Origin of the sequence: Saccharopolyspora soli (assembly GCF_022678645.1) — a bacterium.
GTDB classification, from domain to species: domain Bacteria; phylum Actinomycetota; class Actinomycetes; order Mycobacteriales; family Pseudonocardiaceae; genus Saccharopolyspora; species Saccharopolyspora soli.
Genome location: NZ_JALBWV010000016.1, coordinates 57,133 through 114,803, shown reverse-complemented (window position 1 = coordinate 114,803; position 57,671 = coordinate 57,133). Strand labels below are relative to the sequence as shown.

Genomic DNA, 57,671 nt, shown 5'->3' with positions numbered 1-57,671 from the left:
TGTCCGTGGGTCCTCCGCCTGCCCGGAATTCGGAGGACCCACGGCAGCGCTCGCATTTCCAACCGGAACCGCGGTCTTTTCGCATGCCCGGAAAAAGGCGGCACCCTTTCGATCAAACAAAAGATCACCCGAAACGGTGGCAACTTTTGGCCGCTCAGCAGCGATCAACAGATGTCACTGACCGAAAGGGTTTCGAGTGAACGCCAAACGATTCGCGGCGGCGATCGCCGCCACCGCAGCGGTTCTCGGCCTGACCGCGACCGCACCGGCCGCAGCGCAAACCGAACCGACGACCTCGGCACCGAGCACATCCGCCGAGCCGAGATCGGCAGCACCGACCCCGGAGCCGACCGAGGACGATCCCGGCGAGGGCGAGATCCAACAGCGCTACGAGTCGATGTCCCCGGAGGAGCGGGCGCAGGTCGGCGAGCCGATCGGCCTGGAGGTCGTTGAGGACGAAGGCCTGCGCTGGCAGCCCTTCACGCACGCCCGGTTCTACTGGACGCCGGACACCGAGGTGACGGTCGTCCGCGGGATGATCTACAGCCGATTCCTCGAACTGGGCGGGCACCACGAGCTCGGCGTGCCGATCACCGGCGAACTGGCCAGCAGCGGCGGCGGTCGGTACAGCGACTTCCGCACCCGCGACGGCGCGGTCCACTCGGCGATCTACTGGTCGACGCGAACGGGCGCGCACCTGGTCGTGGGCCGGATCCTGGACCACTTCCGCGAACTCGGCGAGGATGCCACCTTCGGCTACCCATCGACGGACACCCGGCTCACCCCGGACGGTTTCGGCGCCTACAACCACTTCCTCACCCCGAACGCCCAGCGCGAGGACGCGTCGATCTACTGGACCCAGCCGTCCGGCCCGAACGCGGTGCAGGGCGCGATCCGGGAGAAGTGGGCGGCTTCCGGCTGGGAACGCGGTCCGTTCGGCTACCCGACCAGCGACGAACTCGCCGCACCGGACGGCATCGGGCGCTACAACCAGTTCAACGGCGACGGCAGGTACCCGGCCGGAATCGTGTGGAGCCCGCAGACGGGTGCGCACTCGGTCCAGGGTGTCATCGCGAAGCGGTACATCGAGCTGAGCGGTCCGGGCGGCGTGCTCGGCTACCCGACCACCGACCAGCTGACCACGCCGGACGGCTTCGGGCGCTACAACCACTTCACCGGTGCTGGCGGAGCGTCGATCTACTGGGCGCCGTGGACCAGCGCGCACGAGGTGTACGGCGGGATCCGCGCGCGCTGGGCGCAGCTCGGTTGGGAGCGCTCCTACCTGGGATATCCGGTGACGGGCGAGTCCGACTTCCCGCTGGGCCGGACGAGCGAGTTCGAGCGCGGGTTCATCGAATGGCACCGCGGCAGCGGTGACGTGGTCGACTACCTGAAGCGCTGACCGCAGCAGAGGCGCGGGCATCCGGGGCACCGGGTGTCCGCGCTTTTGCTTTCACCCGAGCGCGATGTTGATTCGTGGCGGGCACACGTCGAGCCGTATTGGGGAGCGGACCGCGCCGTGTTCGAGGATCACCGTGGCGAGCCGGTGGCACAGCATGTCGACGTTGCGCATGTGGTGGCGACCCCGGTCAGGATCCTCGGTCGGCCACACGATGGCCTCCTGCTCCTGCGCGGCGAGAATGCTCTCGCGCAGTTGCCAAACACTCACAGTGCCGGGACCCGCGTGCGCGTGCTGGCCGTTTCCGCCGCGCAGCGGGAAGAGTCCCAGCGCCACGAGCAGAACTGCGGCCACGGATATCCAAACCACGCCGGTCATGTCGATCCCCTTTCCCGCGCATCGCGGAGTTCTCGGGCTCGGGTCATGCAGAATTCGCAAGTCGGATCAAGCCAGTCTACTTCGGACGGTTCGATCAAAGTAATGGTGTCACCGCAAACGGTCTCGCGTTCCTGCCCAGCCCGAGGCAATTCCATCGGCCACAAAGCATGCCGCTGCCCACCATGAGGCCGCCAATACACCACAGGACCAGGCGAAACCAACCCGAACACCATTGCCTCCAAAGGGGAAACTGTTTCAAGGAAGACGGCGGCCGGGCCGGGGGATAGGGGGTTGCGAAACCCGACCGCCGTCCAGATCCACTGTAGAACCGGAAGTTTCCGCACCGAAATTACACAAACGGATGATCACGGTTGCCAGTTGTTGTGCAACTACCGAAAAATGGCCAACTGAAAGGAAACTCACCCTCGCAGAGGAAGCTCCCAATGACTGCCAGCAGCCCACCTGTTGCCCGCCTCCAACTCGGCCAACTGCTACGTGAGCTACGCGAGAAATCAGGCAAGACGCAGGACGCGGCGGCCGAAGTCCTCGAATGCCAGAAGCCGAAGATCAGCAAGATCGAAACCGGCAAGGCAACGATCAGCGCGGGTGACGTCCGCCTGCTGATCGACCTCTACGGAGCGAACGCCAAGACTTCGAAGACGGTGATCCAACTAGCCCGCGAAGCCCGAAAACGCAGTCCCCTCCGAGTCCCCGACTGGGCCCAACGCTACGTCGCGTTGGAGAGCATCGCGTCCGCGATCCAGAGCTACGAAACCGAACTCGTCCCAGGCCTCATGCAGACCGAGGAGTACACGAGGGCAGCCGCGCAGGCGGCAGCTCCCGTGCAGGGCAGTGCAGATCCAGAGCAGATGGTGGCAGTCCGGGCCGAGCGACGGGCTCGACTTCACAACGACAAGTCCATGCGGTTTTCGGCAGTGGTCAACGAAGCTGTGCTCCGCCGTTGCGTTGGCGGCCCCGATGTCATGGCCGATCAACTCAGGCACTTGCGCGAACTGGCAGAACTTCCCAACATCACGTTCCAGGTGATCCCGTTCAGCACCGGCGCCCATGCCGCGATGGGAGCGTCGTTCCACTTCTTGGAAATCCGGAAACCCGCTTCCGCCAAGGTGGTCTATCTCGACGGGCTCACCAGCGGCGATTACCTCGACGGAGCAGCGGCGGTCAGCCAGTACTCCCTGATCTTCGAGCGACTCCGAAGCACAGCTACCGACGAAACGGGGTCCCTAGATATGCTCGAACAGGTGATCAGGGACCTCGCGTAGCAAGGGGTGACGTCGGATGCAGGACTACGACTTATCCACCACCGATTGGCGCAAATCCAGCCGTAGCAACGGCTACGGCGGGAACTGCGTCGAGGTCGCGCTGACCCGGCAGGTCATCGGCGTCCGCGACAGCAAAGACCGCGGCGGCGGCACCCTGACCTTCGCCGCCGACCGGTGGCACACGTTCGTCACCGGGCTAAAGCGCAGCTAGTGGGTCGTGAGTGCGAAAAACGGCTGGAACCGGCTTTCGCACTCACGACCTTTCCAGCTCCTGCCGAACCTCATCGGCTTCGGGATCACCAAGTTCCTCGAAGATGACGAGGGCCTGCTGCCAGCAGGTACGAGAGCCGTCGAGATCCCCCGCGGCGTGAAGGGCGGCCCCCAGGCCGCGGAGGCTATGGGCTTCCCCTGGGCGATGGCCGATCTCGCGCCGCAGTTCGACGGCGCGCCGGTACAGGTTCAGCGCTTCGGTCGAATGATCCGTTCGGAGGTGGACGCCTGCCAGCTGGTGCAGGACGAATGCCTCGTCGAACTTCCAGCCGTCCTCCCGGAACAGCACCAAAGCCGTCGACAGGTGCGCAAGGGCTTTCTCCAGCTCACCACGGCGGATGTGCAGGATGCCGAGAATGTGGTTCGCGTAGCCCTGGCCATATCGATTGGCCTCTTCGCGTTGCACCGCCAGGCCGCGGAGCAAGCATTGCTGGGCGTCGTCGAGTTTTCCCAGCTCGATGTAGATCTCGGCGAGCACCGTCAGTGCCAGGCCGGTCGAGTAGCGGTCACCAGCGGCTTCGAACAGCTCCAGCGCGCTTTCCTGGTAGTGCAACGCGATCTCGTACTGCTTGAGCCCGAAGTAGGGCATGCCCAGGTAGTAGCGGAGCTGCGCCTCGGCAACCCGATCGCCCAGCCCGCGTGCCACGCCGAGCGCGAACTCGTAGCTGGCGATCCAGTCATCCGTCTGGCCGCGAAGTTTGAAGAGGTACATCAGCTTGTACGTGAGCTGCCAGGCGTGCACGGGCAGTCCGACGTTCGCCGCGTTTCGCACAGCCGCCACGAGGTTCGCGTATTCGGCTTCCCACCAGCTCAACATGGCCGACTCGGTCTCGAAGGAGAGACCGGACACCGTCGAATCGGGTAGCTCCGGCGCGAATCGCCAGCGGCCGAGCAAGACCCGGTCGATCGTGTCGCAGGTGCGGAGGTAGTGGTCCAGGAGGCGGCGGATGGCGGCTCGGCGATCTTCCGGTTGCTCGTCCTTCGCGGCGCATTCCGCCGCGTACGCGCGGATCAGGTTGTGGAACTGGTAGCGGCCTGGTTTGTGCTGGTCGATGAGGTTGGCTCGGGACAGTTCGGCGAGCAGGGCTCGGGCTTCGCGCGGCGGGAGCCCGGCGAGGTCCGCTACGGCGGCGAGGCTGATGTCCGGGCCGGTCGGCAGGCCGAGGAGGCGGAACATCCGGGCTGCTTCCGGGGTCAGTGACCGGTAGGACCAGGAGAAGACCGCGCGGACCCCCGTCACTCCGCCCGCGTCCAGGGCATCCAGTCGGTCTCGTTCGTCCTGGAGCTCCAAAACCAGTTCGTCCAGTGGGAAATCCGGGTTCTCCGCGGCTCGCACCGCAGCGATGCCCAGTGCTAGCGGGAGTCCGGCGCAGTGGCTGACCAGGCTTCGCACCGCTTCTGGTTCGGTCGCCACCCGGTCCGCGCCGAGGTAGCGGACGAGCAGTTCCTCGGCTTCGTCGTCGGTCAGCACTTCGAGCGTGATGCGCGATGCGCCTTCCCGGACCACCAACTCGTGCAGCCGGTTCCGGCTGGTGACCAGTACCAGGCAGCTCGGGCTGCTCGGCAACAACGGCCGCACCTGGTCGGCTGTCAGGGCGTTGTCCAGCAGGATCAGCATGCGCTTGTCGTGCACCAGGCTGCGGAACATGGCCGCTCGGTCTTCGACGTGCTGCGGCATCCGCTCACCCGAAACACCAAGCGCCGTGAGGAAAGAGGCCAGCGCTTCGGTGGGTTTCATCGGCTCGGCAACGGGATCGAAGCCGCGCAGGTTCACGTACAGCTCGCCGTCCGGGAAGCGGTCTCGCACGCGGTGCGCCCAGTACACCGCCAAGGTCGACTTGCCGACTCCGGCCACTCCGTCGAGCGTCGAGATCAGCACGAAACCCTCGGTGTTCGCGCCGCTCAACAGCATCGTCAAGGCGTCCTGTTCGACCGCCCGATCGACGAAGTGCCGCGCCGCGACCGGCAGCTGCCTCGGCACCACCTGGTCGCCCAGGGATTGGTACAAGCGCACATCGCCGTGGATCTGCCCAGCCTGCACGCTGTGTCCGGCGACTGCGGATGCCGAATCGTTGTGCACCCGGTGGTTCGAACCCACGATTCGTCCCCTCGTCGGCCAACTCGACCAGCCTGCCAGAGCCGCACCAACTGATCCATGCGGCGATCCGGTACAACGGCTAACGGGATCGCGTCAGGGTGGCGAGCGGGTCGGGCTGGCAGGTTTGCCGCCAGCGACCACGATCGCGACCGAGGACGCGACCATCGCCAGACCGAATGCCGCAGCCGACCGCGCCAGGCGCTGCCACGGCGGACGCGGCACCGAGGCGAACAACTCCGCCACGCCGCAGCGGCTATCGCGCAAACCGAACAGCGCTCCGCCGCCCAGCGCCACGGGAAACAGCAAGTTGTGCAGGAAACGCAGGTAGTAGGCGAAGGAATCCCACTGCAAGTTCCACGCGCCGGTGGACTTCTGCCACGGCGCGTTGCCCACGAGGTACAACATCCCCACTGCGATCGCGAAGATCACCGCCCCGGTCATCAGGACGCTCGAACGCCGCAACTCGACCTTCACCAGGCACCCGCCGACCGCCCGTGCTGGGCCAGCAGCGCCGAATATCCCCGCTCGATGGAGCTGTCGCCAGGATGGTTCCCCCCATCGCCAGCTTCGGCGAGCTCGGTCGTGGTCCCCCGGAACACCTGCCGCCCGCCGTCGACCGACAACCCGAACGGGTTCGTGGCGAAAGCCCGGCTGTCCGAAACGGTGGGCGCGGGAGTCGGCCCGGTCTTCGTCGACTGCGGCCGCGAAGCGGGCGTGACCCTGCTGGTCACCCGCCCACCAGCGGCGACCAGCTGAGGAAGTGGAATTTCCCGCCCGCTCGGGGGCGGGAAATTCCTCTTGCGGGCCTGCGTAGCGCCCTTCGACGGGTTGAAGCGGTGCCGGAACTCCTCGTTGTGCGAGCCCGCACATCATGGCGATCGGCCGAACCCGCAGGTGAGCCTCACCGGTTTTCCAGGACCAGGTGGCCCGGTTCGGCCCAGGTGGAGCCGATGTTCCACAGCGGGTCCGGGCCGGGGCCGGGTTCGCGGCGGAGGACGTCGTCGATCGGGCGGGGTTCGGTCGGGACGAAGAAGCGGTAGTTGAGTTCCAGCAGTTCGCGGACCAGCGGGGTGGCTTCGGCCAGGCGTTGTCGGATCTGTCCCGCCAGGTAGCCGCGGTCCGAGAAGTTGTCCGCGATCGCGCAGTCGCAGTAGTAGGCGAGGGCCCCGATTTCGCCGGGGCTCGCCACCGTTTCGGTGCCGACGAGCCGTCCGACTTCGGCGCCGATGCGGGCGTATTCAGCCGAGCTAGCCCAGTTCGACATGATCGCCGCTTCGCGCCACGGTAAGCCGTGCTGCCCGATGAACCAGACCTGCGTTGCCACCACGGCGCAACCCACCACTGCGGCCAACAGCTTTCGGCGAGCGGCAAGCACACCGATACCACCGGCTAACAGCAAGGAAAGACCGATCATGCTCGGTGCGTAGTACCAGTGGTACGGCGGAACGCCCAGCGACGTGTAGACGTAGTAGTGCGCGAGAGCGCCGAGCCCGATCAGCGCCCACGGCCAGAGCGACACCGCGCGGCGAAACGCCCGCAGCACGCACGCGACCAGCAGGCACACCAGGCCGAGCAGCGCCGGAATCAGCGAAACCACCACCGCTGTCGGGAAAACCTGGTGGTAGAGCACCAGTCCGTTGCTGAAGTCCCAGTCTCCCCAGGACCTCTGCAGCTGTTTGATCACCAGCGTGTCCGGGACCGCCGATCCGAAGTAGAACCAGCTGAAGGTGAACCACGGCAGGGCGATCGCCGCCGCCGTCAGCATCCACCGCCACCAACTGCGCCACAGGCTCGGCCGACCGATCAGCACGACCAGCACGAACACCCCGAGGTCGAGCCTGGTCAGAGCGAGCAGCCCGGCCGCGACGCCGAACAGCACCGGCTGACGCCGCACCGCCGCGAGCAGCAACAAGCCAAGCAAGGCCGAGGCCAGCGTCATCTCCAGGCCCACCGTGGACAGCACCAGCGGATTGACCATGATCAGCAGTGCCCCGACCGCGCCGGTCCACCCCGGAAATCCACTGGAGACCGCCGCAGCGCGGAGGAACACCGCGAGTGCGATGTTGGCCAGCGCGAACACCACGCCCAACGCCACCACGGGTTGCCGCACCACCGTTGTGAACGCGGCGAGGACCAGCACGTTCAGCGGCGCGGTCGCCGAGTTCGAGACCTCGGCGCCGATCAGCCCCCAATGCCCGTGCAACGCCAGGTTCCGGGCGTAGCTCAGCGTGATATAGCTGTCGTCTATCAACGAACCGTGGATGATCCAGAACACCCCGGCCGCCACCGCACCGATCCCCAGCGGCCAGACCGGCGGCCTGGTCCGCACCCGCTCCGGCTCCACCGGCGCGACCGCAATCTCCGCAACAAGCACGCGTCACTCCTGTCTGCTCGACCCATGCACGCCGAACGGATCAGAAGCGTTGCCAAACGCGGACAACCTTCGCATTAGAGGGTGCGCGGGTTGGTTTGCGTGGCGGTGCAAGTGGCGGAACCTCAGAGGTCTTCTCGACTCCGGGATCCCCGACTTATGTATGTCCAATACGCGGCGCCGGGGCTGTCCTCGCGAGAACACCTCTGAGAACCCGCGGCGGTGCAAGCTGCGAGGCTGGGAAGAAGCGGCTCACGCCGCTTGCCTGACGACTACCTGCGGTCACGCCACAATCCGCGCACGTTCTTACTTCGATCGTCAATCGGCTGGACGAATTCGGCGTGCCGCCGCCACGGGCGGCACGCCGAATTCGTCACGATGATTCGGCGACGTTTTTTCGAACTTCCGAGGAGCGCGGGTGAAGTACTGGAGCAGTCCGCCGCAACTCGACCTGCCCGCCGAGCCGCAGCCCACCGGGGCCGAGGACGCACGTCCGAGGCGATTGCGGTTCGGGCAGTGGTTGGCGCACCTGATCGCGTTCTGCGTCGGGATCGTCGGACTCGCCTGCGCACTGGCCTTGCCGTTCGCGCCCGTCTTCGTGGACCGGACCGAAGTGCACTGGCCAGCGGTCGAAGCCGAATCCACGACCGCGTTCTTCGCGCCCTACCGACCGGCTTCGTTCGACGCGTCCGTGCCGTGCCCGGTGTTGCGCGCCGCGCTCAACAGACCGGACCGGACCACGGTTCTGAGCACCCTGCCGCGGGGCAGCGACCGCGAGGGACTGGTGCTGACCGCCCGTCTCGGCGAACCCGAACTGGTGCTCGGCCAGCAGGAGGTGCCGCTGCCGCCCGGTGCCTGCGAGCTGGCGATCCACGCCGACTCGTGGCAGACGGTGGTGACCGTCGACAACCACCCGCCGATCACGCTGCCCGGCATCGCCGCGCCGGAGATCTTCACCTTCGCCACCGACCTCGAACCGCCGCAGGCGGCTGGGCTTTCGGTCACCGCCCGCACGTATTCGTGGTTCGACACCGAGCCGACCGATGTCAAGCACACCCTGATCAGCACCGCCCTGCTGCTCGCCCTCGCATCGCTGGTGCTGCTGTTCGTCCACGCGCCGCCCGCCCTCGCCGCGGTGCGACTGCGCCCACTGCTCCTGCCGGTCGATGCCGCGGTCGCCGCGGTGCTGGCGGGTTGGTTGGTCATCGGGCCGCTCACGGACGACGACGGCTTCGCGATGATGACCATCCGCAACTACGACAGCGCGGGCGACATCGGCAACTACTACCGCTGGTTCAACTCCTCGGAAACGCCGTTCACCCTGGTGCAGCACCTGATGCGCTGGGTGTCGGAATACAGCCTCGCGCCCGCCTGGCTGCGCGTGCCCAGCGCGATCGCCGGGCTGCTGACCTGGATCATCGTCAGCCGCGGCATCGTCGCGCCGGTGTGCCGGGGCACCCGGCGGCTACCGCTGCACCTGCTCACCGCGGTGTTCTTCCTGGCCTGCTGGCTGCCGTTCGGACTAGGGATCCGGCCGGAACCGTTCGTCGCGCTCGGCACTTCGGCGCTGGTAGCGGCGTTGCTGAAGATCAGCCGGACGCGGGCACCGCATTTCTGGCTCGGCGTCGCCGCGCTGATCGCCGGGCTGACCGTGGCGATCACGCCGACCGGGATCAGCGCGCTGCTCATCGTGCTCGTGTTCGCGCCGCGCATCGGTCGGGTGCTGGCGCAACGCGGCGCGGTGCCGCGCTGGATCAGCGTGCCGACCAGGGTTGTGCTGGTCGGATGCCTGAGCGCGGTGGGTTTGGTGGCGATGTTCGCCGACTCGACGCTCAACGGCGTCCAGCAGGCGACCGACCTGCACGACGAGTTCGGGCCGAGCCTCGGCTGGTACCAGGAGATCGACCGGTACGCGGGCCTGCTCAGCACGACCATCTGGGGCTCTTCCGCCAAGCGGCTGGCTGTTTTCCTGGTGGTGACGGCCGTGCTGATCGCCGCGTCGTGCGCGATGCGGCAGGTGCACCGGTGGACCGGGATGACCGACCTGCCGGTGCTGCTCGGCTCCGTCGCGGCGATCCTGGCGGGGCTGTGGTTGACGCCGTCGAAGTGGTCCCATCACTTCGGTGCGTTCGCCGGGGTCGGCTCGGCGCTGCTCGCGGTGACCGTGGTGCTGCTGGCCCGGGTCGGCAAACTCGGCCATGCCAAGCGGGAAGCGCGGCTGCTCGGCGTGTTCGGCGGGATCGCCGCGTCGGTCGCCGCGGCCCTGGCGTTCATGGGTCCGAACATCTGGCCGATGCAGTCCGACTTCGGGATGCCGTGGTCCGACACGCCGGTGCAACCCGATCTGCCGCTGGACGATCCGGTGCTTTGGCTGAGCACCGGCGTGGCGATCGGGCTGCTCACCTTCGGCTTCATCCGGATCCGCGCGATGGTGTCGCACCGCAAGCCCAACAGTCTGATGTGGCCTGCCGTGCCCAGCTCGGTGCTCGGGTTGGCGGCGCTGGCGTCCGTGCTGGTGTTGATCGGGTCGTTCGTCTCGGCTCCGCAGGCGATGGGAGACCGGTTCTCCATCGCGCGGATGAACTCGCAGAGCATCCGGGCGAGCAGCTGCGGGATGGAGAACGAGGTGGAGACGCTGCCCATCGCCGCCTCGCTGGTGCCGGTGGACGGAGCCGCTGAGCTCGACGGATTCGCCGTCGGTGGCGCGCCGCCGCAGGAGCCCGACCTGCGCGAGGAACACCCCGGCGAGCCGTTGCGACCGACGCAGCCGCCCGATCCGAAAGCCCCCGAGGACGCGGTGGCGCCGACGTCGGCCAGCCAGTTCGCCTGGACCAGCCAGGTGGGCGGGCCGCAGACGACCGGCTCGCTGACCTCGCGCTGGTTCGGCCTGCCGCAGCTCACCGGCGACCAGACGTTGTCGGTGTGGGTCTCCGGACGGCCCGAGCAGGGCAACTCGCTGACCCTGGAATTCGGCACCGCGCAACACCGGCTGGTGCGGTCGGTTGGCGCGCGCGAGTTGCGCGATCCGCCGCCGACGGACCTGCCGTTCGACGACCCGCGCCACGGCCGACCGATCGACTGGCGGGACTTCCGCGCCTGGCGGCTGCTGACCGTCGAGGCCGCGCAGATCCCGGCTGGTGCCGACCGGGTTCGGGTGCTCGCCGAGGACCGCACCAGCGACGAGCAGGGCTGGCTCGCGATCGGCGGCCCGGTGGTGCGGGACGTGGTGCCGCTGCGGCAGGCGCTAGACGGCCAGCAACCGGTGTTGATCGACTGGCCGATGAGCTTCGTGTTCCCCTGCCTGTTCGACTATCCGCAGGTCTCGCACGGCACCGCGGCCAGTCCGCGGATGCTGGTCACGCCGCCCGGCGGCGAAGCGTCGATGGCGTTCGGGCCCGCCATCGGCGGGGTGTTCGCCGGGGTGCCGATGCTGTCCCGCCGGTTCGAGCTGCCTAGCCGCCTGCGAAATGCCCCCGGCACCGTTTGGGGCCACCTCTACGCGGTGCGCTACGAGGCGGAACGCGACGCATATACCACGACGCAGCACCGCGAACGCATAACCGGAGCCGACGGCGACACCGCCTACCCCTTCGAAGAGCACTGACTCCGCAGAGCGAAACGCTGCAATCGAGTGGACAGGTACTGACTTCCAGGGCCGTGCGCCTGTACCTATCGGGTGAAAACGCGGGTCAAGATCAGCTTTTGCCCGCGCCACGCCCGTTCATGTGCTGCGGGATCGACCGTGTTGCCCAAAACTGGACGCCACCACAATTCAGCTGAGTTGCCCAGGGGGAACGTCGGTGCCGGACGGGATCGGACAGACTTCCGCGAAGCGGGACGACCCGACGCCCACGGCCGCCGACGACCCCACCGGCAAGCCGAAGCGTCCACTGTCCACTGTTGTCAGTTTCATCGTCGGGACGCTGGCCCTGCTGGCCGCGATCGCCGTTCCACTCGCGCCGGTGATCACCCAGCAAGTCGCGGTGACCTGGCCGCGGGCCGGGCAACTGCCGGAGAGCACGCTGGCTTTCTTCGTGCCCTACGAGCCGACCGAGGTGCACGTCCACGTGCCCTGCCAGGTGGTGCGGGCCGGGCAGCAGCGTGACACCCCGACCACGCTGGTGGCCAGTCGGCTGCCCGGCCAGCCCACCGAGGGCTTCGCCGTCACCACCGCGAACGATCACGTGATTGCCCTGGTCGCGGGCGTCGAGGTGCTGCGCGCGCCGATCCCCACGGCCTGCGACGTCGCGATCGACGCCGATGCCACCGGCAGCCGCGCGCGGATCGGCGATCGGGTGGTCGAACTGCCGGGCGAGCGGATCCGCGACATCGTCGCCTTCGCCACCGACCTGGGTCCGCAACAGGCCGCTGGACTCCAGGTGCGGGTCATTACCGCGAACTGGTTCGAGAACTCCCCCACCGAGACCAAGAAACTCCTCATCGCGGCCCAAATCCTGCTGGTCGTACTGGCTTTCGCACTGCTCATCGCGCAGGACCGGAGCCGCCGGAGGGCGCCGGTCCGCACTGCTCGCCGCCGGGGCAGCGTGCTGCGCTACCTCATCGATCTCGCGGTGCTCGTGGTGCTCGGCGGCTGGTGGGTGCTGGGGCCCACGACGCCGGACGACTCGTTCGCGGCGATGACCGTTCGGAACAGCCTGCAAACCGGCGATGTCAGCAACTACTACCGCTGGGAGAACGCCTCCGAAGCACCGTTCACGCTGGTCCAGCAACTCCTGGCGCCGGTGGCCGAGTGGAACGCCAACCCGCTCGCCATGCGGATCCCCAGCGTGCTCGCAGCCGTGCTGACCTGGTTCGTGCTCAGCCGCGGCATCCTCGGCGCGGTGCTGCCGGAGCACGGCCGACGCGGCGCGATCCGGCTGCTGGCGGCGGTGAGCTTCCTGGCCTGGTGGTTGCCCTTCGGACTGGGCATCCGCCCAGAACCGTTCGTAGCGGTGGGACTGGCGACCGTGCTCGCGTGCGTGCTGCAAGCCCTCCGGCGCGGGCAGGTCAGCTGGCTCGGGTTGGCGGCGCTCGCGGGCGGGCTTTCGGTGGCGATGAACCCGATGGGCATCGCCGCGATCGCGCCGTTCGTCGCGCTCCTGCCGCAGGTCTGGCGGCTGCTCAGGGTGTCGACCGCGGCGCTGCTGGTGGGCATCGCGGCCACCGGTGTGGTGGCCATGTTCGCCGACCAGTCCCTGTTCGGTGTCCGGAAAGCCACCGAACTGCACACCTTCTACGGCCCGGACGTGCCGTGGTTCCAGGAGATCGTGCGCTACGAGTACCTGCTGGGCTTCGACCTGCAAGGCGACGTGGCACGGCGTGCTCCGGTGCTGCTGACGCTGGTGGTCGTCGTCTACACCGGACTGCTGTTGTTGCGCGGCGCGGGGAGGCTGCCCGGCCTCCGGCTCGGGTACGTGCCGCCGCTCTGCCTGCTGATCAGCTTCGGGCTGATGACCGTGACACCGTCCAAATGGACGCACTACTTCGGCGCGCTGGTCGGGGTCGGAGCCGCTACCCTGACCGCAGGTGTGGTGCTGATCGCAATCGGTGCCCGGCAGTTGGCCCGTGATCGGGTCGTGCTGGTGGCCGGGGTGCTGTGCACCGCACTCGCCGTGTTCGCAGCGGCGCTCACATTCGCTGGAAAGAACAACTGGTTCCTGCACTCGCAGTACGGGGTGCCTTGGGGAGAGCAGCCGGTGCGGCCGCTGAACGGCCCCGAGTGGTGGCTGCTCGCGGTAGGCGTGCTGCTGGCGGCTTCCGTCCTACCTGGACGCGCGCGAGAAGGCCGACCTCGGCGAATGCTCATCGGGATGCCCGCCGTGATCAGCGCGGGAGCAGTGGGGGTGACGGTGGCGATCCTGCTCTACTCGTTCATCGCCGCGCCGATCCGGCAAGCCGGGGGCTATTCCATCGGCGCGCAGAACCTCGCTGCCGTCGAAGGCGGCAGTTGCGGCATCGCGGACCACGTGGTCGTCACCCCGGACGTGCCCGGCGGCACGCCGACCTCGCGCGGTCCGGCAGAGGCGGTCGGCTTCACCGCCGGGACCGGCTACGCACCGGGCTTCGATCCGCCGGAAGGCGTTCGGGAGCTGTGGGGCAGTCTGCAGAGCGGCCAGATCTCCACCGGCACGCTGACCACCGGCTGGTACGCGCTGCCGCTGCTGGCCGCGAACCAGGAACTCGCCGTCGCGGTCGCGGGGCGCAGCGGCGACGGCAACCTGATCACGCTCGAATTCGCCTCCGCCACCGGCATCGTCGGCGAACACGTCCTCGACGACACCTGGCTGGACTCCGACGAACGCCCCGAATACCCGACCGAACGCATCGTCGAGGACCGCCCGCAGGATCATCCGGCGTGGCGCGACCTGCACGTTTCCGCGCACGACGTGCCGAGCGGGGCGGAGCGGGTGCGGATCCGGGCAGTCGATGACACCACCGATCCGGCTGGCTGGGTCGCGGTGGCCGGGCCGCGCGTCCGCGACGTCGTCCCGCTCGCCGAATACCTGCGCGGCAAGGCACCGGTCCTGGTGGATTGGTCGATGACCTGGAACGTGCCGTGCGTGCGGGACATGCCGCGGGTGGCCGGTGGCCTGGTGGAACCGCCCGCGTACCTGCTCAACCCGTCCGCCGAGCTGGGCTTCGGCGGAACCGCCGCCTACCAGCGCGGCATCGGCGGAACTTTCGCCGGGGTGTCGGAGGTCGGCACCCGGGAAGAGATACCGACTCGACTACTCGGGGTTGAAAAGACCCCCGATTACGCCGATTGGGGCCACCTGATCGTGGTGGATTACCCGCTGCCAGGCAACGACTTCGACGTACAGAGCGTTCCTTTTCCACGGTGGGGTTGGCGAGGGGAGTGACCATGGCCGACACGATGAGCCACCAGGTCCCGGTTCCGGTGCAGCAACAGGCCACCAGCGAGGGCGCGCCGCCGTTGATCTCGTACGTGCTGCCGGTCTACAACGAGGTCGACGGCATCCGCCAGTTCCACGAGGAACTCGTCTCGACGGTGGCCACCCGCCCGGAGTTCGACTACGAGTTCATCTACGTCAACGACGGCTCCACCGACGGCTCGCTGGGCATCCTGCAGGACCTCGCCAAGAACGACCCGCGGACGCGGGTGGTGGACTTCGCCCGCAACTTCGGCCACCAGATCGCCATCACCGCCGGGCTGGACCACGCCGGAGGCGATGCGGTGATCGTGATGGACACCGACCTGCAGGATCCACCGCGGGTCAGCCTGGAGCTGATCGACGCGTGGCTGGGCGGGGCGGAGATCGTGTCCGCGCGGCGGCGCACCCGCCGCGACACCGCGTTCAAGCGGGCCACCGCGCACACCTACTACCGGGTGCTGCGGCGTTGCGCCGAGGTGGACATCCCGGTGGACACCGGCGACTTCCGGCTGCTCGACAAGCGGGCCGCCGAGGAACTGCGTGGCTTCCGGGAACGCAGCCGGTTCATCCGCGGCATGGTCGCCTCGATGGGGTTCCAGCAGCAGGAGGTGCTCTTCGACCGGGACGAGCGGGTCGCGGGCGAGACCAAGTACCCGATGCGCAAGATGCTGCGACTGGCCGCCGACGGGGTCACCAGCTTCTCCACGGTGCCGCTCAAACTGATCACCCGGATGGGGTTCATCAGCCTGGGCTTGGCGATGCTGGGCATCATCTACGCGGTAACACTCCGGCTCTTCTTCCCCGCGATCACCGTCTCCGGGTGGACCATGCTGATGGTCGCGATGCTGTTCCTCGGCGGGTTGCAGATGCTGTCGCTGGGGGTGATCGGCAGCTACGTCGGCCGCATCTACCACGAGGTGCAACAACGCCCCTTGTACATCGTGCGGAATGTGATCTCGCATGACGAAGATTGAACCGCTCGTCGGCCGCGACCGGCTGATCAGCAGGTCGCTGCTTCGCTACGCGGTGATCGGTGCGAGCGGTGTGCTGTTGGACTACCTGCTGTTCCTGCTGCTGTTCAACGTGTTCGGGCTGCACCCGCAGCTGGCGAACGCGATCAGCACGACGGCCGGGATCACCAACAACTTCGTGCTGAACGCGTTGTTCAACTTCCGCAAGCGGGACCGGGTCGTGGTGCGGTTCCTGCGGTTCTACGCCGTCGGATTGGCCGGGATCGCGCTGACCTTTCTGCTGCTGCAGGTGTTCTCCGGGTGGCTGGGCATGGACCCGAACCTGGTCAAGGCCGGTTCGCTACCGGTGGTGCTGATCTTCCAATACACGATCAACAAGAAGTGGAGCTTCGGATGAGACTGGGCGTCGTCGGCGCTGGCGCGACCGGGTTGACCGCGGCGTTCGACGCGGTCAAGGCCGGGCACGACGTGACGGTGCTGGAGGCATCCGCCGAACTCGGCGGGCTGGCGGCTTCGATCGAGGTGGGCGGCACCCCGCTGGAGCGCTTCTACCACCACAGCTTCCGGACCGACCGGGCGATGATCGAGCTGGTCGAGGAGCTCGGACTCGGGCACCTGATGCGGTTCCACCGACCCAGCACCGGCGTGTACGTCGACGGGCAGCTCCACGACTTCGGCACCCCGCAGGAGATGCTGCGGTTCCCGAAGTTCTCGCTGCTGGACCGGATCCGCTTCGGGGCGTCGGCGGCGGCGCTGAAGGCGGTCCGGAATGGACAGCGGTTCAACTCGGTGCGAGCGCTGGACTGGATGCGCCGGTGGGCCGGGCCGCGGGTCACCGAGACGATCTGGGAACCGCTGCTGACCGGGAAGTTCGGTGCCAACGCGGAGCAGATCTCGATGGCCTGGCTGTGGGCGCGGATCCACTACCGCACCTTCGAACTCGGTTACGTGCACGGCGGATTCGACCAGGTGTACCAGGCATTGCTGGACGCGGTGACCGAGCGCGGCGGCAAGGTCGAGTTCAGCAAGCCGGTGGCGACGATCCGCCAGCCCGGCGCGACCGTGCTGGTGGGCACCGGGGACGGCAGCAGCTACGAGTTCGACCAGCTGATCGTGACGGTGCCGCAGCCCGTGTTCGCGAAGGCGGCCGGGATCGAAGCCGATCACGTGCTCTGGCGCAACCAGTACCTCGGGGCGACGTGCTTCATCCTGGAGTGCGACCGCAGCGTCATCCCGTACTACTGGCTGAACATCAACGATCCGGCGTTCCCGTTCCTGGCGGTCGTCGAGCACACCAACATGGTCGACCACAGCGAGTACGGCGGTCGGCACGTGGTGTACGTCGGCAACTACGTGCCGCGCGAGGACTGGCGGTTCACGACCGAGCCCGCCGAACTGCTGGAGCGCTACATTCCCTGGCTGCGCAAGCTGAACCCGGACTTCGACCGGTCCTGGATCCGGGACTGGCACTTCTCCAAGGCGGGCTTCGCGCAGCCGATCGTCACCCCGCGGTACCGAGCCCTGATCCCCGGCCACCGCACCTCGATGCCCGGCGTCACGCTGGCCACGATGTCCCAGATCTATCCGCAGGACCGCGGCCAGTCCTACGCCATCGCGATGGCCCACGACGTGATCCACCACCTCGGCCTCGACGGCGACTGAGTCACCCAGGCGATGGAGCTGTGGCAATTTCACGAGAAATTGCCACAGCCCCACCCGGGTGACGGGAAGGTCGGGGTCAGGCTTCGTGCAGACCGGGTTCGCCGTCTTCGACGACGAAGGAGGCGAGGGTTTCCACCGGGGCTCCCGGCTTCGAGACGTACGGGACGACCCGGTAGTCCGCGCGCAGCTCACCCGCGGTGAACTTGGTGCGGATGTAGCCGCGCTGGTTGTTGTACAGCCGGACGTGCGGGTTCTCCGCCAGGTACGCCTTCTCCTTGTCCGTCAGGTTCGCCGAGCCGTCGCCGCCGCTGGTGATCGAGGTGGTGGTCAGCTCGGTGCCCACCACCGCGTCGCCGTCGTGGATGTCGTTGGCCCAGTTGCTGTGCACGTCACCGGTCAGCACCACGGGGTTGCGGACCTTCGCCTGCTCCCAGCCCTGGATGACGCGCTGCCGGGAGCCGACGTAGCCGTCCCAGGCGTCCGGGTTGTACGCCTTGGTCTCGCCGTTGGCGTAGTCGATCGGGGCGAACATGACTTGCTGGCCGAGCACGTCCCAGGTGGCCTTCGAGCTCCGCAGGCCCTGCAGCAACCAGCGTTCCTGCTCCGCACCGGTCAGGCTGCGCTTCGGGTCGAGGCGGGCCGGGTCGTCGTTCGGGAACTTGTCGCCGCCGACCTGGTCGTCGCGGTACTGGCGGGTGTCGAGCATGTGGAAGGTCGCCAACCGTCCCCATTGGACCCGGCGGTACAGCCGCAGGTCGATGCCGTGCGGGACCTGCGCGCGGCGCAACGGCATGTTCTCGTAGTACGCCTGGAAAGCAGCCTTGCGGCGCGCCAGGAAGTCCGGCTGCGGGATCTCCGGCTTCTCGTAGATCTCGTCGGCCCAGTTGTTGTCCACCTCGTGGTCGTCCCACACCACGACCCATGGCGCCATCGAGTGCGCGAACTGCAGGTCCGGGTCGGACTTGTACTGGGCGTGCCGCTGCCGGTAGTTGGCCAGCGTCTCGGTCTCCGGCCCGGCGTGGTCGCGCGGGTTGCCACCCGGCGCGACGTAATCGCCCGCCTGGTACTCGTACTGGTAGTCGCCCAGGTGCAGCACCAGGTCGGGGTGCTCCTCGCCGAGGTGCCGGTAGGCGGTGAAGTAGCCGTGCTCGTACTGCGCGCAGGACGCGAACGCCATCGACAGGCTGGTCAGTGCGCCGGGCAACGGGGTGGTGCGGGTGCGGCCGGTGGGCGAGACCGAGCCCTCGGCGTGGAAGCGGTAGAAGTACTCGCGGTCCGGGCGCAGCCCGGCCAGCTCGACGTGCACGCTGTGGCCCAACTCGGGCGCGGCCTGCGCCTCGCCGCGCCGCACGACGCGCTTGAACTGCTCGTCCTCGGCGACCTCCCACTGCACCGGCAGGGCCTTGTTCGGCATGCCCCCCATGCCGTCCTCGGCCAGCGGATTCGTCGCCAGCCGAGTCCACAGCACGACGCCGTCGGGCGCGGGATCACCGGATGCGACGCCAAGGGTGAAGACCTCGCCGCGCCGGGCCGCACCGGCTCCGGGCAGCGCCGCCGCGGGGAAAGAAGCCACAGTGGACAGTGTGGCAGCACCGACCAGGGTTCCGCCCAGCAGCACGCTGCGCCGCGAGACGGTGGTGGGTTCAGGCACAACGACCTCCAGAATTCGGGGAAATGTCCAAACTCTTACCCCGAACGGTGAAGACCCGCTGCCTTCCCGGTGATCAAGAAATGAACAACCTGTACCTCAGCGCGCAATACGTCCCTTTTTCAAGCCCAGTCCAGCAACAACGACAGCGCCCCCGACCGGAATGCGGTCGGGGGCGCTGGTGCGTCGTCTTACAGGTAGAACGCCAGGAACAGGCAGCCTGCGAGGATCAAGCCCAGGACCATCAGGACCTTGTCCTTGAGGACCACTTCCTCGGGTTCGCCCGCCACTCCCTTGTCGATGTCCACCGCGTACCGCAGGATCGCGACGACCATCGGGATGATCGAGATCAGGCCCCAGCGGGACGGCTCGAACTCCCGGATGTCGTACGCCCACAGGGCGTAGCACATGATCGTGATCGCCGCCGCGATGGCCCACACGAACCGCAGGTAGGACGGCGAGTACGCCTTCAGCGACTTGCGGATCTTCGCGCCGGTCTCCATCGCCAGCTTCACCTCGGCATAGCGCTTGCCCGCCACCATGAACAGCGAGCCGAACGCCACGATCAGGTAGAACCACTGCGTGATCACCAGGTTCGCGGCGGCACCACCGGCGATGGCGCGCAGCAGGAAGCCGGACGCCACGATGCACAGGTCGATCACCGGCTGGTGCTTCAGGCCGAAGCAGTAACCCAGCTGCACCAGGATGTAGACCGCCATCACCACGAGCAGCTGCAAGCTGGTCAGACCCGAGATCAGCAGCGAACCGCCGAGCAGCACGGCGCACACCGCGTACGCGATCGGCACCGGGATCAGGCCCGCCGCGATCGGCCGGTTGCGCTTCGTCGGGTGCTGCCGGTCGGCCTCGACATCGATGGCGTCGTTGACGAAGTAGATGCCGGACGCGGCCATCGAGAACACGATGAACGCGATGACCGCGTGCCCCAGCACGACCGGGTCCAGGATCTCGCCCGCCGCGAACGGCACGGCCAGCACCAGGACGTTCTTCACCCACTGCTTGGGGCGCAGCTCCTTGACCAGGCCGGTGACCAGGCCCGCCGTGGTGCCCGCCTTCGCGGTCACCTTCGCGTGGTAGGCGTCCGAGGACTTGTCCTTGATGTCGTCGGACTTCTTCGGCTCGGCCTCCAGCACCTCGTCGCCGAACTCGGCACCGATGGTGCCTTCCGCGTCCGCTTCGACCTCCGCCTGCTTGGTCGCATCCTCGGAGCCGGACTCGACGACGTCCCCGGACTTACCGGCGTCGGTCTTGGCGCCATTCGCGCGGGACTCGTCCGGCTCCGTCAGCACGGCTTCGCCGACCCCGGCGCCGTTGCTGCTCGTCGTATCGGCCTCGACCGGAGCTACGTCGGCCTCGGGTTGCTTGTTGTCAGGCACGGTTCCTCCGCCGTCTCATGAATCGCCGCACGCCCCACGCCACGGCACCGCCGAGCGCCGAGCCGGCGACCACATCGCTCGGATAATGAACCCCCAGGACAAGTCGGCTGACCATCATCGGCGGTACCAGCGCCGGGGTCAGCTTCTTGCCCACCAACCCGCCGTAGAGCACCGCGGCGGCCGTCGTGGACGTCGCGTGCGAGGACGGGAAGCTCAACTGGCTCGGCGTGCCCACCAGGACCTGCACATCCGGGTCGGACGGCCGACGCCGACGCACCACCCGCTTGACCGCGATCGAGGCCCCGTGCGCGACGGCGACCCCGGCGGCGGCGGTGAGCCACTCGCCGCGGCGCTTGCGGTCCACCAGTGCGCCGACCGCGCCGATGGCCAGCCAGCCGCCAGCGTGCTCGCCGAACAGCGACATCGCCTGCGCGGTCTTGACCACTGCTGGTTTTGCCAACACGCCCTGCACCCTGCGCAGTGCGACGGTCTCGGGGGTGACGGCCGCGGGTGCTTCGTCGGCGTGTGCGGCGACCGGTTCTTCGGGGGCGGTCGCCGTCGTCAGCTCTGCCACATCGTCTCCGGAAAAGTCGGGGTCACTTCTGGTCGAAGACCTGCTTCCAGGTCTCCGCGCTGGTCAGCTCGGGCAACGCCGTGCGGTAGGCGGCCCGCAGCCGGGCCCATTCCTGGCCCAACCGCTTGTAGTTCGCAAGCGCGCGCATGCCGAGCCGCCGGAACTCCTCCGGGTCGCGGCGGCGGAATGCCACCCCGCTGCCGTCGGCGTTCGACACGGTCGCGCTGTCCAGGTTGCCCAGCAGGAACCACCGGGCACTGGCGGCCGGTACGTTCAGCTGCGGGCGGTCCGTGGCCGTCTTCGACGGCTCCTTGAGGTTGTGCAGCAGCGCCTTCGACGCGCGCGCCGCGATCACCGCCGGATTCACCGGCGGCTTGAGCAGGCCCTCGGCCATGATCGGGTCCGCCGACGGCGGCGGGAACTCGCGGGCCGACGGCAGCGTCTTGGCGTCGGCGTAGTCCTTGCGCAGCTCGCGCACGTCCGGCAGCGCTGTCCGCAGGCTGTCGAACAGGCCGTCCGGGCCCGCCATGAAGTCCTCGATCGCCTTCTGCTGCACCGCGACCGTCGAGTACTCCATCGACAGCAGGTGCCGGAGGGTGAGCTTGAGGCCCTGCTTGATGATGTTGGTCTTGACTTCCTCCGGGCTGTGCAGCGCGGCCAGGATCAGCCGGTTGCGGGTGTGGAAGTACGCGGTCCAGTCGGTGGCGTCGTTCTTGTCGGTCCACGGCATGTGCCAGATCGCCGCGCCCGGCAGCGTCACCGTCGGGAACCCGTGGCCGCCCGCACGCAGCGAGTACTCCGAGTCGTCGTGCTTGATGAACAGCGGCAGCGGCAGCCCGGTGCGCTCGATGACCTCGCGCGGGAACAGGCACATCCACCAGCCGTTGTAGGTGGAGTGGACGCGCTGGTGCAGCTTGGTGGACTTGCGCAGCGGTTTCCGCGCGAAGTCGTGGTCGGTGACCGCGCCCGGCGCGGCCCGCCAGATGCCCTGCACGAGGTCGACCACCTCACCCATGGTGTGCAGCCGCGAGCGGGCCTGCAGGTTGAGCATCTGGCCGCCGACGATCACCGGGTGGGTGGCCGCGCGGGCGAACGCGTTCGCCCGCAGCACGCCGTCCGGCTCCAGCGCGATGTCGTCGTCGATGACCATGACCTGCGCGGCGTCCGAGTTGTAGACGCCCTCGTACATCACCCTGGTGAAGCCGCCGGAACCGCCGAGGTTGTCCTGCTCGATCACGTGCAGCTTGTCGCCGATCCGCCGGGCGGCCTCGTCGAAGCCCTCGGTGTCGCGGATCTTCTGCGGGCCCTGGTCGGCCACCACGACCCGCTCCACGACGTCCATCACCTGCGGGTCCTCGCCCAGCGTCTGCAGCGCGAGCACGCAGTCCGCTGGCCGGATCGTGGTGGTGCCGACCAGCACCTTCTGCTTGGGCAGCGGCAAGTCGGTGGTCCAGGCCGCCTCGTCGATCTCCAGCGCGACGTCGTTGGTGAACAGGTCGAACCAGATCCAGCCGCCGTCCTCGAACGGCGTCAGCGCCACTCGGAACTCCAGCGACGTCCAGTCCGCGCTGTCCACCGGGGTGCCCTGCAGGTGGACGCTGTCGCCGTTGGCCTTCGAGCGGTAGACGTCGAGCCGACCGGCCCCCTTGACCTTCAGCCGCAGCACGACCTCGTCGACCTTGGTCCAACGCTTCCAGTAGCTGGCCGGGAAGGCGTTGAAGTAGGACGCGAGCGAGATCTTGCTGTGCGCGGGCACCGCAAGACGGCGCCGGGACACGACAGTCGCGGAGCTGTTCAGCGCCGAGGGCTCGTCGATGTACAGCGCGCGCACGTCCAGCGGGTCCTCACCGCGTGGGAAGACGACGCGCTGCAGCACCTGTTCGGGCGCCGCGTCGGCGGTCCCGGAGCGCATCGAGGTCACGTCGCTGAGCTTGCTCTCGCCCGCGGCGGCGGAGCGGTCCTCTCGGGGGATCCGGTCGGTCACGTCAGTCCTCCAGCGAACCGTCCAGCGAACGCCCCTCGGTGAAGTAGGGGGCGATCTTGTTGTCGAACATGCTCAGCGCCGAGCCGATGGCCATGTGCATGTCCAGGTACTTGTAGGTGCCCAGTCGACCACCGAAGACGACCTTGCGCTCCTTGGCCTCCTTCTTGGCCAGTTCGCGGTAGGCCGCCAGCTTCTGGCGGTCCTCCTGGGTGTTGATCGGGTAGTACGGCTCGTCGCCGCTTTCGGCGGACCGCGAGTACTCGCGGACGATGACCGTCTTGTCCGTCGGGTAGTAGTCCCGCTCCGGGTGGAAGTGCCGGAACTCGTGGATCCGGGTGTAGGGGACGTTCTCGTCGGCGTAGTTCATCACCGAGGTGCCCTGGAAGTCACCGGTGGGCACCACCTCGGTCTCGAAGTCCAGGGTGCGCCAGCCCAGCTCGCCCTCGATGAAGTCGAAGTAGCGGTCCAGCGGGCCGGTGTAGACCACCGGCACGTCGGCGGGCAGCTCATCGCGCACGTCGAAGAAGTCGGTGTCCAGCCGGACCTCGATGTTCGGGTGGTCGGCCATCTTCTGCAGCCAGGCCGTGTAGCCGTCGACCGGCAGGCCCTCGAAGCTGTCGTTGAAGTACCGGTTGTTGAAGTTGTAGCGGACCGGCAACCGGGTGATGATCCCCGCGGGCAACTTCTGCGGGTCGGTCTGCCACTGCTTGGCCGTGTAGCCGCGGAACAGCGCCTCGTACAGCGGGCGCCCCACCAAGGAAATGCCCTTCTCCTCAGCGTTGTCGGCGTCGCCCTCGATCTCGGAGGCGTGCTCGGCGACCCACTGGCGGGCCTGCTCCGGGCTCAGGTAGTGACCCGCGAACTGGCTCATGGTGGCGAGGTTCGGCGGCATCGAGTAGACCTGCCCCTGGTACAGGGTGAATACGCGGTGCTGATACTCGGTGAATTCGGTGAACTGCGTCACGTAGTCCCACACCCGCTTGTTCGAGGTGTGGAACAGGTGGGCGCCGTAGCGGTGCACCTCGATACCGGTTTCGGGCTCCGCCTCCGAGTAGGCGTTGCCCCCGATGTGGTTACGTCGGTCCAGCACCAGCACCCGCTTGTCCAGCTGGGTCGCGGTGCGCTCTGCGATCGTGAGGCCGAAGAATCCGGAACCAACAACGATCAGGTCATAGCCTGCGAAGCTCACAGCCGTCGAGGGTAGCGGGGGCAGACCGCCGACCCGAAACCGCGTTGACGTTCTCCGCTACGCATCGCTACGAGGAGTGTCGATATCGCCTCAGTAGGCCCCTTTCCCGCCTTTGATCAGGCATTTCTCGCCACATCGGGTTACCCAGCGAGTACCGTTCGCAGCTATTCACCATTGTTATTACCCATCGAGCGACCCGTCTGGCGAGTCGTGTTTCGGTAGCATCGCCCCCGGCGTCGACGCGCCCCACTCGCGCCGCGTGCCGGTGTTCGGCCGGAGTGCGGGCGCCGGATTCTCAGGTGGTGAGCAACGGGTTGGCACGCGCGCGTGATGGGCGATACCTGCTGGTAGCGGCGATCATCATCGAGATCCTCGCGATCTGGTTCGTGCACTGGATCGACACCCGCGGCTACCTGGACACCGAGATTTACCGGCTTGGTGCCCGCGCGTGGCTGAACGGTTACCAGGTGTACGGCGACGACCTGACCCCGGAGACGCCGGACAGCGGCACCCTGCCGTTCATCTACCCGCCCTTCGCGGCACTGCTGTTCGTCCCGCTGACCTGGCTGTCGGCCGACGGTGCGGTGGTGCTGGTGGCCGTCCTCTCGCACGTCTCGATCCTGGTCACGGCCTATTCGTTGGCCCGCTCGTCGAGCTACCTCGCGCCCCGCGCCGGGCAGGTGGCGGTGGCCACCGCGCTGCTGATGCCGTGGCTGACGGTGATCGAACCGGCTCGGGAGACGATCAACTACGGGCAGATCAACCTGGTGCTGATGGCGCTGGTCGCGGCCGACTGCCTGCTGCCGCGCACCAGGTGGCCACGCGGGCTGCTGGTGGGCATCGCGGCGGCGATCAAGCTGACCCCGCTGGGGTTCTTGCTGCTGTTCCTGCTGCGCCGGGACTTCCGGGCGATGGCCGTCAGCGGTGCGACCTTCGCCGCCACGGTGCTGATCGGATTGCTCGCCGCGCCGAAGGACTCGGCGGACTGGTGGCTGGACAAGATGCTGTCCACTGGGGACTCCTTCGGCACCGTCTACGCGGGCAACCTCACGTTGCGGAGCTTGCTGGCGAAGCAGGAGCTGACCGGTCTCGCGCTGAACTCGCTGTGGCTGACCGGCTCGGTGCTGCTGCTCGTGCTGGCGGTGTTCGGCATGCGGTATGCGCTGGGAGTGGCCAACGTGCCGCTGGCGTTGATGCTCAACGCCGTGCTGGTGCTGCTCGTCTCGCCGATCTCGTGGTCGCACCACTGGGTGTGGGCCGCGCCGACGCTGGCGCTGCTGTTCGCCATGTCGTTGCGGCATCGTTGGTACGGCGTGTTGTTGACCGTGGGGTTGTGCGCGGTGACGGTGCTCGTCGGACCGCAGTGGTACCTGCCGAACACCGACGACCGCGAGCTGGACTGGACGTTCTCGCAGCAGGTCGTCGGCAACGCCTACACGCTGATCGGCATCGGCTTCCTGGTCGCCGCGGCCATCGCCTACTACCGCTTCCCGCCCCGCGGCCACGGCGCTGCGGAGCCCGCGCAGGTCTCGTCGGCCGACTTCCGCTGACCGGCCCCGCCGATCGTCCACAGCGGACAGGCACTGCGGTCACTCGTCCAGCGCAGTTGACCAGCGGATGATCCGGGCCCGCCGCATACTCGCCTCTCGTAGGTTTCCCCGAACCAGGTGTTGGTCCATTTTGGATCGGCGCCGCCGCGCGGAAGCGAGGTATCGCCAATGCGTCTCCGGCTGGGTTTCCCGATCGCCCTGTTGCTGGCCGCCACCGTGCCGTCCACTGCCAACGCGACATCCGTCCCTGAGACCACCAGCACGCACATCGCGTTGCGCGACGCGCCGCTGGACCGCTCCGCAGCAACGCGCGAAGTGCATGCCGACACCCCTTTTGACCTCGTCGGTCTCACCTGGCACGGGGCCGCTCCGGAACACATCGAGGTGCGGACCCGAAACGCCGCCGGATGGGGCCAGTGGACGCCGCTGGAACCGATCGACGCGACGCAGGCCAGCGAGCCCCTGTGGACCGGCCGCACCAGCGATGCCCAGGTGCGCGCTACCAGGGGCAGCTCGGACGTGACCGGTGAGCTGGAGCTCGTCGCGATCAACCCCGGCGACGGGCCGAGCGCGGTGCCCCAGTCGCGGATCGCCGGTCAGCCGCCGATCGTCAGCCGCGCGCAGTGGGCCGCCGACGAGAAGCTGATGACCTGGCCACCGGAGCGCACCGAGACCAAGGCCGTCACGGTGCACCACACCGCCGAGTCCAACGACTACAGCTGCGACCAGTCGGCTGGCATCGTGCGGGCGATCTACCACTACCACGCCGTCGAGCTGAAGTGGGGCGACATCGGTTACCACGCGTTGGTCGACAAGTGCGGCACGATTTTCGAGGGGCGCGCTGGCGGGCTGGACGACGATGTCATCGGCGGCCACGCGCGGGGCTTCAACCGCAACACCTTCGGGGTGGCGATGTTGGGCAACTACGACGGCGTCGCGCCGTCCAAGAGCACCGTCGAGTCGGTGGCGAAGATCAGCGCGTGGAAGCTGGACACCGCGGACGTGTCGGCGGACGGGCGCACCACGCTGATCGCCGAGCCAGCGGACAACGCCAACTTCCCGCCCGGCACCGAGGTCAAGCTGCCGACGATCTTCGGCCACCGGGACGTCAGCAAGACCGCCTGCCCAGGTCAACGCGGCTACGACCAGCTCAGCGCGATCCGGTCCCGAGCCACCACGCTGCAACGCGACGCCCAACCGTGACGACGGGTCGTGAGTGCGTAGCCGGGTTGGAGCCCGGTTGCGCACTCACGAGCGTCACCACCAGCGGTCGAGGAGGTGGGCCACGCCGTCTTCGGCGTTGGTGGCGGTGACCTCGTCGGCGACCGCCAGGGCCGCGGGGTGGGCGTTGCGCATCGCCACCCCGTGGCCCGCCCACTCCAGCATCGGCACGTCGTTGGGCATGTCGCCGAAGGCGATCACGTCGGCCTGGTCGACGCCGAGCTGCTCGGCAACCGCCGCCAGCCCGGTCGCCTTGTCCACGCCCGCCGCGGACAGCTCGATCAGCCCGGAGCTGGTCGAATAGGTCAGCTGCAGCTCGGAGCCGATCACCTCACCGGCCACCGCGGTCATCTCCGCGCTGGTCAGCTGCTCGTGCAGGACCAGCAGCTTGACCGCGGGCTTGCCGGTCAGCTCGTCGGTACCGACCACCCGGATGTCCGAATTCATCCACGCCCGGCGAAAGTCGGCCTCCGCGAGGAACTGCTCGTGCAGCCGGTCCCGCGCACCGTCGGTGGTCCGTTCCACCGCGAACGCGCAACCCGGCAGCTCGCGCCGCAGCTCGCGCGACACGTCGTGCAGCAGCATCGGGTCGATCGGGTGGCTGCGCAGCACCTTGTCGGCAGCGGTGTCGTAGAGCACCGCTCCGTTCGCGCACACGGCCACGCCGGTCACCCCGAGTCCGTCGACCACCTGCGGCATCCAACGCGGCGGACGCCCGGTGACCAGCACGAACGGCGTGCCGGAGGCCACCACTCGGCGCACCGTCCGCGCGGTGCGCGAGCTCACCCGCTCCATCGGGTCGAGCAGCGTTCCGTCCACGTCCGATGCCACCAGGCCAGGTTTGCGCACCTCGTCATCCTGCCTGGTCCGAGCGGCCCGGCCAGCACCGAGCGCCCGTTGACGCGACCCGCGCCACTCCGCCGTCACCCGATCGGGTCGATGGCGCCGGGAGACGACCAGTACGGTCGATGGCGTGCGAGTTGGGATCGTGATACTGCCCGAACATCGGTGGTGGGCCGCCGAACCGATGTGGCGGATGGCCGAGGAGTACGGCTTCGCCCACGCCTGGACCTACGACCACCTCGGTTGGCGGTCCCTTGTGGACAAACCGTGGTTCGACGCGGTGCCGACGTTGACCGCCGCCGCCACGGTCACCTCGACGATCCGGCTCGGCACCCTGGTCGCGTCGCCGAACTTCCGGCATCCGGCGCACTTCGCGCGGGAGCTGACCGCGCTGGACGACATCTCCGACGGCCGGATCACCCTCGGCATCGGCGCGGGCGGCGTCGGCTTCGACGCGCACGTGCTGGGTTATCCCGAACTGTCCGCCAGGCAGCGCGTCGACCGGTTCACCGAGTTCACCGAACTGCTCGACCAGATCCTCACCCAGGACTGCACCGACTACTCCGGCGAGTACTACACGGCGGTCCGAGCACACCGGGCGCCCGGTTGCGTGCAGCTGCCCCGACTTCCGTTCGTGGTCGCCGCGAACGGGCCGCGATCGATGCGGTTGGCGGCCCGGTACGGCCAGGGCTGGGTGACCACCGGCGGGCGGGCCGACGACTTGGAGACCTGGTGGCGGACGGTCGCCGAACTGTCGCTGCGGTTCGCCGAAGTACTCGCCGAGCAGGGCCGGAATCCGACGAAGGTGGACCGCTACCTGCAAGTGGACGCCGCGCCGGTCTACTCGCTGTCCACAGTGGAGCACTTCCGGGAGGTGGTGGACCGGGCCGCGGAACTCGGCTTCACCGATGTGATCACGCACTGGCCGCGGGCCGACGGGCCCTACTCGGGCAAGGAATCCACCGTCGAGGAGATCGCCTCCGAGGTGCTCCCGGAGCTGTGATCAACCTGGACCGTCGGCGTACCGGGGCGGGGCCAGCAGCGTCGCACCGACCGCGAGGAACTCGGCGGGCTGCTCGCCCAACGCCGAGAGCCGGTGCGGGACGCTGGCGCTGAAGCTGACGCTGTCCCCGGCGCGCAGGGTCGTCGACTCCTGGTCGAACTCGACGAGCAACTGCCCGCCGAGCACGAAAAGCCAGTCGTGGCCCTCGTGCCGGACCGGGCGCACGCCCTCGCCGGTCGCCGAGATTCGGTAGCGCGCGGCGTACAGGCCGGGAACCACCGCGCGCGGGGTGAGCACCTGCAACGCCATGCCGTCGGTGTCGACGGTCGGCACCTCGTCGCCGCGCAACACGACCACTGCCGGTCCGGGTTTGCTGTCGGTGAACAGCTCCGACAGCCCGACGTCCAACGCCGTCGCGACCTGCGCCAGCACGTCCAGGGACGGTGTCGCGTCGCCGCGTTCGACGTTCACCAGGTGCGCGACGTCGAGTTCGGCCCGCTCGGCCAACTCGACCTGATCCAGACCGCGGGCCACGCGCAACCGGCGGATCCGGTCGCCGAGACCGGCCAACGCGCCACCGGGGATATCGGACACGCCCCAACCATAAGTCGGTGCCACGAGCGGCGCTGTGACAGCAGGTGTGTCCCCGGAAGTCGCCGGGTACGCCTGTCGCGGCAGGAGGTGGTGGTGATGTCGGCGCAGAACATCGTGCGTTGTCTGCTGGACGAGGCAGGCATCACCTACGCCGAGCAGTCCGGGATCTCGATGGCGAACAAGCCCGCCCCGCTGTACCGGTTGTTGGTGCTGGCCGTGCTGATGTCCACCCGGATCAAGGCCGAGCTGGCGGTTTCCGCGGCTCGTGAACTCGCCGAGTTCGGCACCCCGCAGAAGATGTTCGACGCGACCTGGCAGCAGCGGGTCGAAGCCCTCGACCGCGGGCACTACGCCCGGTACGACGAGAGCACGTCCACCGCGCTGGGCAAGGGCGCGCAACTGCTGCTCGACCAGTACCACGGCGATCTCCGGCGGTTGCGCGCGAAGGTCGACGGGGACGTCGAACTGCTGCAGGCGAAGCTCACCGAGCTGCCCCGGCTCGGGCCGGTGGGTGCTGACATCTTCTGCCGGGAGGTGCAGCTGGTGTGGCCGGAACTCCGGCCGTTCTTCGACAAGAAGGCGCTGGGTGGTGCGGAAAAACTCGGCCTGCCACCGGACCCGGACCGGCTCGCCGAACTCGTCGAAGGTCCCGACCTCGCCCGGCTGGCCGCCGCCCTGGTCCGCGCCACGCTCGACCGCGGCCTAGCCGCCGAGATCACCAAAGCAGCGTGACGTTCGCTCCGTTCGAGTACGAGTGAAGGGCACCTTTCACCGACTATGCCGTCGAAGGTGCCCTTCACTCCTACCTGATCGGTTCGAGGAGTTCGCGGCCGCCGAGGAAGGGGCGCAGGGCTTCGGGCACGCGGACCGAGCCGTCCGGCTGCTGGTGGTTCTCCAGGATCGCGACGATCCAGCGGGTGGTGGCCAGCGTGCCGTTGAGCGTGGCCGCGGTCTGGGTGCGGCCGTCCGCGTCGCGGTAGCGGGTGTTCAACCGACGCGCCTGGAACGTGGTGCAGTTCGAGGTCGAGGTCAGCTCGCGGTAGGTCTGCTGGCTCGGCACCCACGCCTCGCAGTCGAACTTGCGGGCCGCGCTGGCACCCAGATCCCCGGCCGCGGTGTCGATCACCCGGTACGGCACCTCGATCTTGGCGAGCATCTCCTCTTCCCAGGCCAGCAGCCGCTGGTGCTCGTCGCGGGCCTGCTCCGCCGGGCAGTAGACGAACATCTCCAGCTTGTTGAACTGGTGCACGCGGATGATGCCGCGGGTGTCCTTGCCGTAGGAACCGGCCTCTCGGCGGAAGCACGTCGACCAGCCCGCGTAGCGCAGCGGACCGGCGGAGAAGTCGAGGATCTCGCCCGAGTGGTACCCGGCCAGCGGGACCTCGGAGGTGCCGACCAGGTAGAGGTCGTCCTCCTCCAACCGGTACACCTCGGTGGCGTGCGCGCCGAGGAACCCGGTGCCGTCCATGATCTCCGGGCGGACCAGCACCGGCGGCACGACCAGGCTGAAACCGGCGGCCGTGGCCTGCGCGGCCGCCATGTTCAGCAGCGCCAGCTCCAGCTGCGCGCCGATGCCGGTCAGGAAGTAGAAGCGCGCGCCGGAGACCTTCGCGCCGCGCTCCATGTCGAAGGCGCCGAGCGCGGTGCCCAGGTCCACGTGGTCGGAGATCTCGAAGTCGAACTCCGGCGGCACGCCGACGTGCTTGAGCACCGCGTAGTCGTCCTCGCCGCCGGGCGGGGTCTCGGGTTCGATGATGTTGGAGACGGCCTTGTGCGACCGCAGCAGCTCGTCCTCGGCCGCCGCCTGCTCCGCCTCGGCCTCCTTGACCTGCGCGGCGAGGTCCTTGGCCTGGGCCAGCAGGGTGTCGCGCTCCGGGCCCTTGGCCTTGCCGACCTGCTTGCCGAGCTGCTTCTGCTCGGCGCGCAGGTTGTCGGCGCGGGACACCGCGGACCTGCGACGCTCGGCGGCGGACAGCAGCGCGTCCACCAGGGACACGTCTTCTCCTCGCGCGCGCTGCGAAGCGCGCACGGCTTCCGGATCTTCGCGTAGCGTCTTCAGGTCGATCACAGCTGGTCAGCGTAGTCCGCGCCGCGCACCAGCCGACCCGCAGGGTCGGTGCGGAAGGTTGCCGGTGCCAGTTTCAGGCAGTGCCCGTGGTGGTCAGGAGGTGGCGGGGATGCGGTGCGGGATGAAGGCCGCGCCGTCGTCGGTGATCAGGCCCGCCGTCTCGCGGATGCCGAGGCCCGCCGAGGAGTCGCCGACCACCCAGGCACCGAGGGCCGGACGCATCCCGTCGAACTCCGGCAGCGGGTCGAACGCCTGGTAGACGTAGCCCTCCTCGCCGTAGACGCCACCGGTCTCGGTCTCCCAGCCCGGCGCGACGACCGCGATGTTGTTGCCCTCCCGCCCCAACCTGGGTTTGCGCACGTACTCGGTGAGCAGGCCGGGCTGGTCCAGGAAGGTCGGCAGCAGGTTGGGGTGGCCCGGATGCATCTCCCACAGGATCGCCAGCAGCGCCTTGTTGGACAGCAGCATCTTCCACAGCGGTTCGACCCACTGGGTGGCTGGCAGGGTCTTGATGGCGTGCTTGCCGAACTCGTCGTCGACCATCCACTCCCAGGGGTAGATCTTGACGACCGAGTTCATCGGCGCTTCTTCCAGATCGACGAAGCGCTCCAGCAGGCTGTCCCAGCCGATCTCCTCGATGGGCAGACCGACGGTGTCCATTCCGGCCTCCGCCGCAGTTTCCTGCAGGTAGGCCGCGGTGAGGTTGTCCTCGCCAGTGACGTCCGCTGACGACCAGGTGAAGTGCACCTCGTTCGTAGCCAGCTGCTCGCTGATCTCGCTCCAGCGCTCGACGAGCTTCTCGTGGATGGAGTTCCACTGGTCGTCGCCCTCGTGGCAGTCGGTCAGCCAGTGCCACTGCACGACCGCCGCCTCCAGCAGCGAGGTCGGGGTGTCGGCGTTGTACTCCAGCAGCTTCGCGGGGCCGGTGCCGTCGTAGCGCAGGTCGAACCGGCCGTAGAGGTGCGGGTCGTGCCGCTTCCAGGACTCCGCGATGTGCGGCCAAACCCACTCCGGGATGCCGAAGTCCTTGTAGCGCTCGGTGGTGACGACGTGATCGACAGCGTCCAGGCACATCGAGTGCAGCAGCTCGACGTCGGCCTCCAACGACAGCACTTCGTCGAGGCTGAACTCGTAGTGCACGCCCTCGTCCCAGTAGGGCCGCGCCGTCCCGTCCGCCGCGCGTGCCGGAGTGCCGAAGACCAGCCCCAGTTCTTCGACCTTGGCCTGCCAGTCGGGCCGTCGTGCTGTGGTCCTGCGCCGCACCCGTCAGCTCCCGCCGCTGCCGGTCTTGCTGCTGATGCCGAACCCACCGCGCTGGACGGTCCTGCCGCTGGTGTCCTTGATCGTCGAACCGCTCGGCCTGGTGAAGGACGAGCCGGACGAGGGCGAGCCCACCGGCGGTGCCGAGACACCGGCCGGTGTGTAGGCGTAGCGGTAGGAGTTGTAGCCGCCGATACCGCCGCCGGGCAGGAAGATCGGCATGAAGAACATCCCACCGCTGGTATAGCCCTGGTGGGAGTTCACGTAGTTCTCGTCGCAGTACTGGTCTTGGTCTCGGACGCCGGGCTGCCCCGACTGCTCCGTAGCGCAGTACTGCTCGCTGGCGTTGGCCTCGTTGCTGATCTCCGAAGCGGAATACATCGCCGCCACCAGCGCCACGACGCCGACCGTCGCGCCGCCGCCGATCATGATCCGGCGCCGCTTCTGCGTCTTGCGCGCGGCAGCTTCGACCTCGGCCTTGCGCTGCTCCTCGCGCCGCTTCTCGGCGGCTACGCGGGCGCGCTGTTCGGCGAGCGTCGGTTCGCGCGGGGTTGTGTGCTCTGGATCCTGGTAGCGGATCCGGCCGCGGCCCGCCTCTTCGGCGGCCTCGGCCTGCACCGGTTCAGTTGGTTGCTCCAGCGGGCGTTGCGGGGTCTCCTCGGCCCGCTGCGGCCGGTCGTCGTCTGCCACTGGCTTGCCATCTTCCGTCATAGCCCCACTCCCAAGAGCAACATTACCCATACCAGCGACGGGCGCGGCAACGAATCGGTTCCGAAGCCCCTGGAAAGGCGTGCGAACTCACGCATCCAGCCGCCCTTGGCCTCGACCTGCATGCCGATTTCGCGCGAAAATCGGCATGCGAGCCGCGCGTCGCGAGGTGGCTTCGCCGGTCGCCGGACGCCAGCTCCGGTCACCGCATATTTCCCGCACTGCTTGATCGACAGGCATCGCGCAGTCCTGGTCATGGGGAGGCATGATGTGATCGATGCCCACGTCCGCACCGCCCACAAGATCCAGCCGGAACAAGTCCAACACCCGGCTCGTGATGATTTCAGCTGCCATCGGCGCCATGTTGATCCTGGTGATCAGCGCGGTGCTGAACTGGCCGACCGGCGGTGAGACCGGGGTGGGCGGGCCCGGCCAGATCGGTTCGGCTCCGGCGCCGCGCGTGGTGTTCGAGGCCGAACCGGGTACCTGCCTGAACTGGACCGAGCCGGATGCCGCCGACATCAGCCAGGTCACCTGCGCCGAGCGGCACCTCTTCGAGGTTACCGGCACCGCGGACCTGCGCGACGAGTTCGGCGGCAACGTCCCCTTCCCGAGCACCGAGCAGTGGCAGCAGATCAAGCAGCAGCGCTGCATCCAGGTGTCGAACCAGTTCTTGGCCAACCGGTTCGACCCGCACGGCCGGTTCAGCGTCGGGGCGTTCACCCCGAGCGAGGACGGTTGGGCCAACGGCGACCGGGTGCTGCACTGCGGCCTGCAGCAGCCCGGACCCTCCGGCAAGCTCTACCCGATCACCGGCAGCGCGGCCCAGCTGGACCAGTCCAACACCTACCCGGCCGGGCGCTGCCTGGGCATCAACGGCACCGCGGTGTGGGATCCGGTGGACTGCGCCCGGCCGCACGCGGTGGAGATCACCGGCGTGGTCAACCTCGGCGAGCAGTTCCCCGGCGGCTTTCCGGCGGAAGCTGATCAGGACGGCTTCCTGGCGACCAGGTGCGCCGACCTGACCGCGCAGTACGCCGGAGGCCCGACGGTGGCCAAGGACAAGGGCCTGGTCACCTACTGGGACACGTTGACGCAGGAGAGCTGGGACGCCGGTTCGCGGCAGGTCAACTGCAAGGTGAGCGCGCAACTGCCGGACGGCAGCGGACTGGCCCCGGTGACCGGTGGCGTCAAGGGACAGGTGCAGGTCGGCACGGCTCCAGCACCACACGGCACCGTCCCGGTCGAACCGGGCGTGCCCGCCACCGAACCTCGCTGACTTGCGCCTGGTCATGCGGTAGAACGGGGTCATGCCGGTGGACATGACCCGTGCTCGGTTCGAGGAACTCGTGGCCGATGCCCTCGACCTGGTGCCCGCGGAGTTCGCGACCGCGATGAACAACGTCGTGGTGCTGGTCGAGGACGCCAACGCCGACGATCCGTCGCTGCTCGGGTTGTACGAAGGCATCGCGCAGACCGAGCGGGACAGCACCTACAGCGGGGTGCTGCCGGACCGCATCACGATCTACCGCGAACCGCTGTTGGACATGTGCGCGGACGAGGCCGAAGTGGTCGACGAGGTCGCCGTGACAGTGGTGCACGAGATCGCGCACCACTTCGGCATCGACGACGAGCAGTTGCACGCCCTGGGCTGGGCCTGACCATCAGCTGCGGTCGAGGCCGTCCCAGGACAGGCAGCGCCAGCCGGTTCGCGAGTCGGGGTCGGCTTCCAGGACGATCACGCCGGTGTTGGGCAGGTACGTCGAGTTGGCCTCGGTGCCTTCGATGTCCGGCACCAGGGCGCTGGCCGCGAGCCGCAGCATCGCACCGTGGCTGATCAGCGCCACCGCACCGGCGCTGGCGCCGTCCACGGCGCTGCGCGCACCGGCGAAGAAGCGGGCCAGCGCGTCATGGCCGGTTTCGCCGCCCGGCATCGGCACGTCGAGCCGTCCGGCGTGCCAGCTCGCGTAGATGTCCTCGAAGGTCCGCAACGCCGCCGGATCGCCGCGGCCTTCCAGCTCACCGACGTAGATCTCGTGCGTGCCGTCGACGATCTCGACCGGCAGCCGGTGCCGCTGGGCCAACGGCTGCGCCGTCTGCTGCGCGCGCAGTGCGCGGCTCGCGTGCACCGAGATGATCTTCTCCTCGGCCAGCCGCCCGGCCAACTGGTCCGCCTGCTGCTGGCCCAGTTCGGTCAGGCCCGGCCCCGGCGGCAGGGTGTCGAGCACGTGGTGCACGTTGGCCGGGGTCTGCCCGTGACGGGCGAGGACCAGGCGCACACCGGTCGGCGCCGCCAGTCGCAAGTCGGTCATGCCAGCCGCCCTGCGCGCAGGTCTTCCAGCCACTTCGCGGCGGCTTGGAACGCCTGCTCCGAGGCGGACGGGCGCACGCTGGCCGGTGAGCGGTCCGCCTTCGGGTAGGACCCGAGGAACCGGACCGCGCTGCAGCGGCGGCGCAGCGCCGTCAACGCGTCACCGATCCGGGCATCGGCGACGTGCCCGTCGAAGTCGAGGAAGAACCGGTACTCGCCGAAGCGGTCCTTGATCGGACGGGACTCGATGCGGCTGAGGTTGATCCCGCGCAGCGAGAGCTCGGCCAGCATTTCGGCCAACGTGCCGACCTCGTCGCTGATCACCGCGCACACCGAGGTCCGGTCGGCGCCGGTCGGTTCCGGCAGCACGCCGGGTCGCCGCACCAGCAGGAAGCGGGTGACCGCGTCGCGCACGTCGGCCAGCCCATCGGCGATCCGCGCCAGCGAGGGGTAGTGCTCCAGCGCCACCGGCGCGCAGATCGCCGCATCGAACTCACCGGCCGCCGCTGCGGCGGCCGCGGCAGCGGTGGAGCTGGTCGCGCGGGTCTGGGCACCGGGCAGGTTGGCGGCCAACCAGCCGCGGACCTGCGCGAGGGCGTGCGGGTGACTGGCCACCGTGTCGATCTCGGTCAGCGCGATGCCGGGTTTGGCGAGCAGGTCGAACTGCACCGGCAGCACCGCTTCCTGCACCGCGACCAGCGGTTCGCCGACGGTCAGCGAGTCCAGCGTGGCTGGCACCGAACCTTCGACGGAGTTCTCCACCGGAACCCCGGCGGCCAGCACCTCACCGGCCCGCACCGCGGCTAAGGCCAACGGCACGGTCTCGTACGGCACGAGTTCGGCGTCGAATCCGTTGGTCAACAGCCGAGTGGCCTGTTCGGTGAAGGTGCCCGGCGGGCCGAGATACGCGATGTGTGGCACCCGCCCAGATTAGGAGCCCGTCGTTGAACTCGTTTTGCGGGGCGGCGCCGGTAGCGGAATCTCGGCGCCCGCCTTCGCGGTGGGCGATTTCGCGAAACCGTCACCCGCCCCGCACGGGAAGTGCCGGTTTCGCGCCAAATCGGCAATTCCACCGGACGCACCGGCGCGCGGGACCGATACGCCAAGTAGGGGCGGATCGTCCCGAGAAACCCGGCGCGGCGGGGACGGCCGGGCTGCCTCGAAAAGCAAACACCAAGGCCACTGCGCTGTCGGCCGGACCACCGGGGGCTCGGGCCGTCAAAACGGCGGAGGTGTGACCTACCCAATGCCACTACGCCACGCATTCCTGCGATGCTGTGGGGCGTGACCGCAGATTCGGAGCGCTCAGCGGAGGGAGCGGAGCCGGAGCTGCAGCTCGTCCTGTGCGCGTTGGACGAGCCGCTGGCCGCCGCCTGGCACGAGATCGCCGACAGCCGCGCTGGCCTCACCGTTCACCAGGGTTCGGTGCTGGACCTGCGGGTGGATGCGGTGGTGAGCCCGGCGAACTCCTACGGCTGGATGCGCGGTGGCATCGACGCCGTGTACGCCGACGCGTTCCCCGCCGTCGAGGAGCAGGTGCGCAGCGCGGTGCTGGCCTACCACGGCGGTGAGCTGCCGGTCGGTGAGGCGCTGCTGGTGCCCACCGGAGCGCCGAACCCGATCTGGTTGATCAGCGCACCCACCATGCGGGAACCGGGCGAACGGCTACCGGTCGACACGGTGCACCCCTACCTCGCGGCGCGGGCCGTGCTGCGCCTGTGGTCGAGCGGGGTGTTGGACAACGGCGCGCCGGTCCGGCAGGTGGTCCGCTCGGTCGCGATGCCCGGCCTGGGCACCGGTATCGGCGGGGTGTCGCCGGAGCTGTGCGCACGGCAGGTCGCCGCGGCGTGGGACGAAGCGTTCGCCCGCGTCGAACAGCTCTAGAGGCCGCTTCCGCAGCGATTGGCCCAGACACGAGCAGGGGCCCGCCGAGTGGACGGGCCCCTGCCGCACCTGGTCACTGCTCCTGGGCAGTGTCGCGGATTTCGATCTTGGCCGGACCGCTGCTCGGCTTGTTGACCTCGCGCACGCGCACGCGCAGCACGCCGCGGTCGTAGTCGGCTGTCACCTGCTCGGCGCCGACACCCTCGGGCAGGTCGAACTCGCGGCGGAAGGAGCCCTTGCGGACCTCCCGCACCACCACGTTGTCCGCCTCGCGGGTCTCGTCGCTGCTGCGCTGGCCGCTGATGGCCAACCGACCGTCGGCGACCTCGACGTTGACGTCCTTGGCGATGTCCACGCCAGGCAGATCCAGCTTGATCACCACGTCCGAACCGTCTCGCTCGATGTCCGCGGCGGGCACGAACGCGCCGCCGTTCGGCGCGGCGAAGAACCGGCGGCCGAAGAGATCGAGGTCGCGGTCGAGCTGCCGGACCAGGCTGTTGAACGGGTCCCACGTGGACCGGCGAACCAGGGTCATCGTGCAATCCCTCCTAGCTTCAGCCTGAGCCCTGCGCTGCAGGCTTACACCCCTTCCAACGGAGCTGCGATGCTTCTTGTTCCCCATCGACGGATAAAACTTGAGTCTCTTCGACGCAGGTTTCGATGATCAAGCGGACCTGGGTGGAAGTGAGTACCGTCGGGGCGCACCGGCAGCCGATCGAGGAGGTCCCAGATGCTCATTCGCCGTTTGGCCCGGCCGATGCTCGCCGCGGTCTTCATCTACGGCGGCATCGGGGTGTTGCGCGATACGCCGAGCCATGCCAAGGCGGCCGCGCCCCTGCTGGAGAAGACCACCGGCCCGATCAAGGACTCGCTGCCGGAGCGGCTCCCGACCGATCCGGAAACCCTGGTGCGCATCGACGCCGCGGTGAAGATCGGGGCCGGAACCCTGCTGGCGCTGGGCAAGTTCCCCCGACTGGCCGCGCTGCTGCTGGCCGGGAGCATCGTGCCGACCACGCTGGTGGGGCACGCGTTCTGGGAGATCGACGACCCCGAGAAGCGGGCCGACCAGCAGGTGCACTTCATCAAGAACATCGGACTGCTGGGCGGGTTGCTGATCACGGCCGTCGACACCGGGGGCAAGCCGTCCGTCGGCTACCGCGCCAAACGCCGAGCCCACGAGGTGGCCGCGCAGACCAAGCGCGCCGGGAAGGTCAAGAAGAAGTAGCCCGGATTCCCGGTCGTCAGGCGACCCTCAGCGCATCGGGTGATGGGCACGTACGTAGCGTGGTGTACGTGCCAGTGAGGGTGCTGCTTGTCGATGATCATGAGGTGGTCCGGCGCGGTCTGCGCGACCTGTTGGACACCGAGGAAGACGTGGCGATCGTGGCCGAGGCCGGTGGGGTCGGCGAGGCCCTGGTACGCGCGCAGGCAACGCGGCCCGACGTCGCGGTGATCGACATGCGCCTGCCCGACGGCGACGGCTTGGAGCTGTGCCGCCAGCTGCGCGCCTTGCCCGAGCCGCCGCACTGCCTGGTGCTCACGGCCTTCGACGACGAGAGCGCGCTGGTCGGGGCGATCAACGCCGGTGCGTCCGGTTATCTGCTCAAGCAGGTGCGCGGGCAGGACCTGGTCAACGCCGTGCGAGAGGTCGCCGCCGGGCGATCCCTGCTGGATCCGATCACCACCGGGCGGGTGCTGGCGAAGTTGCGCGAGTCCGCCAGTCCCGAGCCGGACGAGCTCGCCGCCTTGACCGAGCGGGAACGCAAGGTGCTCGAATTGATCGGCGAGGGCTTGACGAACCGGCAGATCGCCGAGCGGCTGTTCCTGGCGGAGAAGACGGTGAAGAACTACGTGACCTCGGTGCTGGCCAAGCTCGGCATGGAGCGCCGGACCCAGGCCGCGGCCTGGGTCGCCCGCCGCCAGAGCCAGCCCTGACCACTGTCCCGCCTCTCCGCGATTCTCAGTGGTGGTTGCGTGCAGCACGAATCTCGCGTTTCGCGGTTTCTGGTGGCTGGCTTGCGTCACGGTCCCCTGAGGTGCGGTTGAGCAGGGGACTGAGGATGGCACGGGGCTACTCATGTGGATTCGCGGTGAGCGGAACTTCCCAGGTGACCGTTGTGCCGCTGTCCGGGGACGAAGTGATCGCGCAGCGACCGCCCGCCGCTACCGCCCGCTCTTCGAGGTTGCGCAGCCCGCGTTTGCTCACGTCGCGGGGAATTCCGCAGCCGTCATCGACGACTTGCAGCAACAGCCCGGACTCCGAGCGCCGCACCCGCACCAGCACCGTCTGCGCCCCGGCATGTCTGACCACATTGGACAGCGCTTCGCGGAGCGCGGCGCGGGCGTGGTCGGCCACCGGCACCGGGACGGCGCTGAGATCGCCATCGATCTCCAACTGCGGCGGACGCCCCAGCAGCTCCCCGGCGATCTGCACCTCGGACCGCATCGAATCGTCGAGCGCGGGCGCGTGCGCGGGGGATTCCGGGTCCGCCGAACGCAGCGTGCGGGCGGTCGCGCGGACCTCGGCGATGGCCTGGTCGATCTGCTCCATCGTCTCGGCCAGCCGGGCCGCGTCGGCAGGCTCCAACCGGCCGGACAGCCGCCGTTCCAGGACCTCCAACTGCACCCCGGTGGCGTAGAGCCGCTGCACGATCACGTCGTGCAGATCACGCGCGATGCGTTCCCGCTCCTGGTAGACCGCGATGCGCTGGCGAGCCGTGGAGCCCTCCGCGAGCACCAGCGCGAGACCGGCCTGCGCCGCGAACGACGTCAGCACGTCCACCGCGACGCGGGTGAAAGTGCTCGCGCCGCGCCGCCGGTAGACGGCCAGCGCGCCGAGCCGACGTTCGCGGGTGCCGAACGGCGCGACCGCGAACGGGCCGTAAACCCGCAGCGCCGCAGGGACGTACGGGGCGGTCAACGGGTCGTCGATTAGGTCGTCGACGACCACCGGCACCCCGCTGCGGGCGACCCGCGCCGCGGCGGAACGCGACGACAGGACCGTGCCCACCGGGTCGCCGAGCGGGCCGGTGGCGGTCGGTGCGCCGTAAGCGGCTTCGACGGTCAGGCGGCCGTCGTCGGCCCGCACGGTGACCACGCCGAGGTCGGCCTCGGCGAGTTCGGCGGCGCGCCGGACCACCAGCGGGAGGACGGCCTCCGGGTCTTCCGCGGACAGCGCCAACCTGGTGATCTCGGTGGACGCCGCCAACATTCGCCTGGCGAGGGTGGATTCCATGACATGCACGAGGCTATAGCTCCCGCAAGCGTGACGTCGGGTTCGGACGACGCAGGTCACAGCACTCCGGCCGGACACCGATCCCGCCCGACCAGCACCGTCGCATCGGGCGCCGGGTGGCATCTCCGCCCGGATGGCGCGGGCAATTTCGCGAGAAATTGGCGCTTCCCGTGGGGAGAACGTGGCAATTTCGCGAAAAATTGCCAACGCCGCCGCCCGCGGCGACGCGCGAGACGAGTTCGACGGCAGGCCCGAGAGCTGGATGCGACGGCGCTGCTGCGCTGGGGGCGCTCATAGGTTCGCACCCGTGCGTTGCGGCTCGCGGACCACGGTGATCTCGCCGCCCTCGACGCGCAGGACGACGTCCGCGAATTCGGTCTCCGACCAGCGGTGCGTCACGTGGATCGTGGTGCGGCCCCGCAGGGTGTGCCGCAGCCGGTCGAGCAAGTCCTCGGCGGTCGGCACGTCCAGGTGCGCCGTCGGCTCGTCGAGCAGCACCAGCTCCGCGTCCTCGACCAGCAGCGCTCGCGCCAGCGCGAGCCGCTGCGCTTCGCCGCCAGACAGCGCCGTGCCGCCGCCACCGACCACGGTGTCCAGCCGCTCGCCCCACCCCGGCAGCCCGGCCAACCGGAGCGCCTCGACCAGCTGCCCGTCGCTCGCCTCGGGCGCGGCGAGCCGCAGGTTCTCCCGCACCGTCGTCGACACCAGCTGCGGTTCCTGCGGGCACCAGGCGACCCGCTGCGGCACCCGCACCTCGCCCCGCTCCGCGCGCAAGAACCCCAGCAACAGCGCCAAAAGTGTCGACTTGCCACCGCCAGACGGACCAACCACCGCAACGTGCGCCCCGACCGGCACTCGCACGCTCGCGCCGCGCAACGCCGCCTCCGGCGCTCCCGGCCACCGCACGTCGACCCCGACCAGCTCAACGCCACGGGCCTCGATCGGCGCGGCTCCGCCAGCGGCATCGGCCGCCAACAGCGGCGCCAACCGCGCCTGCGCCGCGCGCAGCGAGCGCCACTGCTGCGCCGCTGGAGGCAACAGCGCAATGGCTTCCGCCGCTGCCAACGGCACCAACCCGAGCAGCGGCGCGAGCTCCGGTGCCAGACGGCCATCGGCCACCGCCGACGCCCCGAACCAGGCGCCACCAAGCACGGCGATACCAACGAGAAGCGTGTTGACAGCAGTAGCAGTGCCCGCACCGAAGGCAGCGTGCCGAGCACGGGCAGCCAGCCGCGCGTCCTCGGCCGCGAGTTCGGCGCGGCGGAGTGAGTGCGCGCCGAAGGCGAGCAACTCCGCCGAGCCGTCGAGCAGCGCGAGGACGCGAGCAGCCACGCGGCGCCGCCCTTCGACCACGGCAGTGGTCGCGCGGCGCTCGGCCGCGAGCGCCGCGAGCGGACTCGCGAAGCAGGCGACGAGCAGCGCAGCTGCGAGAACCGCGCCCGCCTCGGGGAGCACCAGCGCCTGGAGCACCACGGCCGCGAGCACGACGACCGCCGCGACCAGCGGCGGGAGGATCACGCGCGGCTCCAGGTCGCGGACGGCGTCGACATCGTCGACGAGTCGGGCCACCCCCTCGCCGCGGCGAAGCCCGGCGGTGCGCACCGGCCCGAGTCGCACGAGGGCATCCCACAGCCGCCGCCGGAGGCGGCCGGAGAGCCGGAAGGCGGCGTCGTGCGTGACGAGCCGCTCGGCGTAGCGGAGCACCGCGCGCGACAGCGCGAAGGTGCGCACGCCGACGACCGCGACGGACAGCGTGAGGATCGGCGGTTGTTGCGAAGCGCGAGCGATCAGCCAGGCCGAGGTCGCGGTCAGCGCGAGGCCGGAGAGCAGCGAGAGCGCGCCGAGGCCGACGCCGAGGAGCGTGCGCGGCGTGATCAGGTCGCGGATGCGACCGTGCGCCGCTGGCAGGTCGGCCGCAGCGGCCGGGACGGCCGCGAGGACCGGTTCGGGCTCCGTCGCGACGGCCTCCGGCCGGTGGCTGGCAAGCACGACGGTCGCGCCCGCGTCAGCGGCGCGGCGGATGGCGGCGTTGATCCGGTGCGCTGTCGCGGTGTCCAGGTGGGCGGTCGGCTCGTCGAGCAGCAGGATCGTCGCGTCACCGCGCAGCCGCAGCAGGGCGCGCGCTACCGCGACCCGTTGACGTTCCCCTGTGGACAGTTCGTCGATGCGGCGGTCGCGGAGGTGCGTGGCGGCCGCCTCGTCGAGCGCCGTCGCCAGATGTTCCGCCAGGTCGGGTTGGTCGGCGGTGGCGACCGCTAGCTCGTCGGCGACAGTGCCGCCGGTGAAGGTGGGGCGCTGCGGCACCCATGCGATGCGGCGTCGCCAGTCGGCCGGGTCGAGGTCGGCGATGTCCACGTCACCGCAGGTGATCGTGCCGCTTTCCGGGCTGGTGAAGCCGAGCAGCACCGACATCGTCGTCGACTTGCCGCTGCCGCTCGGGCCGATCCCGTCGAAGCCCTCCAGCCGCAGGATCTCGCCGGGGCGCGCGACGAAGCTCAACCCGCCAGGCGCGAACCCGTCACGCCGCCGAACCCGCAGCCCCACCACCCGCAACGTCGTGTCCCGCAGCAGTCGTGAGTGGTTGTGGTCGCCAGAGCGACCATTGCCACTCACGACTTCTTCGACGCGGCGGACCGCTTCGATGCCGTCCTCGCTGGCGTGGTGAGCCGCTCCGGCCGCGCGCAGCGGTAGGTAGCACTCGGGAGCCAGCACCAGCACGAGCAGCCCGGTGGCCAGGTCCAGATCACCGGAGACCAACCGCAGACCGATGCCGACGGCCACCATCGCCACCGACAGCGACGAGAGCAGTTCCAGCACCAGCGCGGAGAGGAAGGCGATGCGCAGCGTCGCGATCGTGGTGCGGCGGTGCGCGTCGCTGACCCGGCGGACCACCTCGCCCTGCGCCTGCGCCCGCCCGAACGCCGTCAACACCGGCAGTGCGCGGATCAGCTCCAACAGCTGCCCGGACAGTCGTTGCACCGCGTCGGCGGCGCGCGAGGTGCGCTGCTCGGTGTACTTGCCGACGAGCCACGCGAACAGCGGGATCAGCGGCACGGTGATCCCGATGACCAGGGCGGAAACCCAGTCGGAGAACAGGATCCAGGCACCCACCAGCGGCGGAACGACCGCGGCGGTCACCAACGCGGGCAGGTACTTGGTGAAGTACGCGTCGAGCGCGTCGAGGCCCTTGGTGGCCAGCGCGGTCAGTTCCGCCGGGCCGCGCCCCTGGATCCACTCCGGTCCGCGCCGCAGCGCGGAATCCAGCAGCAGCCCGCGCAATTCCTCCTTGGCGCCCGCGGCCGCTCGTGCGGACACCGCTTCGGTCGCCCATCCCAGCCCGGCCCGTGCGACCACCGCGACAGCCAACACCACGAGGTAGCCGCTGATCGCCTCCGGCGCCGCGCCTCGGGCCACCACCGCCGCCAGCGCGCTGCCCAACGCCCATGCCTGCACGATCAACGCGACCGCGTTGCCAACCGACAGCAGCCCAGCTCCGACGAGCGCACGGCGAGCCGACCCCGACAACCGGGGCAACGCTCCCAACGGGCTCATCACGCACTCCTGCGGTGGACGATTTCGCGCGAAATCGGCGGCTGGCTACGACGGGACGTGCACCGGCGGGATGTGCTTGGTGCCGATGCGCTTGCGGAACACCCAGTAGGTCCAGCCCTGGTAGACCAGCACCGCCGGGGCGCCGATCGCGGCGACCCAGGTCATCACGGTCAGGGTGTACGGGCTGGAGGCGGTGTCCGCGATCGACAACGACCACGCGGGGTCCAAAGTGGACGGGATCACGTTCGGCCACAGCGCGCCGAACAGGGTCACCGCCACTCCGGTCAACGCCACGCCCTGCAGCGCGAACGCCTGGCCTTCCCGGCCCCGCAGCAGCCGACCGAGCCCGACCAACGCCGCCACCAGCGCGATCACCAGCGGCACCCAGGTCCACGTCGAGCCCTCCGAGAACTGCGCGATCAGCACCAGCGCGATCACCGGAAGCAGCAACGGCACCCCCGCCCGCAGCGCGAACCGCCGGGCCCGCTCCCGGATCTCGCCCTCGGTCTTGAGCGCGAGGAAGATCGCGCCGTGCAGCAGGGCGAACCCGCACACCGCCAGCGCACCGACGACGCTGGGCACGCTGAAGATCGTCCACCAGCCGCCGACCCGGTCCCCGTTGGCGTCCAACGGCAGGCCGAACACGTTCGCGGCCAGCACCAGGCCCACCACCAGCGGGGCGATCCACGACGCCAGCACGATCACGACGTCCCAGTTCCGCCGCCACCGCCGGGTGTCCACCTTGCCGCGGTACTCGAACGCCACACCGCGCCCGATCAGCACCACCAGCAGCAGCAAGAACGGCAGGTAGGCCGTGCTGAACAGGGACGCGTACCAGCCCGGGAAAGCGGCGAAGGTGGCGCCGCCAGCGACGATCAGCCACACCTCGTTGCCGTCCCACACCGGGCCGATGGTGTTGATCAGCACCCGCCGTTCGGTCTCGTCGCGGCCCAGGATCGGCAGCAGCATGCCGACCCCGAAGTCGAATCCCTCCAGGAACAGGTAGCCCAGCCAGAACAGGGCGATCACGCAGAACCAGAAGGTGGGCAGGTCCATCGCAGGTCCCCTCGGTCAGTAGGCGAACGACAGCGCTTCGCCGGATTTCTGCTCGCCTTCCGGCGGCTCGGGGGGCATCACCCCGGCGAATCCGCCGCGCACGAAGCGCACGATCAGGAAGATCTCCACCACCGCCAGCACCCCGTACAGCGCGGTCAAGGTGATCACCGAGGTCAGCAGCTCGCCCGGAGCGACCCCCGAGGACACCGCCGCGGCGGTGAACATCCACACGCCATCGACGCCCGACGCGTCCGGGTTGGGCGCGACCACGAACGGCTGGCGGCCCATCTCGGTGAACACCCAACCGGCGATGTTGCCGAGGAACGGCAGCGCGATGCTCAGCACCGCCAACGGCGCCCACAGGCGGCCGCTGGGGAATCTCCGCTTCCGGGTCAGCCACAGCACCACCACGGCGCCGAGCGCGGCGAGCCCGCCGAAGCCGATCATGAACCGGAAGCCCCAGTAGGTCACCGGCAGCAGCGGCACGTAGTCGATCGGCTGGCCCGCGAACGAACCCAGCCGCGGATCGTCCGGGTAGTGGGTGCCGTACTTGGCCTGGTACTCCGGGAGCAGTGCCTGCACCCCGCGCACCTCGCTGTTGAAGTCGCCCCGCGCGAGGTAGGACAGGATGTAGGGCACCGTGACGCTCTTGACGTTCTCGCAGTCGGGGCGGCTGACGTCGCCGATGGCGAAGATCGAGAAGCTGGCGGGCGCCTCGGTGTGGCACAACGCCTCCGCGGAGGCCATCTTCATCGGCTGCTGCTGGAACATCAGCTTGCCCTGGATGTCCCCGGAGATCGCCAGACCCGCGAAGGCGAACACCGCGACCCACGCGCCCAACCGCATCGAGCCGTGCCAGGCCCGGCGGTCCTCGTCGCCCGGGTCGGACTTGCGGTGGTGCCGGGCGATCTGCCAGGCGGCGATGCCGACCAGGAACGAACCGGCGACCGCGAAGCAGCCGAACACGGTGTGCGGGAACGCCGCTAGCACGGTGCTGTTGCCCAGCATCGCCCAGATCGAGGTCAACTGGGGCCGACCGTCGACCAGCTCGATGCCGACCGGGTGCTGCATCCACGAGTTGGCGGCCAGGATGAAGTACGCGGACAGCACGGTGGCCAGCGAGAACGCCCATGCGCAGGCCAGGTGCACGCCCTTGGACAGCCGGTCCCAGCCGAAGATCCACAGGCCGAGGAAGGTCGATTCGACGAAGAACGCGAGCAGTCCCTCCATCGCCAGCGGGGCGCCGAAGACATCACCGACGAAGCGGGAATAGGAACTCCAGGCCATGCCGAACTGGAATTCCTGCACGAGGCCGGTGACCACGCCCATCGCGAAGTTGATCAGCAGCAGCTTGCCCCAGAACTTGGTCATCTTCAGGTAGCGCTGCTTGCCGGTGCGGTACCACGCGGTCTGCATTCCGGCGACCAGCACCGCCAGTCCGATGGTCAGCGGAACCATCAGGAAGTGGTAGACGGTGGTGATGCCGAATTGCCAGCGGGCGATGTCGAGCAGATCCACGGTTCCCACCCTGCCGTCGCGACCTCCGGTTTCGCAGAGGCAAGGGCCCCCTTTCCCCCAGTCGAGGGTCCCCTGCGGAACAGGACCTTGGTCCCGACCACTCTGCGCGAGATACCACCGGAACTAGCTGGGCAAACAAATGCTACGAAAGTGGCCAGGAACACGCAGAGTCAAAATCCAACGCACCACCCGACACGCATTCCCGAAACGGATTCCCGAGGCCGGGAGACCAGCACTACTGGCGATTTCGCGCGAAATCGCCGGAAATGGTGCCCGGTGTTGGGTTCTCAGACCACCATTGCGTTGACCGCCGCTACTGCCGCGGTTCCGTCGTAGGAGCGCCAGGCTTCCGCTAGCCGGTGCACCGCCTCCGCGAGTTCGGCGGGTGGTAGCAGGAACGGGATGCGCAGGCAGTCGCCGCTGCGGCGCTCGGGATCCAGGGTTTGGCCGGGCAGCACCGCGACGCCGAACCGCAGCGCGTGCTGGGCGAAGGCGCTCGCGTCGCCGTAGGGCAGCCTGACCCAGAGGGTCTGGCCACCGGGCGGCACCTGGAAGGTCCACGGCGAGTTCGCGGCCAACTCGGCGCACAGCCGATCGCGCTGGGCGCGGAGCTCGGCGATCCGCCGCGCGCGGACCGCTTCCAGCCGCGGGAGCAGCGCGGCAGCGAGCCATTGATCCAGCACCGGACTGCCGAGATCGTGCGCCGCCTTGACCCGCGCCAGCCTGGTGATCAGCGGTTCGGGCGCACGCACCCAACCGACCCGCAGGCCGCCCCAGACCAGCTTGCTCAGCGACCCGACGTTGATTACCGGACCACCGGCCATCGGCGGCGGGGCCGCCTCGTCGAGGTCGAGTTCGGCCAGCACCTCGTCGTCGATCAACGGGACGTCGTGCCGCTGGCACGTTTCGACCAGCCGACGGCGTTGCAGCGACGACAGCACTTCGCCGGTCGGGTTGTGGAACGTGGCGATCACGTACGCCAGCGCCGGGCGGTCGGCGATCGCGCGCAGGTAGCTGGCCAGGTCCAGCCCGTCGTCGGCGCGGATCGGGTGGATCCGAGCACCGGCCTCCCGGCACGGTTCGAACAGGCCCGGATAGGTCGGGGCCGCGAACAGCACCTCGTCGCCGGGGCCGACCAGCAGGCGGACCAGCAGTGACAGGGCCTGTTGCGCGCCAGTGGTGACGAGGATCTGCTCGGCGCGGGTCGGGACGCCGCGCCAGGTGTAGCGATCAGCCAGCGCCTGCCGGAGGTCGGGCACGCCCGCCGGGTGGTAGCCCATGTCCGCGACCCCGGCGGCGAGCCGAGTGGTCACTTCCGGCTGCAGTTCGGCGAGTTCCGGCGGCGGCAGCCACGGGCTCGCGCAGGTCAGCTGGATCGCGGCGTCCGAGGGTTCCAGCAGGTGCAGGAACAGCGGGCTGGCCGAACCGGCGGCGGTCCGCGCGGCGGTCAGCATTGCCGTGGTGACGCGGGTTCCGCTGCCCTGGCGGCGTTCGAGGAGCCCTTGTTCGCGCAGGATCCGGTACGCGGCCACGACGGTGTTGCGGCCGACGGCGAGCGCACCGGCCAGCGCGCGGTCCGGCGGTAGCGCGGTGTCCGGCGGCAGGCTGCCGTCCTCGATCAACTGCCGCAGCCGGGCGGCGAGCAGCTCTTGCAGCGAGCCGCGCTGCGCCGACCAGCGCCCGAGCAGCCCGACGAGGCGATCCAGCGAGATTGGGTCCATCAAGGATCCAATCTATCGGAATTGGCGCTTTCTCCGGCAGTCACCTGCGGCGAGCCTGGTGCCATGACCCACGAGAGCACGCGATGCGTCCACGTCCGAAGCCCCGAAATCCCCGACTCCCAGCCGTTGAGCGTGCCGATCTACCAGACCTCCGGATTCGCCTTCGCCGATCCCGACGTCTTCGCCGACGGCATGACGCGCCCGGACGGCGAGCCGGTCTACAGCCGCCTGGGCAACCCGACCGCGCGGGCGCTGGAGAACACCGTCGCGGAACTCGAAGGCGGCGCGGTCGGCTTCGCGACCTCGTCCGGCATGGGAGCGATCAACGCGCTGCTGATGACCCTGCTGCGCACCGGCGACCACGTGATCGCCCAGCGCAGCCTCTACGGCGGCACTTTCGCCGCCTTCGAAAGCCTGGTGCACCGCTGGGGAATCGAGGTCAGCTACGTGTCCGGGCCGGACGAGGCGCGCCAGGCGCTGCGGCCGAACACCAGGATGCTCTACGCGGAGACGATCTCGAACCCCATGGTCCAGGTTGGTGACCTGCCCGGACTGTTCGCGGTGGGCCGCGAGGCCGGACTGATCAACGTCGTGGACAACACCTTCGCCACGCCGCTGCTGTGCCGCCCGATCGAGCACGGCGCGGACATCGTCGTGCACTCGACGACCAAATACCTGGGTGGCCACTCCGACGTGGTCGGCGGGATCGCGGTGTTCGCGGATGCGGAGCTGCACCGCGAGATCTGGCCGGAACTGGTGGAGTTCGGCGTGGCGGTGGACCCGTTCGCGGCGTGGTTGACGTTGCGCGGGATTCGGACGCTCGCGCTGCGGATGCGGCAGCACTGCGGGAACGCGCAGTTCATCGCCGAGCGGCTCGCCGCGCACCCGGCCGTGCGGGCGGTGCACTACCCCGGCCTGCCGTCGCGCCCCGACCACGACTTGGCGCGAAAGCTGTTGCGCGGCAACGGCGGCGTGCTGAGCTTCGACCTGGGTAGCAGGGCAGCCGGGCTGGCGTTCGTGCAGGCGGTCCGGCTGGCGTCGCTGGGTCCGTCGCTGGGCGGTGTCGAGACCCTGGTGCTGCACCCGGCCAGCACCTCGCACCGTCAGCTCAGCGACGAGCAACTGCGCGCGGTCGGTATCGGCGAGGGGATCATCCGCGTCTCGATCGGCATCGAAGAACCCGACGACATCTGGGCCGACTTCGCCCAAGCCCTGGACCGCTGACCGCAGGTGACGGTCGTGAGTGCTTAACCGGGTTGGAGCCCGGTTGCGCACTCACGACCTATCAGCGCAGGGCCTCGGCGACCGCCTCCGCGGTTTCCAGCACCAATGGTCCGATCTCCTCCGGCGCCAGCGGTTGCAGCGCCACCACGCCGACGCTGGCGCGCAGTCCCGGCACTCCGCGCACCGGCGCCGCTACCCCGAACGCACCCGGCTGCAAATCGCCGCTGCTGGTGATCCAGCGCGGTCCACCGGGCGGCAGGTCGACGGCACGACCCGCCGCGCCGCGCTGCACCGGATGCCGGGTGCCGACCCGGTACGAAACGTGGTAGCTCGTCCACGACGGCTCGACGACCGCCACTGCCTGCGCCTCGCTGCCGTCGGCCACCGTCAGGTGCACCGTCGCACCGACCTTCTCGGCCAGCGCGCGCAGCGCGGGCAGCGACGCGACGCGCAGCTGCGGCAACACCCGCCCGGCCAGCCACAACACACCGAGTCCGAGCCGCACCTTCGACCCCTCCCGGCGGACCAGGCCCCGGCTCTGCAACGGCCCGAGCAGCCGGTACACGGCGGCCCGGCTGACCCCGACGGTCGCCGCCAGGTCGCTGATGCTGGGTGCCTCGCTCTCCGCGTCCGCCACCGCCTGCAGCAGGCTGAGCCCGCGCTCCAGGGTCAGCGAACTCTCCTTGGTGGCCGGTGGGGCCTCCCTCGGTAAGCCCAAGGGGGCGCGGATCGGCTCGGGGCTGGGTCGGACCATCGCGTCACCTCCGCGCCGCGGCCAGCACCGTGCCGGTCACCTCACCGAGCCCGACGACCGACCCGTCGGGGCCCGGCGCGCTGCCACTCAGTGTCACCCGGTCCCCGTCCTGGAGGAAGGTGCGCTGCTCACCGTCTTCCAGCGTGATCGGTTCCGCACCGCCCCAGGTCAGCTCCAGCAGGCAGCCGCGCTGGTCGCGCTCCGGGCCGGACACCGTGCCGGAGGCGAACAGATCACCCGCCCGCACCGGCGCCCCGTTCACCGTCAGGTGCGCCAACTGCTGCGCTGGCGACCAGGCCATGTGCTCGAACCGCGGCCGGGCCAGCAGCGTCTCGTTGCACCGCACCTCCAGCCGCAGGTCCAGCCCCCAGGGTTCGGCCTCGACCAGGTACGACGGCAACGCGTGCTCCGGCGCGGGCACGGACACCCGCGCGTGCTCGAACGCTGCCAGCGGGGTGATCCACCCGGCGATCGAGGTGGCGAACGACTTGGCCAGGAACGGCCCCAGCGGCTTGGACTCCCACACCTGGACGTCCCGCGCGGACCAGTCGTTGACCAGCGCCACGCCGAACACGTGCTCGGCGAACTCCGCGGTGGACACCTGGCTGACCGGCTCGCCGCCGCAGACGAACCCGACCTCCGCCTCGAAATCCAGCCGCCGGGTCGGGCCGAACGCGGGCTGCAGGTCACCGGCGGCCTTGCGCTGCCCGCTCGGCCGGTGGATGTCCGTGCCGGAGACGTACACCGTGCCCGCCCGGCCGTGGTTGGCCACCGGCTGGTACGACCAGTTCTCGGCCAGCGGCGCGGCGCCGCGGCGGAGGATGCGGCTGACGTTCTCCGCGTGGTACCGGCACGAGAAGAAGTCGACGTAGTCGGCGACGGTGAAGGGCAGCACCAGGGTGTGCCAGTCGGTGCGCACCAGTTCCGCACCGGTCGGCGCCCGGTCCGCCGTGACGATCTCGGTGAGCCGGTTGCGCAGCTCGTGCCAGTGCGCGGGGCCCGCCGCCAGCAGCGGGTCGAGCGAGCCACCGGAGACCACGTCGGCCAGTCGAGGACCCAGCGCCCCGGCGATGCCGCGCAGCGGCAGCGCATGCCGTCCGACCCGCACCGCCACGACCGGGCCGCCGCCGGTCACCAGCACCCCGTAGGGCAGCGTCTGCGGACCGAACGGCTTGTCCGGGGCGAACTCGGGGTCCTCGATCCAGGTCAAAGCAGCCCCAATCCTTCGAGTTCGGCGACCGGGTCCTGCAACGAGCACGAGCCGTAGGAGGCGAACACGTCGCGCACCGCGTTGGCCGCGTCGTCGGAGAGGGAACCCGCCTCCTCCGCCAACGCCTCGCCGTCGGTGCTGGCCAACGCGGCCCGCACGTCCTTGCCGGACAGCGAACGCGCCGTGGCCACCAGGAGGTTGAGGAAGCCGTGGTGGACGAACCCGGTCTCCGGATCGGTGCTGCGCACCGCGGTGTGCAGGCCGGTGGTGGCCTTGAACGGGACGTCGAGGGCGCCAGCCACCGCGAGGAAGTCGGTGATCACGTCGACGGACGGCACCGATTCAGCGGTCTGCCCGCCGCAGCGCAGCTTCGGCCAGCAGCCGTGCTCGGCCACCCGCCGAATGCCGTCCAGCCAGCCGTCGCCGCCGCGGCGCGGTTCGACCACCCGGATGATGTCTTCCGGGACGAACTCCGACACCCGCTCCAGCCAGATGTCGTCGACGTCCGACGGCGCTGGCATCTCGACCATCCGCAGCGCCAGCAGCTCCTGCCGCCCCTCGATGATCGACAGCGCCTTGGGCACACCTCCCAATCCGGTGTCGCAGACCAAGGACAGCGGCACCGGCGCGCTCGGCTTCACCTTCGCCAGTTCGGTGATCAGTTCGGCCAGCCTGGACGCCTGGCACAGCATCGGCCCGAGCAGACCCGTGTACTCCCCGCCGCGCGCTTCGAGGTGCTCGGCCACCGCCTGCGGCACCGCCGCGGTCCCGGGTGGGAACAGCGCGGCGTCGTCAACCAGTCGGGCGAACAGGGGCGGGATGCCGCGCGGACCGGGCGCGCGAAGCTCAACAGCGCTTGACACGGCAGACACGCTAATGCCGTATCGGCCAGTGAACAAAGGTGCCCGATAAGCGGACGTCTGGCGGGGTCATTCGCGCCTCCCTCGCCGGGTTTGCGCATCATCATCCACCCGCCGCCGACCGCGTTCGCACGGACCCTTCCGCACTACTCCGATTGCCGCTCCGCGAGGGCGTTCCAGCTGGTAATAAGAGAGGTGCGCGGATCGGTTCGGCCCGCCCGGCGGAACACCGGCGTTCCGATCACGGGGTCACCGGCACGGGCATTTCCGGTCGGACGGCCGTTGCGGGACGATGTCCGAGCATCGGCCGGTAGTCACTTTGCGTGAATGCGAGGCGACTGGCGCCGGAGCGCAAGATGTCGTGCTTGCCGAGTCCGGGTGAACTCGGGACAGCCGACTTCCCCACGCCGGGCATTTAAGTTAGGCTTGCCTAAGTTGGAGGTGAGCAGTGGGCGAGACGACCATCCGGCGGCCCGCGACGCCGAACCCCGCGGAACGAGCCAGGAGCATCGCCAAGCGCGGTGGCCGCGCGGCACTCCTGCCATCCGGTGAGACCTCGGCGCGCATCGCACCGCTGACGCACCACGTGCACCCCAACGGCACCGCGACCATGCTGCTGGCCGACGAGCACCCGCTGATCGCGGCCTCCTGGCAGGCGCCGCGCGGCGAGCTCGCGGCGGTGCTGGAGCTCGCCGACCCGACCCCGGTCCGGCTGCGCGAGCCGGTGCGCGGACTGCTGTGGCTGACCGGTTGGGTGCGGCTGCTCGACCCCGCCGAGGCGCGCGCCGAGGTGCTGTCGGTCGCCGAGGAACGGCCGGATCCCCGGCTGCTGGACACCGGGCACGGCGCGAGCGTGCTGCGGTTGGAGTCGGCGTCGCTGGTGCTGGCCGATTCGGAGGGCACCAGTTCGGTGGATCCGGCGGAATTCCAGGCCGCTGCGCCGGATCCGTTCTGCCTGCACGAGGACGGCTGGCTGCGGCACCTGGAGCTGTCGCACCGCGACGTCGTCGGGCTGCTGGCCCGGCACCTGCCGGAACAGCTGCGCGGCGGGCACATCCGGCCGCTCGGGTTGGACAAGTACGGGCTGCGGCTGCGGGTGGAATCCGCCGACGGCGATCACGACGTGCGGCTGGCGTTCTCCCGCCCGGTCAGCACCACCGAACACCTCGGCGCTGAGCTCCGCCGCCTCGTCGGCTGCCCCTTCCTCGCCGAGCAGCGCTCGGCCTGACCTCCGGGCCCTTCGCGGCTGTGTGGCGATTTCGCGCGAAATCGGCGGATCACTCGTCGGGGCAGCGTTCGTCGAGGATGGTGCCGCGTTGGATCCGGCCGTCCCGGAAGCGCAGCGGTTCGGTGTCCGGACCGACCAACATCGCCTCCTCCACCAGCGCTCGGCGGGTGATCATCCAGAGGAAGGCGTGCGCCACGATCGACGCCTGCCCCAGCCGCGTCCCGTCCGCGAACCGCACCAGCAGTCCGCCCGGATCCGAACGCCGCAGCTCCACCAGGACGCCGTCGCGGACGCCCACCACGTCGGCCGGTCCGACCGGCCCGTCGAGCACTTCGAAGCAGCGCAGCGCCTGCAACACGCGCAGCGCGTGCTCGGTGTCCGCTTCGCCCCACACGAAGACGTCCATGCCCCCACCTCCGCCGGGCTGACACCGATCCGACGCCGCGGCGGCGCCGACCAGTTCCGCGCCGACTTTCCCGGTTTTGCCAGACTTTGAGCGGTCGGCGGTCGGTGTCACCGGTCCGGGTACCGTTCGTCGCGTGAGCACCCTGCGCGCATGGCTGACCCCGACCCGGCCCGGTGAACCTGCGGCGATCACCGATGGACCGGAGCGCAGGGCGATCACCATCGAGTTGATCATGGTGTTCACCGTGACGCTCGGCCTCTCCGGCCTGCAGAGCCTGCTGTCCCTGCTGGACGCCCTGCTGCGCCCGGAGCCGCTGGCCGATCAGCACGTCGCGATCAACGTTCCGCAGGCCGAACTCGGCCTGCTCGACCTGCTGCAGCAGCTGACGAACGTGCTGCGGCTGTGCGCCTGGGGCGGGTTGGGGGTGTTCCTGCTGTGGCGCGGCGGAATGGCGCTGTGGCGGATCGGCCTCGATCGGTCCCGCCCCGGTCGCGACCTCGCCGGAGGGCTCGGCCTCGCCGCCCTGATCGGCATTCCCGGCCTGGGCCTGTACCTCCTCGCGCACGCGCTGGGCCTCAGCCTGACCGTGCAACCATCCACTTTGGACGCCGCGTGGTGGCGGGCACCGGTGCTGACGCTGGCCGCGTTCGGCAACTCCTTCGCCGAAGAGGTCCTGGTGGTGGCGTACCTGCTGACCCGGCTGCGGCAGCTGGGCTGGTCGGAGAACCGGGCGCTGTGGCTGTCGGCGGTGCTGCGCGGCAGCTACCACCTGTACCAGGGCTTCGGCGGGTTCGTCGGCAACGTCGTGATGGGCCTGGTCTACGGGCGGGCCTGGCAGCGCACCAACCGGCTGTGGCCGCTGGTCATCGGGCACGCGCTGATCGACGTGGTGGCCTTCGTCGGGTACGCGGCGCTGCGCGGCCGGGTCGGCTGGCTGCCCTGAGCCGGGTTTTCGTCAACCCTGGAGCGCGCAACGATTCGACGTTTCAACTCCAGAATTTTTAATGAACGATCGAAATCGCCGCTGATCACCGACGTTTTGCTTCGTCGCGGCTACGCTGCACATCGTGACCGAACCACATGTCCAGAGCGAGGTCGGCCCGCTGCACGCGGTGCTGCTGCATCGACCGGGCACCGAGCTGAAGCGCCTCACGCCGCGCAACAACGACCAGCTCCTGTTCGACGCGATCCCCTGGGTCGATCGCGCGCAGGAGGAGCACGACGCGTTCGCCGACGTGCTCCGCGGCCGGGGCGTGGAGGTGCTGCTGCTGCGCGAGCTGCTCACCGAAGCGCTGCACGACGCCCGCGCTCGGGCGGCGGCCGTGCTCGCGGGCGTGGACGAGCGCAAGCTGGGCGCGGACATCTCCGACACGCTGCGCTCCCATCTGTCCAGTGTGGACAACACCGCGATGGCCGATATCCTCATCGCGGGCATGACGTTCGAGGAGCTGCCCGCCGCGGAGGGGCAGTCGCTGGTCCGCCGGATGCACCACCCGCACGACTTCGCCATCGACCCGCTGCCGAACCTGCTGTTCACCCGCGACTCGTCGATGTGGGTCGGCGAGCGGGTCGCGATCGCGGCCCTCGCGATGCCCGCGCGCCGCCGCGAATCCGCGCTCACCGACCTCGTTTACGCCTACCACCCGCGGTTCTCGCACGCCGCCCGCGCCTACGGCGCGCACTCCGCGCCCGTCGAGGGCGGTGACGTGCTGCTGCTCGCGCCGGGCGTGGTGGCCATCGGCGTCGGCGAGCGCACCACGCCCGCCGGTGCGGAGTCGTTCGCCCGCTCGGTGTTCGCCGACGACCTGGCGCACACCGTGCTGGCCGTGCCGATCGAGCAGACCAGGTCGTCGATGCACCTGGACACGGTCTGCACGATGGTCGACCGCGATGCGGTGGTGATGTACCCGGCGATCCAGGACTCGCTGCACGCCTACACCCTGCGCCCGCTGGACGGTGACCTGCTGGTTTCCGGCCCGACGCCGTTCCTGACCGCCGCGGCGGAGGCGATGGGCATCGACCACCTGCGGGTGATCGACACCGGCCTTGACCCGGTCACCGCGGAGCGCGAGCAGTGGGAGGACGGCAACAACACGCTCGCGGTGGCACCGGGCGTCGTGGTCGCCTACGAGCGCAACGCGGAGACCAACGCCCGGCTGGAGGATGCCGGGATCGAGGTGCTGCGGATCAGCGGTTCCGAGCTCGGCTCCGGTCGGGGCGGCCCGCGCTGCATGTCCTGCCCGATCACCCGAGCCGCCCTGTGAAACACCGGACGTCGGTGGCGCGGTAAGAGTTCGTATTGAAACGGGGTTCCGGCCTTCGTCGGTGGTTGCGTTGTCTTGATCAACCGGCGAGAGGAAGCCCGTGACCCCGGCATCGATACCTCGTCGCGCCGTGCGCATCGGCGCGCATGTCCTCGTGCGCGTGCTCGTCGCGCTGGTCCTCCTGACCGTGCTCGGCGCGACCGGGATGACCGCCACGGACGGCGCGGCCACCAAGCACGGCACCGCGACCGCGACGAGCTGCGCGCGCGTCGGCCCGGTCAGCACCTCCGGCCTGGGCTTCTGGTGGAGCTGCGATGCGGTGGTCAGCTGGTCCGACGGCAGTGAAACCCGGTGGCACTTCAGCAATTCCGCGCTGACCCCGGACGAGCCCCGGAAACCGGTGGTCCGCCGGGAATCCGATCGGGGCTCCGACGTGGTCGTGGCCGAGCCGACACCGTACGCGGCGCTCGGCTGGGCGCTGTTGCTCCCGCTGCTCGGCCTCGCCTTCCTGGGTGTCCGGATCCCGCCGAGCATCCCGGAACAGCGATCTCTGCTACCGGTGCTGGGCGCGGGCTGGTGGCTGGTCATCGCCGGTGGCATCGGCCACAGCGCCCGGCCCACGCTCGGCCTGCTGCTGATCATCGCCGGACATGTGGTGCTCGTCGTCGCGGCCGTGCTGACGGTCGGCCGTCGCCGCAACGGGTATCCGCCGCGCGAGGCGCCCGTCAAATTCGCGCAAAGAGCTCGCTATAGCTGGACATTGCTCCTCGCGGGCTGCTGCGGGATCGCCCTGGCATTGCTGTTTTCCCCGACATGGACCGGAATCATGACACTCGTGGCCCTCCCGGTGGTCAGCCTCGGAGCCGGAATCTGGTTGTGGTCATTAATGATTCGTCAAGGAACTCAGCGTCCTGGAACCGCCGCTGCAAAGTGATCATCGCAAGGCGTGTCCCCCAGACATGAAGGACCACGAGTGAACGACCGAACAACCGAACAGTGGCTTGCTTCGCTGCAAACCCAGGCCGAGTCCATGATCCAGCAATCCGAGCAGTTGCAGGTGCAGTTGGCGGCGATGACCGAAACCGCC

53 protein-coding genes (2 of these 53 only partly in view) are annotated in these 57,671 nt (G+C 69.3%); 24 read left to right on the top strand and 29 right to left on the bottom strand.

Translation table 11 applies throughout. The annotated features are described in order from the left end of the window. Both MOQ72_RS14725 and MOQ72_RS14720 read left to right on the top strand, forming a co-directional pair. Positions 1-453, top strand: the end of a protein-coding gene (locus MOQ72_RS14725; protein WP_242184020.1) for an arabinosyltransferase domain-containing protein. Its footprint begins 3,108 nt before the window's first position; 453 of the gene's 3,561 nt are visible here — the last part of the coding sequence; its start codon lies off the left edge, out of view; the stop codon is at positions 451-453. Continuing rightward, the gene (locus MOQ72_RS14720; RefSeq protein ID WP_242184019.1) at positions 398-1,402 is read left to right on the top strand and encodes an LGFP repeat-containing protein; all 1,005 of its coding nucleotides are present in this window, start codon (positions 398-400) and stop codon (positions 1,400-1,402) included. Before MOQ72_RS14725 ends, MOQ72_RS14720 begins: the two co-directional genes overlap by 56 nt. Positions 1,403-1,453: 51 nt before the next feature. Here the strand turns inward: MOQ72_RS14720 and MOQ72_RS14715 are convergent, their stop codons facing one another. Both MOQ72_RS14715 and MOQ72_RS45555 read right to left on the bottom strand, forming a co-directional pair. Further along, positions 1,454-1,777, bottom strand: coding sequence for a hypothetical protein (locus MOQ72_RS14715; RefSeq protein WP_242184018.1), 324 nt, complete (start codon positions 1,775-1,777; stop codon positions 1,454-1,456). Then, positions 1,774-2,010, bottom strand: coding sequence for an HC3 family zinc finger protein (locus MOQ72_RS45555; protein ID WP_372495380.1), 237 nt, complete (start codon positions 2,008-2,010; stop codon positions 1,774-1,776). Before MOQ72_RS45555 ends, MOQ72_RS14715 begins: the two co-directional genes overlap by 4 nt. 210 nt (positions 2,011-2,220) lie before the next feature. Here MOQ72_RS45555 and MOQ72_RS14710 point away from each other — a divergent pair, with 210 nt between their 5' ends. Both MOQ72_RS14710 and MOQ72_RS14705 read left to right on the top strand, forming a co-directional pair. Then, on the top strand, positions 2,221-3,060 hold the full coding sequence (locus MOQ72_RS14710) for a helix-turn-helix domain-containing protein (RefSeq protein ID WP_242184017.1): 840 nt from the start codon (positions 2,221-2,223) through the stop codon (positions 3,058-3,060). A gap of 16 nt (positions 3,061-3,076) precedes the next feature. Next, positions 3,077-3,271: a DUF397 domain-containing protein gene (locus MOQ72_RS14705; RefSeq protein ID WP_242184016.1), complete on the top strand. Its 195-nt coding sequence runs from the start codon at positions 3,077-3,079 to the stop codon at positions 3,269-3,271. Positions 3,272-3,313: 42 nt separating this feature from the next. Here the strand turns inward: MOQ72_RS14705 and MOQ72_RS14700 are convergent, their stop codons facing one another. The 4 genes from MOQ72_RS14700 to MOQ72_RS14685 form a co-directional block, all read right to left on the bottom strand. Then, entirely contained in the window at positions 3,314-5,428 is a 2,115-nt protein-coding gene (locus MOQ72_RS14700; RefSeq protein WP_242184015.1) for an ATP-binding protein, read from the bottom strand. Positions 5,429-5,521: 93 nt separating this feature from the next. Beyond that, entirely contained in the window at positions 5,522-5,902 is a 381-nt protein-coding gene (locus MOQ72_RS14695; RefSeq protein ID WP_242184014.1) for a hypothetical protein, read from the bottom strand. Then, a complete protein-coding gene (locus tag MOQ72_RS14690) occupies positions 5,899-6,159 on the bottom strand; it encodes a hypothetical protein (RefSeq protein ID WP_242184013.1) in 261 nt (86 codons plus the stop codon). The genes MOQ72_RS14695 and MOQ72_RS14690 overlap by 4 nt, the downstream gene beginning before the upstream one ends. A gap of 170 nt (positions 6,160-6,329) precedes the next feature. Beyond that, positions 6,330-7,802, bottom strand: a complete 1,473-nt coding sequence (locus tag MOQ72_RS14685) for a hypothetical protein (RefSeq protein WP_242184012.1) — start codon at positions 7,800-7,802, stop codon at positions 6,330-6,332. Between the two features lie 415 nt (positions 7,803-8,217). Between MOQ72_RS14685 and MOQ72_RS14680 the strand changes: the two genes are divergently transcribed. The 5 genes from MOQ72_RS14680 to MOQ72_RS14660 all read left to right on the top strand — a co-directional run bounded on the left by MOQ72_RS14680 (position 8,218) and on the right by MOQ72_RS14660 (position 17,325). Then, positions 8,218-11,403, top strand: coding sequence for an arabinosyltransferase domain-containing protein (locus tag MOQ72_RS14680; protein ID WP_242184011.1), 3,186 nt, complete (start codon positions 8,218-8,220; stop codon positions 11,401-11,403). A 196-nt stretch (positions 11,404-11,599) separates the two neighbouring features. Beyond that, positions 11,600-14,659: an arabinosyltransferase domain-containing protein gene (locus MOQ72_RS14675; RefSeq protein ID WP_242184010.1), complete on the top strand. Its 3,060-nt coding sequence runs from the start codon at positions 11,600-11,602 to the stop codon at positions 14,657-14,659. A 2-nt stretch (positions 14,660-14,661) separates the two neighbouring features. Then, complete coding sequence (locus tag MOQ72_RS14670; protein ID WP_242184008.1) at positions 14,662-15,666, top strand: glycosyltransferase family 2 protein; 1,005 nt, start codon at positions 14,662-14,664, stop codon at positions 15,664-15,666. Then, the gene (locus MOQ72_RS14665) at positions 15,653-16,060 is read left to right on the top strand and encodes a GtrA family protein (protein WP_242184006.1); all 408 of its coding nucleotides are present in this window, start codon (positions 15,653-15,655) and stop codon (positions 16,058-16,060) included. The genes MOQ72_RS14670 and MOQ72_RS14665 overlap by 14 nt, the downstream gene beginning before the upstream one ends. After that, the gene (locus MOQ72_RS14660; protein ID WP_242184005.1) at positions 16,057-17,325 is read left to right on the top strand and encodes an NAD(P)/FAD-dependent oxidoreductase; all 1,269 of its coding nucleotides are present in this window, start codon (positions 16,057-16,059) and stop codon (positions 17,323-17,325) included. The genes MOQ72_RS14665 and MOQ72_RS14660 overlap by 4 nt, the downstream gene beginning before the upstream one ends. Before the next feature lie 76 nt (positions 17,326-17,401). Here MOQ72_RS14660 and MOQ72_RS14655 read toward each other — a convergent pair whose 3' ends face one another. From MOQ72_RS14655 to glf, 5 genes are all read right to left on the bottom strand, one after another. Further along, complete coding sequence (locus tag MOQ72_RS14655) at positions 17,402-18,976, bottom strand: alkaline phosphatase D family protein (RefSeq protein ID WP_242184004.1); 1,575 nt, start codon at positions 18,974-18,976, stop codon at positions 17,402-17,404. Between the two features lie 188 nt (positions 18,977-19,164). Further along, positions 19,165-20,124 (bottom strand): decaprenyl-phosphate phosphoribosyltransferase, encoded by a 960-nt coding sequence (locus MOQ72_RS14650; RefSeq protein WP_372495379.1) that lies wholly within the window; start codon positions 20,122-20,124, stop codon positions 19,165-19,167. A 235-nt stretch (positions 20,125-20,359) separates the two neighbouring features. Continuing rightward, the gene (locus MOQ72_RS14645; RefSeq protein WP_372495372.1) at positions 20,360-20,941 is read right to left on the bottom strand and encodes a phosphatase PAP2 family protein; all 582 of its coding nucleotides are present in this window, start codon (positions 20,939-20,941) and stop codon (positions 20,360-20,362) included. Between the two features lie 22 nt (positions 20,942-20,963). Continuing rightward, positions 20,964-22,925 (bottom strand): glycosyltransferase, encoded by a 1,962-nt coding sequence (locus MOQ72_RS14640; RefSeq protein ID WP_308197877.1) that lies wholly within the window; start codon positions 22,923-22,925, stop codon positions 20,964-20,966. A 1-nt stretch (position 22,926) separates the two neighbouring features. Then, positions 22,927-24,114, bottom strand: a complete 1,188-nt coding sequence (glf, locus tag MOQ72_RS14635; protein ID WP_242184003.1) for a UDP-galactopyranose mutase — start codon at positions 24,112-24,114, stop codon at positions 22,927-22,929. A 302-nt stretch (positions 24,115-24,416) separates the two neighbouring features. Here glf and MOQ72_RS14630 point away from each other — a divergent pair, with 302 nt between their 5' ends. Further along, positions 24,417-25,664 carry a glycosyltransferase 87 family protein gene (locus MOQ72_RS14630; protein ID WP_242184002.1) on the top strand — a complete coding sequence of 416 codons (1,248 nt, stop codon included), beginning with the start codon at positions 24,417-24,419 and terminating at the stop codon, positions 25,662-25,664. 168 nt (positions 25,665-25,832) lie between these two features. Continuing rightward, the gene (locus MOQ72_RS14625; protein WP_242184001.1) at positions 25,833-26,867 is read left to right on the top strand and encodes a peptidoglycan recognition protein family protein; all 1,035 of its coding nucleotides are present in this window, start codon (positions 25,833-25,835) and stop codon (positions 26,865-26,867) included. Positions 26,868-26,921: 54 nt separating this feature from the next. Here the strand turns inward: MOQ72_RS14625 and MOQ72_RS14620 are convergent, their stop codons facing one another. After that, the gene (locus MOQ72_RS14620) at positions 26,922-27,734 is read right to left on the bottom strand and encodes an HAD family hydrolase (protein ID WP_242184000.1); all 813 of its coding nucleotides are present in this window, start codon (positions 27,732-27,734) and stop codon (positions 26,922-26,924) included. A 124-nt stretch (positions 27,735-27,858) separates the two neighbouring features. Here MOQ72_RS14620 and MOQ72_RS14615 point away from each other — a divergent pair, with 124 nt between their 5' ends. Then, on the top strand, positions 27,859-28,731 hold the full coding sequence (locus tag MOQ72_RS14615) for an LLM class flavin-dependent oxidoreductase (protein WP_242183998.1): 873 nt from the start codon (positions 27,859-27,861) through the stop codon (positions 28,729-28,731). Here MOQ72_RS14615 and MOQ72_RS14610 read toward each other — a convergent pair whose 3' ends face one another. Then, positions 28,732-29,325, bottom strand: coding sequence for a helix-turn-helix domain-containing protein (locus MOQ72_RS14610; protein ID WP_242183997.1), 594 nt, complete (start codon positions 29,323-29,325; stop codon positions 28,732-28,734). 96 nt (positions 29,326-29,421) lie between these two features. On the opposite strand from MOQ72_RS14610, the gene MOQ72_RS14605 reads away from it, so the two are divergent. Continuing rightward, positions 29,422-30,057 carry an endonuclease gene (locus tag MOQ72_RS14605; RefSeq protein WP_242183995.1) on the top strand — a complete coding sequence of 212 codons (636 nt, stop codon included), beginning with the start codon at positions 29,422-29,424 and terminating at the stop codon, positions 30,055-30,057. Positions 30,058-30,127: 70 nt separating this feature from the next. On the opposite strand, the gene serS is transcribed toward MOQ72_RS14605, so the two are convergent. From serS to MOQ72_RS14585, 4 genes are all read right to left on the bottom strand, one after another. After that, the gene (gene serS / locus MOQ72_RS14600) at positions 30,128-31,393 is read right to left on the bottom strand and encodes a serine--tRNA ligase (RefSeq protein ID WP_242183994.1); all 1,266 of its coding nucleotides are present in this window, start codon (positions 31,391-31,393) and stop codon (positions 30,128-30,130) included. Positions 31,394-31,486: 93 nt separating this feature from the next. Continuing rightward, positions 31,487-32,656, bottom strand: a complete 1,170-nt coding sequence (locus tag MOQ72_RS14595) for a glutathionylspermidine synthase family protein (protein ID WP_242183993.1) — start codon at positions 32,654-32,656, stop codon at positions 31,487-31,489. A gap of 3 nt (positions 32,657-32,659) precedes the next feature. Then, complete coding sequence (locus tag MOQ72_RS14590) at positions 32,660-33,364, bottom strand: hypothetical protein (protein ID WP_242183992.1); 705 nt, start codon at positions 33,362-33,364, stop codon at positions 32,660-32,662. A gap of 87 nt (positions 33,365-33,451) precedes the next feature. Beyond that, the gene (locus MOQ72_RS14585; protein WP_242183991.1) at positions 33,452-33,715 is read right to left on the bottom strand and encodes a hypothetical protein; all 264 of its coding nucleotides are present in this window, start codon (positions 33,713-33,715) and stop codon (positions 33,452-33,454) included. 7 nt (positions 33,716-33,722) lie between these two features. Here MOQ72_RS14585 and MOQ72_RS14580 point away from each other — a divergent pair, with 7 nt between their 5' ends. Together MOQ72_RS14580 and MOQ72_RS14575 are read left to right on the top strand one after the other, a co-directional pair. After that, the gene (locus MOQ72_RS14580; protein WP_242183990.1) at positions 33,723-34,640 is read left to right on the top strand and encodes a septum formation family protein; all 918 of its coding nucleotides are present in this window, start codon (positions 33,723-33,725) and stop codon (positions 34,638-34,640) included. 31 nt (positions 34,641-34,671) lie between these two features. Further along, the gene (locus MOQ72_RS14575) at positions 34,672-35,022 is read left to right on the top strand and encodes a metallopeptidase family protein (RefSeq protein WP_242183988.1); all 351 of its coding nucleotides are present in this window, start codon (positions 34,672-34,674) and stop codon (positions 35,020-35,022) included. A gap of 3 nt (positions 35,023-35,025) precedes the next feature. Here the strand turns inward: MOQ72_RS14575 and MOQ72_RS14570 are convergent, their stop codons facing one another. Next, positions 35,026-35,673, bottom strand: a complete 648-nt coding sequence (locus MOQ72_RS14570) for a histidine phosphatase family protein (protein WP_242183986.1) — start codon at positions 35,671-35,673, stop codon at positions 35,026-35,028. After that, on the bottom strand, positions 35,670-36,593 hold the full coding sequence (gene pheA / locus MOQ72_RS14565) for a prephenate dehydratase (RefSeq protein ID WP_242183985.1): 924 nt from the start codon (positions 36,591-36,593) through the stop codon (positions 35,670-35,672). The genes MOQ72_RS14570 and pheA overlap by 4 nt, the downstream gene beginning before the upstream one ends. Before the next feature lie 351 nt (positions 36,594-36,944). Between pheA and MOQ72_RS14560 the strand changes: the two genes are divergently transcribed. Next, entirely contained in the window at positions 36,945-37,556 is a 612-nt protein-coding gene (locus tag MOQ72_RS14560; protein WP_242183984.1) for a macro domain-containing protein, read from the top strand. A 73-nt stretch (positions 37,557-37,629) separates the two neighbouring features. On the opposite strand, the gene MOQ72_RS14555 is transcribed toward MOQ72_RS14560, so the two are convergent. After that, positions 37,630-38,091: an Hsp20/alpha crystallin family protein gene (locus tag MOQ72_RS14555; protein ID WP_242183982.1), complete on the bottom strand. Its 462-nt coding sequence runs from the start codon at positions 38,089-38,091 to the stop codon at positions 37,630-37,632. Positions 38,092-38,286: 195 nt separating this feature from the next. Here MOQ72_RS14555 and MOQ72_RS14550 point away from each other — a divergent pair, with 195 nt between their 5' ends. Then, a complete protein-coding gene (locus MOQ72_RS14550) occupies positions 38,287-38,781 on the top strand; it encodes a DoxX family protein (protein ID WP_242183981.1) in 495 nt (164 codons plus the stop codon). Positions 38,782-38,849: 68 nt separating this feature from the next. Further along, positions 38,850-39,491: a response regulator gene (locus MOQ72_RS14545; protein ID WP_242183980.1), complete on the top strand. Its 642-nt coding sequence runs from the start codon at positions 38,850-38,852 to the stop codon at positions 39,489-39,491. A 136-nt stretch (positions 39,492-39,627) separates the two neighbouring features. Here MOQ72_RS14545 and MOQ72_RS14540 read toward each other — a convergent pair whose 3' ends face one another. From MOQ72_RS14540 to MOQ72_RS14520, 5 genes are all read right to left on the bottom strand, one after another. Next, positions 39,628-40,791 carry a GAF domain-containing sensor histidine kinase gene (locus tag MOQ72_RS14540; RefSeq protein ID WP_242183979.1) on the bottom strand — a complete coding sequence of 388 codons (1,164 nt, stop codon included), beginning with the start codon at positions 40,789-40,791 and terminating at the stop codon, positions 39,628-39,630. Between the two features lie 291 nt (positions 40,792-41,082). After that, a complete protein-coding gene (gene cydD, locus MOQ72_RS14535) occupies positions 41,083-44,343 on the bottom strand; it encodes a thiol reductant ABC exporter subunit CydD (protein WP_242183978.1) in 3,261 nt (1,086 codons plus the stop codon). A 45-nt stretch (positions 44,344-44,388) separates the two neighbouring features. After that, the gene (cydB, locus tag MOQ72_RS14530) at positions 44,389-45,399 is read right to left on the bottom strand and encodes a cytochrome d ubiquinol oxidase subunit II (protein ID WP_242183977.1); all 1,011 of its coding nucleotides are present in this window, start codon (positions 45,397-45,399) and stop codon (positions 44,389-44,391) included. Between the two features lie 15 nt (positions 45,400-45,414). Further along, entirely contained in the window at positions 45,415-46,917 is a 1,503-nt protein-coding gene (locus MOQ72_RS14525) for a cytochrome ubiquinol oxidase subunit I (protein WP_242183976.1), read from the bottom strand. A 287-nt stretch (positions 46,918-47,204) separates the two neighbouring features. Then, entirely contained in the window at positions 47,205-48,638 is a 1,434-nt protein-coding gene (locus tag MOQ72_RS14520) for an aminotransferase-like domain-containing protein (protein WP_242183974.1), read from the bottom strand. A 63-nt stretch (positions 48,639-48,701) separates the two neighbouring features. Here MOQ72_RS14520 and MOQ72_RS14515 point away from each other — a divergent pair, with 63 nt between their 5' ends. Further along, positions 48,702-49,862, top strand: coding sequence for a trans-sulfuration enzyme family protein (locus MOQ72_RS14515; RefSeq protein WP_242183973.1), 1,161 nt, complete (start codon positions 48,702-48,704; stop codon positions 49,860-49,862). 61 nt (positions 49,863-49,923) lie between these two features. Here MOQ72_RS14515 and MOQ72_RS14510 read toward each other — a convergent pair whose 3' ends face one another. From MOQ72_RS14510 to MOQ72_RS14500, 3 genes are read right to left on the bottom strand one after another with little or no spacing between them, the layout of a single operon-like run. Then, on the bottom strand, positions 49,924-50,616 hold the full coding sequence (locus MOQ72_RS14510) for an IclR family transcriptional regulator (protein WP_242183972.1): 693 nt from the start codon (positions 50,614-50,616) through the stop codon (positions 49,924-49,926). Between the two features lie 4 nt (positions 50,617-50,620). Next, on the bottom strand, positions 50,621-51,826 hold the full coding sequence (locus MOQ72_RS14505; protein WP_242183971.1) for a fumarylacetoacetate hydrolase family protein: 1,206 nt from the start codon (positions 51,824-51,826) through the stop codon (positions 50,621-50,623). Next, entirely contained in the window at positions 51,823-52,689 is an 867-nt protein-coding gene (locus MOQ72_RS14500) for a hypothetical protein (protein WP_308197876.1), read from the bottom strand. The genes MOQ72_RS14505 and MOQ72_RS14500 overlap by 4 nt, the downstream gene beginning before the upstream one ends. 445 nt (positions 52,690-53,134) lie before the next feature. Between MOQ72_RS14500 and MOQ72_RS14495 the strand changes: the two genes are divergently transcribed. Continuing rightward, positions 53,135-53,914 (top strand): DUF2470 domain-containing protein, encoded by a 780-nt coding sequence (locus MOQ72_RS14495; protein WP_242183970.1) that lies wholly within the window; start codon positions 53,135-53,137, stop codon positions 53,912-53,914. A gap of 49 nt (positions 53,915-53,963) precedes the next feature. On the opposite strand, the gene MOQ72_RS14490 is transcribed toward MOQ72_RS14495, so the two are convergent. Further along, a complete protein-coding gene (locus tag MOQ72_RS14490) occupies positions 53,964-54,320 on the bottom strand; it encodes a hypothetical protein (protein ID WP_242183969.1) in 357 nt (118 codons plus the stop codon). Positions 54,321-54,453: 133 nt separating this feature from the next. Between MOQ72_RS14490 and MOQ72_RS14485 the strand changes: the two genes are divergently transcribed. The 4 genes from MOQ72_RS14485 to MOQ72_RS14470 all read left to right on the top strand — a co-directional run. Further along, on the top strand, positions 54,454-55,263 hold the full coding sequence (locus MOQ72_RS14485; RefSeq protein ID WP_372495370.1) for a CPBP family intramembrane glutamic endopeptidase: 810 nt from the start codon (positions 54,454-54,456) through the stop codon (positions 55,261-55,263). A 124-nt stretch (positions 55,264-55,387) separates the two neighbouring features. Continuing rightward, positions 55,388-56,584: an arginine deiminase gene (locus MOQ72_RS14480; RefSeq protein WP_242183968.1), complete on the top strand. Its 1,197-nt coding sequence runs from the start codon at positions 55,388-55,390 to the stop codon at positions 56,582-56,584. A gap of 100 nt (positions 56,585-56,684) precedes the next feature. Next, the gene (locus MOQ72_RS14475) at positions 56,685-57,518 is read left to right on the top strand and encodes a DUF6346 domain-containing protein (protein ID WP_242183967.1); all 834 of its coding nucleotides are present in this window, start codon (positions 56,685-56,687) and stop codon (positions 57,516-57,518) included. Positions 57,519-57,557: 39 nt separating this feature from the next. Further along, positions 57,558-57,671, top strand: partial view of a YbaB/EbfC family nucleoid-associated protein gene (locus MOQ72_RS14470; RefSeq protein ID WP_242183966.1) — the beginning only. It continues 354 nt past the right edge of the window; the window shows 114 of its 468 coding nt (coding positions 1-114); the start codon lies at positions 57,558-57,560; its stop codon lies beyond the right edge, outside the window.

Excerpts from the sequence above, each read along its gene's own strand:
- MOQ72_RS14720 (WP_242184019.1), top strand. The coding sequence starts at position 398 with ATGTCCCCGGAGGAGCGGGCGCAGGTCGGCGAGCCGATCGGCCTGGAG.
- MOQ72_RS14715 (WP_242184018.1), bottom strand. The coding sequence starts at position 1,777 with ATGACCGGCGTGGTTTGGATATCCGTGGCCGCAGTTCTGCTCGTGGCG.
- MOQ72_RS45555 (WP_372495380.1), bottom strand. The coding sequence starts at position 2,010 with ATGGTGTTCGGGTTGGTTTCGCCTGGTCCTGTGGTGTATTGGCGGCCT.
- MOQ72_RS14710 (WP_242184017.1), top strand. The coding sequence starts at position 2,221 with ATGACTGCCAGCAGCCCACCTGTTGCCCGCCTCCAACTCGGCCAACTG.
- MOQ72_RS14705 (WP_242184016.1), top strand. The coding sequence starts at position 3,077 with ATGCAGGACTACGACTTATCCACCACCGATTGGCGCAAATCCAGCCGT.
- MOQ72_RS14670 (WP_242184008.1), top strand. The coding sequence starts at position 14,662 with ATGGCCGACACGATGAGCCACCAGGTCCCGGTTCCGGTGCAGCAACAG.
- MOQ72_RS14665 (WP_242184006.1), top strand. The coding sequence starts at position 15,653 with ATGACGAAGATTGAACCGCTCGTCGGCCGCGACCGGCTGATCAGCAGG.
- MOQ72_RS14660 (WP_242184005.1), top strand. The coding sequence starts at position 16,057 with ATGAGACTGGGCGTCGTCGGCGCTGGCGCGACCGGGTTGACCGCGGCG.
- MOQ72_RS14625 (WP_242184001.1), top strand. The coding sequence starts at position 25,833 with ATGCGTCTCCGGCTGGGTTTCCCGATCGCCCTGTTGCTGGCCGCCACC.
- MOQ72_RS14605 (WP_242183995.1), top strand. The coding sequence starts at position 29,422 with ATGTCGGCGCAGAACATCGTGCGTTGTCTGCTGGACGAGGCAGGCATC.
- MOQ72_RS14590 (WP_242183992.1), bottom strand. The coding sequence starts at position 33,364 with ATGACGGAAGATGGCAAGCCAGTGGCAGACGACGACCGGCCGCAGCGG.
- MOQ72_RS14585 (WP_242183991.1), bottom strand. The coding sequence starts at position 33,715 with ATGGCAGCTGAAATCATCACGAGCCGGGTGTTGGACTTGTTCCGGCTG.
- MOQ72_RS14580 (WP_242183990.1), top strand. The coding sequence starts at position 33,723 with ATGTTGATCCTGGTGATCAGCGCGGTGCTGAACTGGCCGACCGGCGGT.
- MOQ72_RS14575 (WP_242183988.1), top strand. The coding sequence starts at position 34,672 with ATGCCGGTGGACATGACCCGTGCTCGGTTCGAGGAACTCGTGGCCGAT.
- MOQ72_RS14570 (WP_242183986.1), bottom strand. The coding sequence starts at position 35,673 with ATGACCGACTTGCGACTGGCGGCGCCGACCGGTGTGCGCCTGGTCCTC.
- MOQ72_RS14560 (WP_242183984.1), top strand. The coding sequence starts at position 36,945 with ATGCTGTGGGGCGTGACCGCAGATTCGGAGCGCTCAGCGGAGGGAGCG.
- MOQ72_RS14555 (WP_242183982.1), bottom strand. The coding sequence starts at position 38,091 with ATGACCCTGGTTCGCCGGTCCACGTGGGACCCGTTCAACAGCCTGGTC.
- MOQ72_RS14550 (WP_242183981.1), top strand. The coding sequence starts at position 38,287 with ATGCTCATTCGCCGTTTGGCCCGGCCGATGCTCGCCGCGGTCTTCATC.
- MOQ72_RS14540 (WP_242183979.1), bottom strand. The coding sequence starts at position 40,791 with ATGGAATCCACCCTCGCCAGGCGAATGTTGGCGGCGTCCACCGAGATC.
- cydD (WP_242183978.1), bottom strand. The coding sequence starts at position 44,343 with ATGAGCCCGTTGGGAGCGTTGCCCCGGTTGTCGGGGTCGGCTCGCCGT.
- cydB (WP_242183977.1), bottom strand. The coding sequence starts at position 45,399 with ATGGACCTGCCCACCTTCTGGTTCTGCGTGATCGCCCTGTTCTGGCTG.
- MOQ72_RS14520 (WP_242183974.1), bottom strand. The coding sequence starts at position 48,638 with ATGGACCCAATCTCGCTGGATCGCCTCGTCGGGCTGCTCGGGCGCTGG.
- MOQ72_RS14515 (WP_242183973.1), top strand. The coding sequence starts at position 48,702 with ATGACCCACGAGAGCACGCGATGCGTCCACGTCCGAAGCCCCGAAATC.
- MOQ72_RS14510 (WP_242183972.1), bottom strand. The coding sequence starts at position 50,616 with ATGGTCCGACCCAGCCCCGAGCCGATCCGCGCCCCCTTGGGCTTACCG.
- MOQ72_RS14490 (WP_242183969.1), bottom strand. The coding sequence starts at position 54,320 with ATGGACGTCTTCGTGTGGGGCGAAGCGGACACCGAGCACGCGCTGCGC.